Source organism: Paenibacillus sp. A3, from assembly GCF_001399685.1.
Taxonomy (GTDB): domain Bacteria; phylum Bacillota; class Bacilli; order Paenibacillales; family NBRC-103111; genus Paenibacillus_G.
Window position 1 is genome coordinate 1 of sequence record NZ_JTHN01000046.1, and the last position, 57,671, is coordinate 57,671.

The window sequence follows — 57,671 nt, forward strand, 5'->3', positions numbered from 1 at the left end:
AACAGGGTGGGGGGGGTCTGCTCGCCTCTGCCTTTAATCGTTCCATTGTTCTTCGGAGCTCCGTTTTTTATTTTTTTGCTCAGGCAGTTTTTCCTCGGGCTTCCGGATGAATTGCTGGATGCGGCCAGAATCGACGGGGCGCACGAATTCACGATTTATTTGAAAGTGATCCTTCCGTTAGCCAAGCCCGCCGTTTTGTCGGTTGCGCTGTTTCAATTTATGAACAGCTGGACGGATTTCATCGGTCCGTTGCTTTACTTGACGAACGAAGCTTCGTATACGATGTCGCTCGGGCTTCAGCAGTTTCAGAATCAGAAGGGCTCGGAGTGGGGGCTCATGATGGCGGTAGCTACGATGATGACGATTCCTGTCGTTATTTTGTTCTTCTTCACCCAGAAAAAATTCATTCAGGGAATTACGTTTTCCGGGATTAAGGGGTAGCTGATTCAATGACAATTCTGCTGTTTAATAATAAAAAGATCGCTCTCGTTGGGAACGGAGCGATCTTTTCGGCTAAAGCCTATATAGATGAAAGGATTTTACAGTTTCATGTTGCTGCTGTGGCCTGGGGACAGCTTGGCTGTCGGATCGATGTACACCTTCGCGTTGTTGATGGCGGTTGGCGCTTCGCCGAAACCGACGGCAATGAGCTTCAGCTTGCCGGGATACGTCGTAATGTCGCCGGCAGCGAAAATGCCCGGAATGCTGGTTTCCATCCGCGAGTCGACGACGATGGAGCCGTTGTCGATGTTCAATCCCCATTCGGCAATCGGACCGAGGGAGGAGACGAAGCCGAAGTTGATGATCACGGCATCGACATCGATGACGCGCTCTTCGCCCGTTTTGCAGTCGGCAAGTACAACTTGCTCGATTTGGTCGCTGCCTTCGAGCTTCTTGATTTCGGTCGGAGTGATGACTTCCACCTTGGACTTCATCAGATTCTCGACGCTGTGCTCATGCGCGCGGAATTTGTCGCGGCGGTGAATCAGCGTTACTTTCTCCGCGACCGGTTCGAGCATCAGAGCCCAGTCTACCGCGGAATCGCCTCCGCCGCTGATCAGTACCTTTTGGCCTGCGAAGCGGTTAAGGTCGCTGACGAAGTAATGCAGGTTTTTCTTCTCGTACTGCGCCGCTTCCGGGAGTTCGAGCTTTCTCGGTTCGAATGCGCCGACGCCGCCGGTAATGATGACCGCTTTAGATTGATGCACGCCTTTGTCCGTCGTCACTTCGAACAGGCGCTCGTCTTTTTTCTCTACCTTCAATACCTTTTCTTCCAGGCAGATGGAGATCGGGAAATGCTTCATTTGTGCTTCCAAATTATTAACAAGCTCTTGCGCCGTTACCTTCGGAAAGCCGGCTACGTCATAGATGTATTTCTCCGGATAAAGCGCTGCAAGCTGACCGCCCAGTTGTGGCATGCTTTCAATCAATTTAACGGAAGCTTGGCGCATTCCTCCGTAAAACGCCGCAAACATCCCTGCCGGGCCGCCGCCCACGATAATAATGTCGACGATTTCGCTGCTCATGGTGGGTCAAACACCTCCGAAACATAGTAAAGTCCATTCTAATTATAATCGTACGGTCACGGCATTGAAAATATAAATTAGACTTTTCAATGAGAGATATAATTAATTAGCCTGATAAAGTTTTTATATGGCAAAAAGGCAGCAGCCGAAGGAATCGAGGGAATACCATAGTAGTCTGGCGATTTTCCTGGGTTTTTAATCAAAATAAAACTTGCTATTTGCCTCGTATCATTATATTATTGCATTTGAATTGGTTAAAACTGTTGGTATAAATACACATCATTTGCTTATATTTTCAAACGCCGGAGGGAACCCTGTAGGAAGAAGAACCATTTTTCGGCATCGCTTGTGTAATTTTTCACAAACAGTTTTCAAACTCATATACTATATAGAAAAATATGTGATGGAAGGGATAGAACCATGAGTCGAATTCCAAGAATAGTCATTTTAGGCGCAGGCTACGGCGGGATCGTAACGGCTATTCGGTTGCAAAAAGAGCTGAATTATAATGAAGCTGACGTCACGCTCGTAAACAAACACGACTATCATTATATTACGACCCATCTGCATATGCCTGCGGCAGGGACGGATAATCCCGAAAATGCACGCGTGAACATTCTGAAGCTGATCGACGAGTTCAAGATCGATTTCGTGAAATCGACCGTCGTTCAAATTCGGCCGCAAGAGAAAAAAGTCATTCTGGAAGAGGGCACGCTCTCTTACGATTACTTGGTCATCGGCCTGGGCGGCGAACCGGAAACGTTCGGCATTCCGGGGCTGAAAGAGTATGCGATGAATATTCGCTCGATCAACAGCGTTCGGTTCATCCGCGAGCACGTGGAATACCAATTCGCGAAGTTCAAGCGCGAGCCATCCCGCACCGATTATCTGACCTTCGTTGTCGGCGGCGCCGGCTTCACCGGGATCGAGTTTGTCGGTGAATTGGCCGACCGGATTCCAGACTTGTGCAAAGAATTCGACGTGGATCCATCCCTCGTAAAAATATATAACATCGAAGCGGCTCCGACGGCGCTCCCAGGCTTCGACCCCGAGCTTGTCGAGTACGCGATGAACGTATTGAAAAATAAAGGCGTCACGTTCAAAATCGCGACCGCGATCAAAGAGTGCACCCCGGACGGCGTCGTGCTTGCAACCGGTGAAGAGATCAAATCCGCTACCGTCATCTGGACAGGCGGCATTCGCGGCAATCATATGCTGGAGGAAGCCGGCTTCGAGACGATGCGCGGCCGCATCAAGGTCGACGATACGCTGCACGCTCCAGGGCATGACAACGTATACGTGCTCGGCGATTGCTCGATTGTGATGAGCCCGGAAGGACGTCCTTATCCGCCAACGGCGCAAATCTCGATGCAGCAAGCCGATGTGTGCGCGCACAATCTGGTAGCGCAAATCCGCGGCTCCGAACTGAAGAAGTTCGAGTATAAACCGAAAGGTACCGTAGCCTCTCTCGGACGCGGCGAAGCAATCGGAATCGTCGGCTCCAAGAAAATCAAGGGCGGTACCGCAGCCGTGATGAAGAAGCTTATCGATCTGCGCTACTTGTACATCATCGGCGGTATTCCGCTCATGCTGAAGAAAGGCCGCTTCTAGACCGATGCGCAACTGCAGCATTCAGGTTCGGGGGCTGCTCACTCGGGAGGAGCTTGACCGATACAACGCCCTTCTCGATGTAGGTCATTACCTCGAATCGCAGAACCGTTACGACCTGTCGTATATCGTGCAGAAAGAAATCGACATCCTCATTCTTCCGGCCATCGAGCGGCTGAAGGAAAAATCGCGGCAGCGCGATCGGGACACGGAAGAGTACTTGCGGCGCAAAGAGCTGGAGCTCTTGGATGAAGATGACGAATAAACGAGCAAACCCTTGCAGCTTTCGTTTCGGCGAATGGCAGCAAGGGTTTTTTGAGCTGGTTGGCCCGTTACAGCTTCAACATCGAAGCCATTTTCTCTTGATTCAGCAAGTTGCCGACATAGAAATCGCCGAACTCCCCAAACCGGGCGCTCGTTTCGTCAAAGCGCATTTCATGAACGATTCTCTTGAATTGCAGCGCATCGTCCGCGAACAGCGTAACGCCCCATTCCCAATCGTCCAGACCGATGGAGCCGCCGATGATTTGCTTCACTTTGCCGGCATAATTGCGGCCGATCATTCCGTGTCCGCGCATAAAGTTGCGGCGGTCTTCGGCAGGCAGCATATACCAGTTGTCGTTGCCCTCGCGCTTCTTGTTCATCGGATAGAAGCAAATATGTCCCGCTTTCGGCAGGATCGGTTTCAGGCGCGCCACGACATCCGGGTCCTGCATCGGATCGGTTCCCGGCTTGGCCATATAAGCGCCGAGCTCGACTACGGAGACGTAAGAGTACGTCGGAATCGTCACTTGCGCGAACATGGTTTTGTTAAATTCGGTTTCCAGCTCGTTCAATTCTTCCAGCGTCTCACGTAGATGCATGAAGACGAAATCGGCTTTTTGTCCGACAATGGAATAAAAGGCAGTGCTGCCCTGCTTTTGGTCCTCGGTGCTCTGATATTTGCCGAGCAGAGTGTACAGCTCGTCCTCGGCGCGCGCTCTTTCTTGAGCGGTCAAGCTTTTCCAGGCGTTCCAATCGATTGCGCGGAAATCATGCAAGCTATACCAGCCATCCAATGGATGTACGACTTCACTCATTAACGGACACTCCCTTATTCCTTCAAAATGGGCACTGCTGCCAGCTGCTTGGTATTATTGTAGCGAAATCGGCTGCAAAGGGCAAATGCGGCTCCGTGACGAAAGGGCGAACTTTTTGTGAACGCTTGCCATAAAAATGCTATTACAATTCGGAGTCCGTATGCCGATGTACCTGTTAAAGGAGGCGTCCGTCATGACAAACCGGTTAACGCTAGGCATTTTGATGGGGACGCTTATCAGCATCCCGTTTTGGATCGCGGCAATCGGCTGGTACCGTTTTATCTGTTCTCTTCTTTAGGCCGCAGCCTGTGATTTTTTTCATATTTCGTTCACAACGGCTCACTTTACCGCGCCTTTGTTTTTTTATACAATATAGGCATATGGAAAGGAGCTGTCCGCTTTGCTGCAATTGATCATCGTAACCGTGCTGCTGTTCGTGTTGTTTTTCGGGCTCGGTTTTATTCTAAACATGCTTATGAAAACGACTTGGTTCCCCATTTACGGATATATAGCGCTTATGATCGGCTTGGTCATTTATTGGGGCTGGGGCACCGGCTCGCTCGCCTCGAACCTGGCCGAATATTCCATCGCCGATTACATCCCTGCCATCGGCGGCCTGATCGGCGCCATCCTCAGCGGCTCTACGATCAAATCCTTGCGTCAAAAAGGCTTTAAGATGTTTTAGTTTTTTTGGTTTTTGGTGTGTTATGTTTTTCTTACTACTCTTTTTCAAGCAGGCTCTGCCGTTTGGCAGAGCTTATGTTTTTTTGTGGGAGTAGGGGGTGTGGAGCGCGGAGAGTCGTGTGACTTGCCGGAGCATATGCTTCCGAAGCAGTTTTCTTTCAGAAAACTCTGAGTTTACGTGCCGCCTTTAAAATCGGATTCTTACCGCAAGGTAAGTTTAATAGAATCCGATTTTAAGAGCGGCCGGAGGCAGTCAGCACGACTCGCAGCGCAGCTCCCCAAGCCTCTCATCCCCAAAAACATACTCTCTGCCAACCCCAAAAAGCCTGCTTTTTCCTCCTATCCTCTTTGTCGATTTGTGTGATAAAATGGAGGGTAAACACTTGAATCACGGATGGAGTTTTGACCGAATGCGGATAACGAATTTGCTGCATTTTTCCGAATATCACCGTTTCTATGTCGTGCGGGATTTCGCTTTGAGCAGCTTGGACTATAAGATGATGACCGCGGTGTATCAGCCGATGATCGGCGCTTACGCCGTCAGTGTATACATGACGTTGTTTCAGCAGCTGCCTGCGGACAAAGTCGGGCATTCGGCGATGGAGCAGCAGCGCAAGCTGTTTCTGGCGCTGGAGCTGGAAGCGAGCGAGAACGGCCGGAAGCTGTTCATCGAGCAGACTTCGAGGCTGGAAGCGGTGGGACTGCTCAAGACGTCGCGCCGGTTTGCGGCCGCTTCGGATGATTACGTGTACGAGTACACGCTGTTTGCGCCGCTGCCGCCGACGGAATTTTTCCGGAATCAGCATCTGACGCTGCTGCTGCGAGATAAGGTCGGCAAATATGCGGTGTTTGCGCTGCGGGACGAGCTGGTGCTGCCGCAAGCGCAGGAAATGGCGGACGCCAATACCGAAAATTTGTCCGTACCGTTCTATGAGCTGTTCCGTCTGAACACGCAGGTGATCGATCACGAGCTGGAGAAGGCGTTCTTCGAATCGGCGGCGGCCAAGCCTGCCGAAGCGAAGCCGGAGGTCATGTACAAGGGCTACCAATATGCGGAGATCATTATGCACTTCCCGCGGGAGTCGGTAAACCGGGACTTCGTGGAGCGGCTCAAATACGAGCCGGAGCAGCTGGCGACGATCAATTTTGTAGCGAAAAAGTACAACCTGTTCCTGACCGACGTATGCCGGCTCTTGGACGAAGACGGCGTGTTCGACGAAGACGGACGGATCGTGCTCGAGCTGCTTCAGCACAAGGCGAACCAAGTGTTCCGGCAGGATAAAAAGCGGACCGAAGAGCGGACGCGGTATATGGCGAGGATTGCGGATAAAACCGGCGAGACGGACCGTGCAAGCAACAGCCCGGCACCGGCGGGCGACAAAATCGTCGAGATGGAATATTATCTCGAAGTGCCCGATCTGTTTCAAGGAGAATGCAACCAGCATCAATACAACTACATCTTGCGCAATGAGCCGTATACGTTTTTGCTGGAGAAGATTTTCAGTCAAGGCTCGATCCCGGACGGGCTGCTCGATACGCTGGCCAAGGTCGATTTGAACTACGGCCTGCGCGAGGAAGTCATGAACGTGCTGATTCATTACATGTATGTCAATAAGCGTTCCTGGTCCAGAGCGTCCATCGAGTTCAGCGTCACGGACATGTTGGCCAAGCAGGTCAATACGTTCGAAGAAGCGGTACAGTACATCCGCGAGCAAATGAAGTTTCAGGAGCAGCAGCGGACGCGCCGCAGCGCAGGCGCAAGCGGTACGAGTGCTCCGGCCCGGGGAGGCCGGGGGCGGCAGAAGCCGGTCATTCCGATCGTCAAGGATACGCAGGCAGCCAAAACGCTGTCTTCGGCCGAGCGGGAAGCGCTCCGTAAAATGGCGCAGCAGCTCGACGGCAAGCTATAGAAGTCCTGAGAGAGGACTGGAAAGGACGCTATCGTACTAGAGAAGCGTCAGCGATGCCCGGCTGGCAATCAATGGGGAGGTGCAGCGGATGGAGTCGCTTGGGGAACTTTTGCGGGGCGGCCAGGGCCGTCAGTTGTTGCAGCAAGCGGAAAATAAGGTGCGGGAAATTGCATCCGATCCGCTGATCGTCAAGCTGAGAGCCAAACACCCGGAACTCGACAGCCAGACGATCAAGCTGAATTTGAATAAGCTGCACCAATATATTACGGAATATAACAATTGCAATAACTGTCCGGGGTTGGATCGGTGCCCGAACGATATGGAAGGTCATTACACGTTGCTCGACGTCGAGCCCGGAGAAGATTGGACCCGGGTGTACGACCAGAAGGTCGCATGCAAGAAATTTATCGCCAAAGCGACGCAGGATGCGGTCCGCAGCCGGATTCGCAGCTTCTATGTAGACGAGCGGGCGCTGTCCCAAGGGTACTCGTCGCTCGAAATTTTCGATAAAGATCCGGACCGGGAAGAAGCGGTCGGACAGGTTATGCAGTATATTGTAAAGATTCGTCAGGAAGGGCTTCAGTCAACGGGCCTCTATTTAGCCGGTAACTTCGGAACGGGCAAGACGTTTTTGATGTGCTATTTGCTCTATGAGCTGGCAAAAGAAGGCTACAGCGGGGCGATTGTGTACATGCCGGATTTTGCCGAGGATTTGAAAACGATGTTCCAGGACCCGCTTAAGCTGAAGGAAACGATCGATGTGCTGAAGGAGACGGATCTGCTCATCTTCGACGACATCGGGGCGGAGAACTTGAATCCTTGGCTTCGCGACCATGTGATGGGAGCGATCCTGAACTACCGGATGAACCGCAAGCCGACGTTCTTCACGTCGAATCACGATCTGGACGCGCTGGAGAAGCATTTCAGCTTCACCAGCAAGGACGGGGACGAGGAGTTTAAAGGGCGGCGCATCATGGACCGGATTCGGCCGTTCGTCGACGTGGTCATGGTCAACGGGTATAACAAACGGGGAGCGCGATCCTGATCCTAGGGGCCGCGCTCTTTTAGCTCAGCATGGAAAATGCACAAAAAAGCCTCTGCCGCCCTCCGGAAATGGAGATCAAGCAGAGGCTTTTCGCAACAGCCGGGCCATCATTACTTCATCATAAGCGAAGCCGCTGTCGCGATGACGCCGATCACGAGCAGGATGGCGAAGAAAACGCCGAAGCCCGTGGCAACGTCGATAAAGTCATTCCGTTGTTCCTCGTACACGTGCAGTTCGGGATTTCTTGTCGAGTCGTTCATGCAAGGTTCCTCCTTAGGGTTGTGCCGGGCATAGCCGCCGGATGGCACAGCTTAGGCAGCTTAGCGATACTCATATACGGCTAGTATACCCAAAATCGCCTTCCATTGTAAAGGACGGAAAATGACAATTGTGCAAACTTTGGCTCGGTTGAAAAAGGCTCTCGTTGTGGTATACTTTACATGTTGACATTATTTCCGCAAAAGGAGAAATTGAATCATGGCTATCGTTAATGTGTCTGACCAATCTTTCTCAACTGAAGTAGAAGGATCCGGTACGGTTCTCGTAGACTTTTGGGCTCCTTGGTGTGGACCTTGCAAAATGATTGCTCCCGTGTTGGAGGAGCTGGATACAGAAATCGGCGAAAGCGTGAAAATCGCGAAAGTGAACGTGGACGACAACCCGGAGTCCGCTTCCCGTTTCGGCGTAATGAGCATTCCGACGCTGATCGTGTTCAAAGACGGCCAGCCGGTCGATAAAATCGTCGGCTTCCAGTCCAAAGATGCGCTGAAAAACGTATTGAGCCGCCATCAATAATTTGGCAGCCTGCGGATCGCGTGAGAAAAAGCTCTTTTTCTGCTATGCTGGAAAAAGAGCTTTTTGCCGTTGGGAAAGGGGAGATAGGCGTTGACCGAATATGCAGGGGAACCGGATCGCCAGGACCGGAAAAAAATACTGGAAGCGATCAAAAACAAGCTGTCGCTCGTCCCGGAGCAGCCCGGCTGCTACCTGATGAAGAACCGGGAAGGCACGATCATCTATGTCGGCAAAGCGAAGGTGCTGCGCAACCGGCTGCGGTCGTATTTTACCGGGAGCCATACGATCAAGACGCAGCTGCTCGTAAACGACATCGTCGATTTCGAGTACATCGTGACGGCCAATAACATGGAAGCGCTCATTCTGGAGTGCAATCTGATCAAAAAATATTATCCGCGATACAACGTTCTGCTGAAGGACGACAAGTCGTTTCCATACATCAAAATTACGAACGAGAAGCATCCCCGGCTGGAAGTGACGCGCCGGGTGCTGAAGGACAAGGCCAAATATTTCGGCCCTTATCCGAACCCGTACGCCGCGGGGGCGACGAAGAAGCTGCTGGACCGGCTGTATCCGCTCCGCAAATGCAAGACGCTCCCGGACCGCGTATGTCTGTACTATCATCTCGGACAGTGCATCGCGCCCTGTGAGTACGAGGTCGAGCAGGAGACGTACGACAAGATGGTACACGAAATCAGCCGGTTTCTCAGCGGCGGGCATAATGAGATCAAGCAGGAGCTTACCCGCAAAATGCACGAAGCGGCGGAAGAGCTCAACTTCGAACGGGCGAAGGAACTGCGGGACCAGATACAGCATATCGATACCGTCATGGAAAAGCAGAAGATCACGACGACGGACACCGTGGATCGCGACGTCTTCGGCTTCGCTGTGGACAAGGGCTGGATGTGCGTACAGATTCTCTATATGCGCCAAGGCAAGCTGATCGAGCGCCATGCGTCGTCATTTCCGTACTACGGCGAAGCGTATGACGATTTCCTGACGTTCGTGACGCAATATTACAGCGAGAACCCGGCGCTGCCGAAGGAAGTGTTCCTCCCGGCATGGACGGAAGGGCAACAGCCCGCGCCAAGCCTGGAAGCGGCGGCAGCCGTCGAGGCACCGGCGATGGAAGACAGGGCGGGGCAAATGGTGGCTGAAGCCGGAACGGCGTATTCCACGGATGCCGATATGGAGCCGGCCGATGACCCGGCGGAAGCGGACGATCCGGCCGGATCGGGGTCCAAGGCCGATGTGAAGGAAGCGCTGGAAAGCTGGCTCAAGGTCAAAGTGCATATTCCGCGGCGCGGACTCAAGAAAAATATGGTCGACATGGCCTGTGACAACGCCCGCGTATCGCTGGAAGAAAAATTCCGTCTGATTGAGCGCGACGCGGACCGGACGGTCAAAGCGGTTGAAAATCTGGGACAATGGCTTGGCCTCGGAACGGTGCACCGGATCGAGGCGTTCGACAACTCGAACATTCAAGGGTCGGACCCGGTATCCGCGATGGTCGTATTTACGAACGGCAAGCCGGACCGCAAGGAGTACCGGAAATACAAAATCCGTACCGTTCAAGGTCCGGACGATTACGAAACGATGCGGGAAGTGGTGCGCCGCCGGTACGAGCGGGTGCTCAAGGAAGGACTGCAAATGCCCGACCTGATCGTCATCGACGGTGGGCGGGGGCATATGTCCGCTGCGATCGACGTACTGGAGAACGAGCTCGGGCTTTACATTCCCGTCTGCGGCTTGGTCAAAGACGCGAAGCACAAAACCGCCCAGCTGCTGATCGGCGATCCGGCCGAAGTCGTCCCGGTGCCGCGCGACAGCCAGGAGTTTTATTTACTCCAGCGCATTCAAGATGAAGTGCACCGCTTTGCGATCACGTTCCACCGGGAAACCCGCGCCAAGTCGATGACCGTCTCGCAGCTTGACGCGATCCCCGGGATTGGGGAGAAGCGGCGCAAGGCGCTGCTTAAGCATTTCGGCTCGCTTAAAAAAATAAAAGAGGCCGAAGTCGCAGACTTCAAGCCTCTGGGGATCGGGGAAAAGCTGGCGGACCAAATTTTATCGGCGTTAAACGGCCGGAATTCGGATTCGTCTCCGGAAGCGGGGGAGCTCCAGGAAGAGATACAGCAGGCGGACGCCGATTAAATCGGCCGTGGAGCCACGCAATAATCCATCCGACCGCTGCGGGAACAAGGAGATACAGCGCTCCGAGGGCAATCTGCAGCGGCTCTCCCGTATACATAAGCGATAGGCCCATCAGGATGCTGTCCATAGCGGCGTGGGCGAACATAGCGGTCAGGAAGCCGTACCGCAGAAACGCCCATCCGAAAATGAGGCCGAGCACCGTTACCTCAATTAGCCGCGTGTACACCGGATAGATCGGGTACTGCGTATGGCTCATGGCCCAGATGACGCTGGGCAGGAGCACGGCCAGCACCCGGCTGCGGGTCATTCTGAGCACGAGCGCAATGCCAAGCAGCCGGTAGACGGCCTCCTCCGATATCGCGGCAGCCCAAGCCATTAATGGGAATAAGCCCGGTACGCGCATATTGTAGATGGAGTCCGACGGTTCGCTAACCGCCCATACGTCGAACGCCTCGGAGGCGATGAAGAGCATCACTTGCTGCACGCCAAGGATGAACAAGCAGATCAAGTAGCCGCGTACCATGGCCGTTCGCGTCTCGCTTCCGAACTGCGGATCGCGCCATACAGGCCATGCATTCCAGCCGCGGTTCAGCCAAAGCTGCCGGCCGGCCAGGAAGGAAAGGTAAGTCGAGACGGCCATCAGCGTAATGAAAATATTGATAATGATCAAATAGATAGCGGCCTCCGGTTCCGAGGGGCCGCTTCCGTGCATCGTACGGAAGGCCGGCAGCATATTGAAGTTGTTCGTCAGGTAGATCGCTAAAAACAGCATCGTCAGCACCGCGCCGCGTCCGAAGCGGACTTCCTTCCGATAACGGATGATGACGATCAGCGCGGCAAACGTCATCATCAGAGACAGCGCCATGCTGATTCTTGTCATCAGGGCCGACCGCTCGTCCTGGGCTTGCTGCCAGAAGATGAAGCTGTCCGGAGCCGGAAAAGCCGGTTTGAAGGATACGATTTGCCCGCCGGATACGCCGAGCCGCAGCTCAAGCTTCGCCTCGCCAATTTGTTCCATTTTGCTCACATAGACTAGAGCCCCGTTGCGGTCTCTGCCTTTTTCGTTAGATAGCGTAAACTGCTCCGGTGCGTAGCCCATCTCCCGGATGGCTTGCTCCGCCAATCGAGCGGGATCAACTTCGTGCGAGCTTACCGTGTCGCTTTTCGCAATCGGAGATTTGCCACGCTCCCAACTGAAGATTTGCAGCGTTTTGTAATTGACGGCGACATAATAAGTTGTTCCGTTCCGCTTGTCGTTAATCTCGACCTCGTAATATTCAAGCGGATATTGGTCGCCGTAGCGCTTTGCGTATTCGTCGTATAGGTGTTCTTTTTGCAGATAGCCGCTAATCGTCGTGTACGCTTGATACAGCACGTTCGTCTGCGGCTCCGGGGACAGCTTGAACCTGCTGTGCACAAAGTCGGTCGCCGCCGCAGCCGCTTGCTGTTTGGACACTTCCGGTGCGTTCGTCGGGGCTTGATCCGCCCGCTCCGTGTCTCGAAAAAAAGGAGAGACGATGATGACGCCAAAGTACAACAGTAGACCGACAACGGCAAGCAACGGCAGGGGAGTTGCGGAATAAAATCGTTTCGGCATAAGGGCTCCTTATCGGATCTGGAATAATAACAGTGTATTCTCTTAAATTAGCATACATGCTCCCGGAAAATCCATCGATATTGCGAGCATGACAGGGGAAAAACGCGAAAAGCGAAGCGACATGGTCGTAAGAGCGCTTACATCTCTCCTAACGTTCTGATTCTCGTGCCATTTCCGTCAAAAACAGCTTTGTACTTCCGGGCAAACGGGATTATAATTCAATTCATATCAATTGAATAAAAGCCGAATTTCTTTACGAAAACGGGGGAACCATGATTTTAGGGGTGAATTCCGCAAGTCCTTGGGACTTGTGGATAGGGTGCCTGTAAACCCGAATCCGTCAGCTAACCTCGTAGGCTTTTTTTGCAGGAACCTTTAAACACGACACTAGGGTTTCCAGTGTCTTTTTTGTTGCCTGAAACCTGTTAACAGAGGTGTATGATGAAATCCATCGCCAAAAAAATCGAGCTGACGCCGCCGCAAATTTTAGTAATCGGCTTTGCGGCGATCATTCTGCTCGGAGCCACTCTTCTCTCCTTACCGATCTCCTCGGCAAGCGGACAACCTACGCTCTTTATAGACGCGTTATTCACGGCGACGTCCGCTACATGCGTAACCGGATTGGTCGTTGTGGACACGGGCAGCCATTATTCCATGTTCGGACAAATTGTCATTATTTCCTTGATCCAGGTCGGGGGCCTAGGCTTTATGACCATGGCGACGCTGTTTGCTTTCGTGCTCCGAAAGCGTATATCGCTGAAAGAACGGCTCATCTTGCAGGAAGCGATGAACCAAGGGAGTATGGAAGGGATCGTCCGCCTGATCCGGCGCGTCCTCGTCTATTCGCTTACGATAGAATTCGTTGCGGCCGTTATTTTCTCCATTCGCTGGTCATTCGATTTGGGGATAGCCAAAGGCATTTATTTCGGCATATTCCATGCGATCTCATTCTTTAACAACGCCGGCTTCGACTTATTCGGCTCCGTTGTCGCTCCGTTCACGAGTCTGACAACGTACGCGGACGATTGGATCGTGAATATCGTTTCGATGAGCTTGATCATATTGGGCGGTATAGGTTTCGTCGTCATGTCCGACGTCGTCGACTACAAGAAGCATAAGCGATTGTCGCTGCATTCCAAGGTCGTGCTGTCGGCCACCGGCGTTCTGATCGTGGTCGGGGCGATCGTCATCTTTATTTTCGAGTTTACGAATCAGAGAACGCTGGGCTCGCTGAACTGGTCCGGCAAAATTCTGGCTTCGTTCTTTCAATCCGTCACCCCGCGAACAGCCGGAGCGAACTCGCTCGATATCGGGGCCATGCGCCAGGCGTCACAGTTTTTCATCATCATCCTGATGTTTATCGGGGCGTCTCCGGGCTCCACGGGCGGCGGGATTAAGACGACGACGTTCACGACGCTGATCGGCGCGATGATCGCCATGATCCGCGGGAAAGAGGATATTGTGCTGTTCCATTACCGGCTCGGCAAGGATCGTATCCTTAAAGCGATTACGCTGACAATGATCGCCTTGTTTCTCGTCATTTTCGTCACGATGCTGCTCACCACGACGGAAAGCCAGTCGTTCCTGAAGCTGCTGTTCGAGGTAACTTCCGCCTTCGGGACGGTCGGATTAACGATGGGCGTGACGCCGGAACTTTCTTTTTTTGGAAAAATTATGATTTCTCTCACTATGTTTGCCGGACGTCTCGGACCGCTTACGCTCGCTTATGCGCTTGGGCCGAAAGCGGAAAAAGAGTTGTACCGATACCCGGAAGGAAAAATTACGATCGGATAGGGGAAGCTAGCGAATGAAACGTAGTCAGTATGCAGTCATCGGCCTCGGCCGCTTCGGTTCCAGCCTTGCAAAGGAACTGATCAAGCTCGGTTATGAGGTATTGGGCATCGACAAGGATGAAGAAGCGGTGGAGGAGATGAGCGACGAGCTGACGCACGTCGTGGTGGCGGACGCTACCGATGAGGATGTTATCCGCTCGCTCGGCATCCGGAATTTCGATTGCGTCGTCGTTTCTATCGGCGATGACATTCAATCGAGTATTTTAACGGCGATTTTGTTAAAAGATAGCGGTGTAGGCATGGTGGTGGCCAAGGCGCTGTCCGAGCTGCACGGCAAAGTGCTGCAAAAGATCGGGGTGGACCGCGTTATCTATCCCGAGCGGGATATGGGCATTCGGGTGGCGCACCAGCTGGTATCGCCCAATCTGCTCGATTACATCGAGCTGTCCAAAGACTATACGATTGCCGAACTTGCGGTACCGCGCAGCTTGAACGGCCGTTCGTTGAAAGAGCTCGATCCGAGAGCGCGGTACGGCTGCAGTGTCGTTGCTATTAATAAGAAGAGCGGCGTCATCATCGCTCCGACGGCCGAAGACATGGTGGAAGAGCGCGATGTTATGGTCGTCATCGGTACGAACGAGCAGATCGAGACGTTCGAGAATGAGGTTATCCGGTAACAGAGGGCGGTCAACTGCAAGAGGGCCGATTTATCGGGAGGCGAAGAGGCACAAATGGAAAATACCGTTATGATCGAACACGTACTCTTTCTTATTATATTTATCCTCCTCATCGGTATGATTTTCGGAAAAGTGGCGAGCTGGCTTAAACTGCCGGACGTCGCTCTTTTTTTGATCGCGGGCGTTGTCGTTGGCCAAGGGCTGCATCTGGTCAACGAGCCGAGCAGCTCGTTTATGAACCAGTTTATTTTGACGGCTGGATCGGCGCTTATTCTGTTTGACGGCGGCCGGAATATCAAGTTGTCGGGGCTTCGCAAAGTATGGATCACCGTATCGCTGCTCAGTGTGCCCGGAGTTCTGATCACCTGCGCCGTCGTTGCTTTTGCCGCACACTGGCTGCTCGGCATCCCGATGATGTATGCGGTGCTGCTCGGCGCGATTATCTCTTCGACCGACCCGGCGACGCTCATCTCCGTTTTCAAGCAGGTGCGCATTCGTCAGAAGGTACGGGAAACGGTCGAGAGTGAGTCCGCCTTCAACGATGCGACCGGCTCGATCCTGACTTTCTCGGTGCTCGGAGCCATCACGGGCGGACAAGCCTTGTCGGTGGGCGCCGGCGTGATCGGGTTTGTGCAGACTGCCGTGGGCGGCATTGTCGTCGGCTTGCTCGTTGGACTTGTATTGGTTTATGTTACGGCTCACTTCAAGCTCGGCTGGCTGCGGGATTATGCGACCATCGCCTTGATCGTAACGGCGCTCGGCGCCTATTGGCTCGGCGACGTGCTGCACGTCAGCGGCTTTATGGCGACCTTCGTGGCCGGACTCATCTGGGGCAATCACGAGTTGTTCAAGCTGGAGCTGGACGATAAGCTGCACGAAATGGCTCATTTTACCGAAAATATGACGGTACTTATGCGGATGCTCATCTTTATTATGCTGGGCAGCCAAGTGAATTTCCGGGTCATCCTCGACCATTTGTGGCCGAGCCTTGCCGTCATAGTCGTCTTTATGCTGATCGCCCGCCCGTTGACTGTGCTGGCATGCGCGCTTCCCGACCGCAAGGCCGGATGGAAGCGCAACGAGATTGTATTCATGTTCTGGGTGCGTGAAACGGGAGTGATCCCGGCGGCGTTGTCGGGCATGGTTGTCGGGATGGGCGTGAAGTATGGGGACGTTATCGCGTCGGTCACGTTTCTGGCCGTATTGCTGACCATCCTGCTGCAGGCCGGAACGACGGCGTATGTCGCCCGAAGGCTCGGATTGGAGGAGAAGGCGGACGGAGAGACCTGACGCTTCGTCTCCCCGGCTTTTATAACGTGTATTCGTCCGCAGTATGGTAATGCCGGACCGCTTGATCGATGAAGCGGCGGATGGACGGTTCAAGAACGGCTTCCTCCGTAAACAGGAGAGAGGTCGTTCTTTTCGTTTGTTCCAGCTCGGGGATGAAGCGCACGGTCAGCTCGTTGTCTTCGACAAGATTGCGGCGCAAATACGATTCGGGCAAGAGTGTTCCCGTTTTGCAGGTGGATACGAGCCGGGTAATCGCTTCGAACGAGTCGATCTCCATTTTGACATCCGGATGTACCCCGCAGCGGTGAAACATCTCATCCATCAAGACGCGGTACCATGTACCCCGCGAGAACAAGATCATCGGCAGCTCATGCAGATCTTGAATGAACAGCTCCTCCTTGTCGGCGAACGAATGCCCTTCGGGCAGCACAAGACAGAGCGGGTCGTCGAATAAGGGCACGCAGACGATGGACGGATCTTCGATCATGGAGGCGACGAGACCGATGTCCACGCGTTTTTCTTTGATGAGCGGCACGATCTCGTGCGTTTTGCCGGTAACGGCCTTGATGTCCGTATTCGGGTATTCGCGGGTATAGATCGTAATCAGGTCGGGCAGTGTCGACTGGAGCGTCGTCAGGCTTGCTCCGATGACGATACTGGCGGGTTTGACGTTTGTTTTGAACGCCTGCAGCTTCTCGTGCAGCCGGCGCTCCAGCCGTTTTTGCTCCAGGGCGAACTCATAGCACACCTCTCCGGCGCGGGTCAGCTCCAGCCGCTTGCCTTTGCGGACGAAGAGCTGAATGCCGAGATCCTCCTCCAGCCGCATAATTTTACGCGAGAGTGCGGGCTGGGAGACGTTGAGCAGCTGCGACGCTTTATTCAAGCTCTGCTGCTCGACTACGGTGGCAAATACGTCGATAAGCTCCATAGCGGGTATCCTCCTTTTCATATGTTAATAAGTTATAAGCATATATAAAAAATCAGCACTTCCATTATAAGCGATTCAGGAGTAGTATGGAATGTGTCACTTCTTGTTCACATTTTTTGCCGCAAACGGTATAAAAGCTTGTCGAAACATCGAAAATAGGCATAGCGTTTTTTGTTGACGCTCCCGATATGCGGGAGTACAATGGTAAATGGTTTTGACGAAGCGGTGACAAGCCTTAATTTGAGGGGGGAACTAGTTTCAATGTTTAAAAATTCTTACTTTTCGCGGAAGCTGCATTCATTGCTTGGTGTCATTCCGGTCGGCTTCTTCCTGATCGAGCACCTGCTGACGAACTACAAGGCGTTCAGCGGCGGACATGCGGCTTTTTTGGATCAAGTGTTCTGGCTGCATGAACTGCCGCTCGTGCTGCTGCTGGAAATTGTCGGTATTTGGATTCCGCTCGCCTATCACGCCATCTACGGCTTGTATGTGGCTTATACGGCGCGCAATAACGTGTCCAACTACGGCTATTTCCGTAACCAAATGTTTTTCTTGCAGCGCGTAACCGGTGTCATTACGTTCTTGTTCGTGGCTTTCCACTTCTTCCAAACGCGTCTGCAAATCTCGCTCGGAACGGTAGCGCAAGATGCGATAGGCATCCGGATGCACGAGATTGCGAGCAACAACATTTACTTCATTATGTACTGTATTGGCATCGTTGCGGCCGTGTTCCACTTTAGCAACGGCATGTGGTCTTTCCTCGTCAGCTGGGGGATTACCGTGGGGCCGCGCGCGCAGCGAGTTTCGACTTACGTATGGATGGGCGTGTTCGTGGTGATGTCCATCATGTTTATTTTGTCCTTGACGGCATTTTTGAATCCGGATTTCAGTCAACTGCCGAAAATGGCGAAAGGTTAAGGGGGAGGGACGATCATGGCGAATTCAAAAATCATCGTAGTCGGTGGAGGCTTGGCTGGTTTGATGGCCACCATCAAAGCGGCGGAGGCTGGAGTTCACGTCGACCTGTTCTCCTTGGTGCCGGTTAAACGTTCCCACTCCGTGTGCGCGCAGGGCGGCATCAACGGAGCGGTGAATACGAAAGGGGAAGGCGACTCCCCGTGGGAACACTTTGACGATACGGTTTATGGCGGAGACTTCCTGGCCAACCAGCCGCCGGTTAAAGCGATGTGCGACGCGGCGCCGGGCATCATCCACTTGATGGACCGGATGGGCGTTATGTTCAACCGTACGCCGGAAGGGCTGCTCGATTTCCGCCGTTTCGGGGGAACGAAGCATCACCGTACGGCGTTTGCCGGTGCGACGACAGGCCAACAGCTGCTGTATGCGCTGGACGAGCAAGTACGCCGGTGGGAAACGGCCGGTCTGGTCAAGAAATACGAGCATTGGGAGTTCCTTGGCGCGGTGCTCGACGACGACGGCGTATGCCGCGGGATTGCCGGACAAGACCTGCGCAGCATGGAAGTCAACACTTTCAAAGCCGATGCGGTTATTTTGGCGACAGGCGGCCCGGGGATTATCTTCGGTAAAACGACGAACTCGGTTATCAATACGGGTACGGCGGCCAGTGCGGTATATCAACAAGGCGTTTATTACGCGAACGGCGAGTTCATTCAGATTCACCCGACGGCGATTCCGGGCGACGACAAGCTTCGTCTCATGTCCGAATCCGCGCGGGGCGAAGGCGGACGCGTATGGACATACAAAGACGGCAAGCCGTGGTACTTCCTTGAAGAAAAATATCCGGCTTACGGAAACCTGGTACCGCGCGATATCGCGACACGGGAAATTTTCTCTGTCTGCGTTGATCTGAAGCTCGGCGTGAACGGCGAGAACATGGTGTATCTCGACCTGTCGCATAAAGATCCGAAGGAGCTTGACGTCAAGCTCGGCGGGATCATCGAGATCTATGAGAAATTCATGGGCGACGATCCGCGCAAAATTCCGATGAAGATTTTCCCTGCCGTGCACTACTCGATGGGCGGTATGTGGGTTGACTATAACCAAATGACGAATATTCCGGGGCTGTTTGCCTGTGGCGAGTGCGAGTACCAGTACCATGGCGCTAACCGTCTGGGTGCGAACTCGCTGCTTTCCGCGATCTACGGCGGTATGATCACCGGTCCGAAGGCCATCGAATATATCAAAGGCTTGGATAAGCTTGCCGAAGACGTTTCGTCGACAGTGTACGACCGCTACCAAAAGCAGCAAACGGACAAATACGAAAGCATCTTGAAAATGAACGGCACCGAGAATGCTTACGTGCTGCACAAAGAGCTGGGCGAGTGGATGACGAACAACATGACCGTCGTGCGCTACAACAAGCAGCTCCAACAAACGCTCGACAAAATCAACGAGCTGAAGCAGCGCTACAAAAACATCAACATCAACGACTCGGCCCGTTTCAACAACCCGGGTGTGGCATTCACCCGCCAGCTGTGGAACATGCTTGAGCTGTCCCACGCGATGACGCTCGGCGCTCTGCTTCGCGACGAAAGCCGCGGCGCGCACTACAAGCCGGAGTTCCCGGATCGTAACGACGAGCAGTTCCTGAAAACGACGAAGGCGAAATGGACGCCGGACGGTCCGCAAATCGATTGGGAAGACGTTGACGTATCGCTGATCGAACCAAGAAAACGTGACTACACGACCGACAAGAAGAAGGGAGGTCATTAATCATGGCCGAAGCAACTGCAGCAGCGAATAAAAAGGTCAAGTTCATCGTAACGCGTCAGGATTCTGCGGAAAGCAAACCGTACACGGAAGAGTTCGAGGTTCCTTACCGACCGAATATGAACGTGATCAGCGCGTTGATGGAGATTCAGCGGAACCCGATGAACGCGAGCGGCAATAAAACGACACCGGTCTGCTGGGAATCGAACTGTCTGGAAGAAGTGTGCGGAGCTTGCTCGATGGTCATTAACGGCAAGCCGCGGCAAGCTTGCTCCGCGCTCGTCGACAAGCTGGAGCAGCCGATTCGCATCGCGCCGATGTCGACATTCCCGGTCGTTCGCGACCTGGTGATCAATCGTGAGCGCATGTTCGCCGCTCTGAAGAAGGTTAAAGCATGGATTCCGATCGACGGTACGTACGACCTCGGTCCGGGACCGCGGATGGCCGAGTCCAAGCGTCAATGGGCCTATGAGCTGTCCAAATGCATGACCTGCGGCGTGTGTCTCGAGTCCTGCCCGAACGTGAACGACAAAACGACGTTTATCGGTCCGGCAGCCGTCTCGCAAGTGCGTTTGTTCAACGCGCATCCGACAGGCGAGATGAACGCTCACGAGCGTCTGGAAGCTTTGATGGAGGACGGCGGCATCGAAGGCTGCGGCAACTCGCAGAACTGCGTGCGTTCCTGTCCGAAAGGCATTCCGCTCACCACGTCGATCGCGGCGATGAACCTCGATACGACGAAGCATTTGTTCAAGAAATGGCTTAGCGTGTAATCATATTGATAATAAAATTCTCCCTTGCTGCGCGATCGCAGGGGAGAATTTTTCTGTTTGAGAATAGGCAGTTTAGATCATCTTTTCCAATTTATGACCTTGTCGAAATTTGTAAATGGAAGTATATTAATACAAGGTATAATCAGGAAATATGTTAAGATAGCCATTGTGGGAGCGCGGTTGCATTGGTCGATTTTATATTGTTCATGGTCTTTTCGATAATGGAAACAATGGCGATGTATTATTTGATGTTCCGTTTGTTCAAGTTCGATATGTACCCGGCTTCGATTGTATTTGCGAGCGCGGTAGCGTCATTTATTTCGTATACGAATCGAAATGTATATGAGATTCAATCTATAGATGTTCTCGTGCAAATTTTTCTTATGTTTATGTTTGTCTGGTTGTTATTTAAAACGCATGTTTTCTATGCGGCCATCATGACATGTACGGTATATGTAGGATACGTTATATTGCAAATACCATATTATTTTCTTTTAAATGGAATCGGTCTTTTTGACTCGCGTTTACCGATTCCCAGTGCCGTAGGAACATACTTGCTTCAAATTATTACTGCGTCTACCGCTTTCTTATTGGGAATGTGGGTCAAGAGAAACCGCAAGGGATTCGATTTTGTTCCCCATTCCCAGTATGAAGTCGTTAAAATGAATAAAATTAATATTGCGTTTCTTGGCTTAAATTTATTGTCTGTTTCCGTGTTGTCTCTCCTATATCTAACGAATCAAATTATTCAGCTTTTTTATTTGCCTTTTGCCCTAGTTCTTATCATGTACTTCATATTATATTTTGCGTATAAAAAGGATCGCTCCAATGATTAAACGGCCGTCGCGAGCCATAGCAGCATGGCTAAAAAATGCCAACCCGGAGGAAACCGCAAGCATTGAAGTTATGGAGTATGCCTTAAGTATTATAATTAATATTTCATTGATTATTATCATCGCGTTAGGTGTCGGACATAGCATGGGGAAATACGGCGAAACCGCTCTGGCCTTGTTTAGTTTTATTTTGTTAAGATTTTTTTCAGGCGGAGTACACATCAGGTCTAGTTTCGGATGTATGGCGACAACCATTGTATTATGTTTAACGATTCCCCGCCTTCCCATACTGAATAAGGCAGAGATGTTGATATTTACTTTGATTTGTATTTTATTATTGCTATTGTTTGCACCTCAAGTGGATAGCGAGGCCGGTTTCAAACCCGAATTGAAACGTTTATTTAAAATCATCTCACTATGTATCGTGAGCTCGAATTTAATCTTATGGTCATCGATCATTTCTGTCTCTTTTCTGATTCAGTGTTTGACCCTCATTCCTTTAAAAGGAGATAAATAAGTATGAAGAAACAGATTGCCAGGAGGGTTTCAAATATATTATATGCTTGCGCTAAGTTTTTCGCCGTTACTTTGAAACCTGCTTTGTTCAGTCCCAAAGCCCCGAAAGAATTGATGGACAAAAATAAGGTTTAGTTTGGAGTTGGATTTACAATGCGAGTGCTTCGGGAGGACGGTTCGGGTTACGAACTTGACGACGATGAGATCGTTTTTTTCACCACTCATAATAATGTCATCAGCGTACATACCCGCACTGAACGATATATCGTTCCGACGACCCTCGACCAGCTGAGCAAAGCGTATCAAGATTTGTCGTTCGATAAGGTGGATCGATCTTATAGCGTAAGAATTGACCGGATCGAAGGTTACCATGCCGTTCGTAAGGCGGTTTATTTTGAGGAGGAAACAACGGATAATACGAAATACGCTCCCGTTTCCGAGCCCAACATGAAAAAAGTGTTAAAGCATTTGGAACAGAAAAAAGACCAACCTTGAAAGGCTAGTCTTTTTTCGGCAGTGCTCCGGGGATCGATTGACATCGGTTATGGTTGATGCGCTGATGAACGATGTCTTGCAGCAGATGCATGAACATCCAGCTGATGGAAGCGAACTTGCTTCGCTCTGTCGGGAAATCGTCAAAATAGGCCTTCAAATGGCGTCCTACGCCCTTGACCTTCGACATGTTCACGACATTAGAGCCATCGAGCTGCCAGAAATCTTCAATATGATTTTCCAGATCGTCCAAATCCGCGATAGCCCGGTATTCTCCATGCAAAGTATGGAAAATAAGCCTTCCGGACTTATCCTTTTCGGTATAAAGAACATCGCTGTGGAGATCGATAACGGCGAGTCTGCTTTCTCCCGTTGGCAAAGTTTGAATAACCGACATGGGCGATTTCATGGAGGTTCTCCTTTTGTGTACTTTTTAACAAAAAATTAGATACTAAATAATGGTTAACCATGGAATTGTTTACTAAAAAGGATAACATAGATTTAGTTATTTTTTTACATTGGTTTAAAATTTAAATCCTCTATTGACAAAATAAGCCAAGCCTATCTATAAAATTCCGTTGACGAATCGGTAGGTTAGAAGGTAAAATAGAGTTAATTTAAACGTTTAAATTATGTTGAAGAATTGGAGTGCCGGTTATGAGCAAAAAACGCCAAATCACGATCGTAGATCTGGCAGAGGCTGCCGGCGTATCGATTGCCACGGTGTCGAATGTGCTGAACCGACGGAATGTGCCGATGTCGGCTGAGACAATTCGGAAGGTGGAAGCGGCGGCGGAGCTTCTCGGTTACCGCCGCAATGTGATGGCAGCCAGCCTCAGCAGCAAAAAGTCCTACGAGCTAGGGATGCTCGTACCGAGCTTTGGCGGGTATTATGGGCGTTTTGCCGAAGAGATGCAGCGCACCGCTCACCAGTATGGGTACCATCTGTCGGTATTTTCGGCGGCGGGCTTCGATCCGGAGATCGAGAAGCGTCACTTGGACGTGCTGCTGCAGCGCAGGGTAGACGGGTTGTTCTGTCACGGATTGGCGATGTCTCAGGAAGCCACCAGACAGATCGTATCCGACGGTACCCCGCTGGTTCTATTTAACGCGTGGGGGTGGCCGAGCGACATTGCGGCCGGCGCGGTCAATCTCGATTTTCTGGAAGGCTGCAATACGATCGTGCGGCATTTGTACGAGCAGGGCAGCCGGAAGATGGTTTACTTAGGGAAAACCAAATCGCTCGGAACGGATCGGCAGCGCCGTATCGGCTTCCGCAACGGGCTGGACCGGCTTCCGGAATCAATCCCGTCCACGATCGTGGAGCTGGATGACGGGCTTACGATGGATGAAGCGGTGGAACAGGTTATCGCTTTTTCGGACGGGGTACGGCCGATCGGGGTGATGGGATTCGACGACAATGTGGCCTTGGCGTTCATGTTTGCCGTGCTGCGTCATGGCTACAGGGTTCCGCAGGACGTGCAGATTGTCGGGGTTAATAACGATCCGTTCACTTCCGTCTGCTATCCGTCGATGACGACGATGAACATTCCTTACGACAAGCAGGCCCGACTGGCCATCCGCTTGATGCTGGAGCAGCTCGGGGAAAGCGATACGATGGTGCGGATCGACGGAAATGCCGATCAAGTCGAGATTACCGATGCGCGTGAGGTCCGCGTTCCGATGCAGCTTGTTCCGCGCATGTCCACCCAGTCGGTCTGACGGGTGGCATCGGCCTCCGGGCCCTACATAGACGACAACCAGAAAAAAGGAGCTTGATCCTCATGAGTTTATGGCAAAAGGCGATTGAAGACGCGGTTCAAAAAACAAAAGCCAACATCGGCAAATTCGGCGGCCTGTTTCCTCATGTCAGCGAGAACGGAAAATATATCTTAAACGATAATTGCGATTGGACGGAAGGCTTCTGGTCCGGGATGCTGTGGCTTTGCTATGAGCATACGAAGGACGAGGCGTTCCGCGAAGCGGCCGTGCGGACGGTCGAGAGCTTTAAGAAACGGCTCGAAGCCCACCGGGTGCTGGATCATCACGATATCGGGTTCTTGTACTCGCTTTCCGCCAAAGCGCAGTGGATTATCGAGCGGGACCCGGCTGCCAAGCAGCTGGCGCTGGAAGCGGCCGATGTGATGATGCGGCGTTGGCGTCCGAAAGGCCGTTACATTCAAGCGTGGGGGCCGGAAGGCGATCCGGAGAACGGTGGACGCATCATCATCGACTGCATGATGAACCTGCCTTTGCTGTACTGGGCTTACGAGCAGACGGGCAACAAGGAGTATTTGGACGTAGCGGTTACGCATGCCGACAAATCGCGGCGTTTCTTGGTCCGTGGGGACGATTCGTCTTACCATACGTTCTATTTCGACCAAGAAACGGGCGAGTCGCTTCGCGGAGGGACGCATCAAGGCTACCGGGATGGCTCCACATGGACCCGGGGTCAAGCTTGGGGCATCTACGGGTTCGCCTTGTCTTACCGGTATACGAAAAATCCGCTGTATCTGGAAACGTCCCGCCGCATGGCGCGTTATTTCCTGGAGCGGCTGCCGGAAGACGATGTGGTGTACTGGGACTTCGATGCGCCGGTTACTCCGGAAACGAAACGCGACAGCTCCGCGTCCGCGATCGCATCGGCCGGGCTTGTTGAGCTTCTGTCCCATTTGGACGCCGAGGATGCCGATAGGGCCTTCCTGGAGGACGGGCTGCACCGTTCGATGAAATCGCTGGTCGAGAATTATTCCACCATCGGACAGCCGGATGCGGAAGGGCTGCTGGAGCACGGCTCGTACAGCGTACGCGGCGGGTCGGCGCCGGACGATTATATGATTTGGGGCGACTATTACTACCTCGAAGCGCTGCTTCGGATGGAAAAAGGCATCACGGGCTACTGGTACGAAAGAAGCTAGAATGAATGGGAAAACTCCCTTACGATCCGATCCGCATAGGATGGCGTAAGGGAGTTTTTTGAATTTGCATGAAAGCGGGAGGTTCGCCGTGTCAATTTTGCAATGGCCTCATGACCGGGCCCTTCTCCGCTTGTTTATGTTTATGACGCAAAAATTGCTTGCCGTACTCGCCATGCGGATGAATGTTGACATGTTCCGTTTGGATGGTGGAATGCTCGATGCCGTATTTTTCCTTGAGCGTCTCATTGATGGCGAGAATGATGCAGAACGGTTGAATCTTGTCGTCGATAAACACGTGGGCGGTCAGTGAGTAATGGTCGGTCGATACGGCCCACAGATGCATTTCGTGCACATCTTCGACGCCTTCGACGTCCCGGATCGACTGGCGAATCTCGTCCAAGTCGTAGCGGCCGGGCACCGATTCCATAAGAATGAGGTACGATTCTTTGATGATTTTAGCGCCGCCAGTAAAAATAATGCCGCCGATGACCATACTGATGAGCGGGTCGAACCATTTCAAACCGGTAAAATAAATAATGATGGCGGAGACGATAACTCCGATCGAACTGAGCAAATCGCCGATAAAGTGCCATAGGGCGCTTTGGACGTTCAGGTTCTCTTCTTCCTTCATGCTGCGGCTGAGCACAAGGGTGAGCACCAGGTTGACGACGAGACCGATGGACGCGATGATCAGCATCAGCTTCAGGTCGATTTCTTCCGGCGTAATGAACCTGCGGATGCCTTCGATGAAGATGCCTGCGGCGATAATGGCCAGCGCCAGTCCATTCAGGAAGGAGGCGATGATTTCGAAGCGCAGATAGCCGAACGTAAACCGCGCATTCGGCGGCCGGGTAGCCAAGTAGATGGCAATCATGCTGAGGCCCAGAGCGATAACGTCGGAGATCATATGAGCCGAATCGGAGAGAAGGGCCAGCGAGTTTGACATCAAGCCCCCGATAATTTCGACGATCGTAAAGAAGGCGGTCAAAATGAGCGTAACCCAGAGCGTCTTCTTGGACCGGCTTTGTTCTTTGACATGATGAAGATGATGGAAATCGTAATGATCATCTTGCATGGGTAACACCGTCCTTTCGAGCTGCTGTATGTAACGGATTATACGTCAAGTTCTGAATTTTGGCAAATACTTTAATTGAGATCGTTTATCATTAGTTTTATGGGCTTATTCTTCGTTTTTGAGAAGTTTTATCACTTTTTTGATAATTTTTCTCAGTGGAGTGAAAGCGATTATCGTTTTCGTAAAATGGAAACGATTACAATTTTGTTACATAAATGAAATATTCCTGTTACGTATTTAACATGTTGGGGGTGTAATATAATAAGCAAGACCCCCTTTTTAATATATAAACCATTTGAAGACTCGCCCCGTTGGCGGGTCTCTTTTTTTTGTTTGGGAAGGGAATGTAACGAAATAGTTTTTTGGACTCCTGCCGGCTTTTGGTTGGGAGAGTGGAAGTACATGCACACAAAAGCTGAGTGTTTGAGGTTGCGCGCTGTAGTCTCTGAAAATTTCCTTATACCTACTAGAAAATTGTAAATTAGGGTAATTAAACTTGGACACAAATGAAAAAATATGGTAATTTATTGTTGTTTTCGAATTTTTAATTAGAAAATGGGAGGCGCTATTATTGGATTGATGCCATCAAGTGTTTGTGCAATTTGAGTTGGTTAGAATCTAGCTCTAATCAAGGTGTTTTAAGAAGACAATTTAAAATTGCTAGCAGAAACAAAGATAACTAAAAGAGGTGAAAGTGTGAAACGATATTCTGTAGTTGGATTAATTTTTTTCTTGTTATTTAATATTGTTCCCTTCAGTGCTTTCGCTGCAACAGCACCGCAAGATATTTTAATGAACGCTAAGTTCAAAATAGGAAAATCTATTACTGATTCATCTTTGGGGGAAGTTGTTAATAGTTGGGGAAGCCACAAGGTGGTCCCGCCTCTTTCGTATATGTGGTATGAATTACCATCGGTTGCAAATGTGGTTTTTTATGAATCCTTTGGACCTTCGGATCCTGAGGGGTTTTTATTATTTAACGAAAATGATGAAGTGATTTATAAAGGACCCGGTTCAATATCTAAATTGACAATAAACGTTTCGGGGGTAAAAAAAGTAGCAATTTATAACAAGGAGACAAACTTTTCGAGTACGGTGAGTTTTTTCCGCTTATGGGTTACTGACGATGACTTAACTCCGCCCCCGGCTCCAAAAAATCTGCAGGTAACGCCTTTGAATGCTTCAGCTTCATTGATTTGGGAGCCTTCATCGGCTGCCGATTTAGCTGGATACAACGTGTACCAAAACGGGGTTAAGATAAATACTTCTTTAGTTGTCGATACCAGAACGACTGTAGCATCCTTGGCTAACAATACAACCTACACTTTTAAAGTAACTGCTGTTGATAAAAGTGGGAACGAATCCTTACCTTCTAATGAGGTAAGTATCAACTTTGATACGCTTCCCCCAGCAGCACCCATCTCGCTTACAGCGGTTACCGGTTCCCTTCCAGGTACTGTGGACCTGACTTGGAAAGCAAACAGTGAAGCGGATCTTGCAGGCTACAATCTTTACCAAGATGGTGTGAAGGTAAACTCAGCACCTTTAACGACGAATTCATATCAGGTCTCTGGCATCCAAGCAAATACGTCGTATACATTCACCGTTACGGCTGTTGATACGTCAGGAAATGAATCCGTTCATTCGGAATCAGTCGTTTATTTCAATCGGATCGCACCTGCGAAGCCAACCAACTTAGTAGCTGTGGAGGGTAACGCAAAAGTGGATCTTTCGTGGAATGCTGTTGACAATGCGACAGGCTATAACGTGAAGCGCTCCACAAAATCGGGAGGACCATATACTACTGTAGCTGACAACACTTACGGCAACATTTATACTGACAGTGATGTAACCAATGGAATAACTTACTTCTATGTGGTCACCACGCTTAACAAAACTGTGGAAAGCGAACCATCCAATGAAGTATCTGCGACGCCTCAGGTAACATCTACACCGACTTTAGTTGTAAGCATTGCAGAAGAAAAGGTAAAGGTAGGACAAGAATTTACATCGAACATCGCTCTAAAAAATGTGAAGAATATTTATGCGGAAGATTTTGCACTTAATTATAATAACAAAATATTGGAATACGTTGGGTTCGAGGAAGTGCCCGGTTACAAAATCTACAATAAGCCAGTCGATCAAAATGGAAATCTCCGTTTTATTATCGCAAGTCAAGGTAAAGAGCATGGCATTAACGATGAAAAAACTTTTCTCAAGCTCAAATTCAAGGCAAAAGCTGCAGGAACAGGTAAAGTTGATGCTCTCAAATGCAGAATAGCTGATACTGAACGGGAATTTGACTTGGACGAATCATTTTGTTCGGAAGACTCCGTAACTGTTGAAGGGGTTAAGGACGTCAACAGATCGGGGGAGTACACGCTGCTTGATCTTGCAATTGACGGATACTATTACGGTCAGTTGGCTTCGAATGCCGATCCATCAAAATATGATGCGAATCAAGCAGGCGACGAATTCGTAAGAGATGAAGACTTGATTTATATTGTTAATCAAATGCTTTTAAATACGAACTATCCTCCGAATAAATAGGCAAAAAATAAAGCGTCTCCGCCAATGCCTTATTGGCGGGGCTTTTTTGTCTTAATATCGTAATAAGCCTTGCTACGGTTTTCATACCCTGTGTCACTAGATAGACGCAGCACTAGCAAAACAACAAGGCCGATCCGCTAAGGACCGGCCTTGACTTATTCTCAGCAGCAGCGCGAAACTTTGCCGCCTTTGGCGTTGTATCGGGCTTCCTGCGCCTCGCGGAAAAACTCCTCCCGCGTCTGGATCGGCTCGCCCGGATGGCATTCCTTCCGGTGCTCGACATACCGCTCATAGTTCGGCACCCCCACGAGCAAGTCGAGGAACTGTCTGCGGTACTTAAGCACATCCTTGACCGCCTCAAACATACTTCGGCACCTCCCGGACACCGTCTGCGCCGCGCGCGACGTAAGGCGCTTCGCTCAGCCCGACGGGCAGGCCCTTCAGCACGCGGTACCACGTCCGCAGCGATACGAGGAGTATGGCAATCACGATGATCATAAACACGCCGCATAAGATGGCATCCACGTAATCGTTCGTGATGATCTGCTGCATTTGCGCGGCCGTTTTAGCCGGAGCGACCAGCTTCCCGGCGTTCATCGCGTCCTGATACTGCTGCGCGTGGGTCAGAAACCCGATTTTGGCGTCGGAGTGAAACAGCTTCTGCCAGCCGGCCGTCATCGTAATGGTGAGCAGCCAGACCGTTGGCACCAGCGTCACCCAGGCGTACGCTTTCTTGCCCATTTTCAGCAGGATGGTCGAGCCGAGAATGAGCGCCATGCCCGCCAGCATCTGGTTGGCGATCCCGAAAAGCGCCCAGAGCGAGTTGATGCCGCCCAGCGGATCGATGACGCCTTGGTACAAGAAATAGCCCCAGCCGGCCACACAAAGCGCCGTAGCTATGACGTTGCCGAGCGTGGATTCGGTATTGCCGAGCGGCTTGACGACGCTGCCGAGAATTTCTTGAATCATAAACCGGCCTACCCGGGTTCCTGCATCGATCGTCGTCAGAATAAACAATGCCTCGAACAAGATGGCAAAATGATACCAGAACGCCATCAGCGCCTTGCCGCCAATGACCCCGGACAAAATATGCGCCATGCCGATCGCGAACGTCGGCGCACCGCCGGTCCGGGAAAGAATCGTCGATTCGCCGACATCCTTGGCCAAATTCGTCAGGTCGTCCGGCGTGATCGTAAAGCCCCATGACGTCAAAGTGGCCGCCGCTTTCACCGCATCGGTGCCGATGGCGGCAGCCGGGGAGTTAATGGCGAAGTAGGCGCCAGGCGTAATGACGCAGGCGGCGATCAGCGCCATGATGGCGACGAACGATTCCATCAGCATCGCGCCGTAGCCGATCGGCCGGGCGTGCGTTTCCCGCTCCAGCATTTTCGGTGTCGTGCCGGACGAAATCAGCGCATGGAAGCCGGAGACGGCGCCGCACGCAATCGTAATGAACAGGAACGGGAACAGGTTGCCCGCGAAGACCGGGCCTGTGCCGTCGATAAACTTGGTCGTGGCCGGCATCGCGAGATCCGGCATGACGAACAGGATGCCGAGCGCCAGCCCTACGATGGTGCCGATTTTCAGAAACGTGCTCAAGTAATCGCGCGGGGCCAGCAGCAGCCAAACCGGTAGGGCGGAAGCGATGAAGCCGTAAGCGATCAGCATGATCGCAATCGTCTCGCCGCTGAACGTAAACATGCCGGCGAGCACCGGGCTTTCGGCCACGTACTTGCCCCCTACGAGAGAGCCCAGAAGCAGCACCAGCCCGATCAGCGAAGCTTCAGCGACCCGTCCCGGGCGAATAAACCGCATGTAGATTCCCATCACGACGGCGATAGGAATAGTGGCAGCGATGGTGAACATCCCCCAAGGGCTCCCGATCAGCGCTTTGACGACAACAAGCGCCAGCACGGCGAGCAGAATGACCATAATGGCGAGAATGCCGACCATCGCGATCACCCCGGCGGTCGGGCCGATTTCTTCCTTGATCATCTCCCCGAGCGATTTGCCGCCCCGTCTCGTCGAAGCGAATAAAATGACGAAGTCCTGCACGGCTCCGCCGAGAATGACGCCGATCACAATCCAGAGCGTGCCGGGCAAATAGCCCATCTGCGCCGCGAGCACCGGACCGACGAGCGGCCCTGCGCCAGCGATAGCGGCGAAGTGATGCCCGAATAAGACCCATTTGTTCGTCGGCACATAATCTTTGCCGTCATTGTTGATCTCAGCCGGCGTCTTGCGGTTGTCGTCCAAGCCGAGCACTTTGCGAGCCAGAAATTTACTGTAAAAGCGGTAAGCGACGGCATAACACGAAACGGCGGCGACAATCAGCCAGACGGCGTTGACCGATTCTCCGCGGTTCAGCGCAATCGCCGCGAATCCGAAGGCGCCGAGTACCGATACGAGTCCCCACAAACTTATGGATTTCAAGCTTTTAGCCATAGCGGTTCCCTCCACCTGTGAATTTGTTCCATTGGCAGCGTTTGCAAACAAGTATAAACGCTCTTTTGCCCGAGGGAAACCGCCTGGATCGCATGATGTCCGGAACCCGGTTCAAGATGTCAGATTTCCAGCTTCAAACGCAGCTCCTTCACATAATTCCGGCTAACGGGAACGCGGCTCTGCGCCGCATCGTCCATCCGTACGTCGTAAGCTCCGTTGACCCACGACTTCAATTCCGTGATCGCTTCCAGCCGGACCAAATAGCTTTTGTGGCAGCGGAAAAAACCGAACGGCGCCAGCTTCTGCTCCAGCTCCTGCAAGGTGTAGGAGACCTCGTAAGCGTCCCGGATCGTATGGATTTGAACCCGTTTGCCTTCCTTGCTGATATAAACGATATGTTTCGGCGATACGTACTTGATGCCGTCGTCCAATTCCAGCGCCAGCTTCACGCAGGTGTCTCCCGCCACGGGCTTGCGCGAATTCGGCGCAAGGCTCTTCTCCGCGGACAGCCGCAATTCCCGAAAGACCGCACCGAGATCGTCCTCGTCGTACGGCTTCAATATGTAATGAAACGCACGCAGCTTGAAGGCGTCGATCGCATAATGATCGTAAGCGGTGGAAAAGACGATTTTGACCCCCGGGTCGAGCTCGCCGACGATTTGCGCCACCTGCAGTCCGCTGAGGTCCGGCATTTCCATATCGAGAAACAGCACGTCCGGCGTCCGATCCTTCACCTTGCGGATCGCGTCCATTCCGCCGACCGCCTGCGTCACCTGCGACACGTCGGCGATCTGCTCCAGCAAATAGGCCAGCTCCTCCCGGGAAGGCGCTTCATCGTCGGCAATCACCACATTCCAACCCATTCCTTTCACCTCACCCAAAAGCTAACTTTTGTGCCCTTCCCCGGTGTACTTTCGATTTCCAGCGGTTCCTCCGTACCGTAATGGTAGCTCAGCCGCTGGACGATGTTGCGCAGCGCGACGCCTGCATGCTCGTCCGCCGCCCCCGCCACACCCCGGCCCATACCGGTGCCGTTGTCCTCCACTGTGATCCGGGCGCGGTATTGTTCGCCGCACGCTTCCCGCTTCACACCGAGGCGGATCATGCCGGGCCTGCCGATGTTTTGGAGCCCGTGGACAATCGCATTTTCCACCAACGGCTGAATCGTAAACGGAGGAATACGGCAGTCAAGCGCAGCTTCGTCAATATCCGTCACAAACTCAAGCTGGTCACCGAGCCGTGCCTTGGTCAAGTTCAGGTAGGACATGACAAGCTCAAGCTCGTCGCGGACCGAGACCAGCGTTGTGCCGCTGCCATTCATATTTTTGCGGAGGAATTTGGACAGGTGCGTAATGAGCTGCCGCGCTTCCTCCGGTTTCGTGCGGATGAACGATTTGACCGTGTTCAATACGTTGAATAAAAAGTGCGGGTTCATCTGCGCCTGCAGCGAGCGGATTTCAGCATCGGCCAACAGCTGTCCCTGCCTCTCCGCCTCCACGAAAGCGTACTGCTGGGAAATAAGCCTCGCCAGCGTTGTCATCATCCGCCGCCGGGACGGGGTATCCTCCTGCTTCCGCTCGTAAAACAACCGGAAGCGGCCGATCAGCTTCTTATTTTGCATTTCCATCGGCAAATCGACCCAATACGGCGTTTTGCGACCTTCTTTGACCCATTCCATATCGTTTTTGTAAAAGTAAGCGCCGACGGCCTTCGTCTCCTCATGCAGCGTTCTCGCAACTTCCCGGACCGCCCGGTCAAAATCCAACCGCCACAGCGGCATCGTTAAATCGGCGATATGCAGCGCTTTGCGCGCGTGCTCCGTCCCGATCCGATCCTCTTCGCTTTCCATCGTATGATACACGACGAAAAATAACGATACCCCGATCCCGTTGGCAACAATTTGCGGAATCCCGATCAGCGCGACCAATCCGAGCGCTTCGTTCCATGGCTTCGCAAGCAGCAAAATCAAAGTCATCTGAACCGCTTCCGCGAGCAGGCCGACGGCAAACGCAGGCTTGGCCGAAGCCGCGTGCCGGAAACGCCGTTTGATGGCATTACGGCATAATCCCGCCAGGATGCCCTGGGCGACAGGCGCCAGCATGCAGGCGACAGCGACGAAGCCGCCGAGGCTGTACCGGTGCAGACCGGCAATGACGCCGACGATCAGCCCGCTCTTCACCCCGCCGAGCAGTCCGGCGATGACGACGCCGATCGACCGCGAGTTGGCGATAGCGGCTGTGGGGGAGACTTCGCCGATCCATGGCGCCGGCTGGTACGAATACGGGGTCACGGTTACTCCGGAATATGTGCCGAGAATTGCATACAGGCTGAAAAAAACGACGAACCGCCACTGATGAGCCTGCTCCCCTTGGTAGCTCATGTAGCTTCGCATCCACCGGCTCCGCGAGAAGACGAACGCCAGCGCAATCAGGAAGCCGACGCGTTCCAGCATATCGACAAAAAGATGCAGCATCCTTACACATCCGTTTTAGAGGAATCTCGTTATCTTGTAGTCTATTATATCGCATTTGCTGTGCATGGAATGCCGAGTTGATGAAAAAATGGGGTTATTTTGAAAATAATGTATGTTTCTTTTTTTGTTATAATAGAGTAGTTTCAGTTTCCGGAGTGGGGAGTAGAGGAAATATGGGAGAAGCGTATAAATTGGATTGCGCGAATTGCGGTTATCAGACGAACGTTTTTGTAGGAATCGGATTCATGTACGTGTATTTGCACTCTATCGCTTCTTTCGTGCAGGATGCGGCGCTTAAGAAGCGGATTGCCGAGTTTGAGCAGGAACCGAGCACAAGATACGAGGCTTACGACGCCTTGTACCGGTGTACGGCATGCCGTTCGCTCCGGAATGAGCTTTATCTGGAGATGAAGTCGGATCGCGATTATTTTGTCACCGCCTTTTCCTGCAGGAAATGCGGGGAAGCGATGCATCCCGTGACCGATGATCCGAGAGCGGTTCAACTGGATTGTCCCGAGTGCACAGGCGGCAAGCTGACGGCCACCTTTTACATGGACTGGGATTAGGCAATGGGCTTATTCAGCGTAAAGCAAGGCCACCTTCGTTGTGAAGGCTGGCCTGTTTGCGTTCAGGGATAGCGGTTATGCTCAGGGTTCCAAACCCTGAAGAACGGCCTGCAATAAACCCGGAAAGCGAACGTCCATGTATTTCGGAGCTACGCTCGCTTCGTCTGTGGCCGGAGTTCTGTACACTCGTCTTGATGGGTTTGTTTCGGTCAGCCTGTTTACCGTTCTTTGTTTTATCGTCTCCTTGCTCTTGTTTCTTCGAAGCGGGGTATTGCCAGCCCGTTCGCGAAGCGAATCTCGCGGTGCCACCGCCATGAATGCTCTTAATTTTCCTAAAGTATAAGAAAAATCGTGTCTTCTGCCGATAATAATCTGGAAATCACAGGATCAAATCGTCAAATATTATGGCAATCCGAAGAGAAATGGGAGGAAGAGAGAAAATGTATTCGGGATTTTGGAAACGATTGTGCGCTAATATTATTGATGGCATTATCCTTTATGTAGCCAGTGTGATTCTGGGCAGCGTGTTTAGCATGTTTGAATACCTGCTTATGATTCCATTCGCCCTTAAATTGACTCAATTCACCGATTCCATCGTGTGGATTACCTTGGGATTCCGGGGCCTGCTCATTGTTGCTACCGGATGGCTGTACTATGCCTTCATGGAATCGTCAAAATGGAAGGCAACGTTAGGAAAGCTTGCGACAGGCAGCGTCGTGGTGGATGAAAGGAACGAAAGGATCTCTTTCGCGCGGGCGAGTGGCAGATATTGGAGCAAGCTGATTTCCGTTTGCACTCTGTACGTCGGCTTCATCATGGCCGGATTCACCCAGAAAAAACAAGCGCTGCACGATATGATTGCAAAGACTTATGTGGTGAATAAAAATGTGCTCGAACTCCAAGCGAACGGTTATGGGAATGCGGATGTGAATGTGAAGCAAATTTGAATGCATCCTACGCCCTGTTCTCACGGCTGCATCAGTCGATCTCCGGGTCGTTCCGGGGTAGGGTCACAGCCCGTAAGATCGGAACGGAAGGCGGGCACGCAGAAAACCCCGGCCGCTTCGGCGGAGGTCCTGTAACAACGGACTTCCGCAGGCGGCCGGGGTTTTGTTTTTCGCGCAGTGCGAGTGTTATTTTTATAGCTAGGATTTTACCCGCAGGTGCAGTTCAGCACCGGCTTGCGGGCAGCCAGCGTTTCATCGAGCCGTCTGACGACGGTCGTGTACGGAGCGTTTAAGAGCAGGTCCGGCTGCTCCTCGGCTTCCTTGGCGATCCGGATCATCGTATCGATAAACGCGTCGAGCGTCTCCTTGCTTTCCGTCTCCGTCGGCTCGATCATGATGCATTCCTCGACGTTGAGCGGGAAGTAAATGGTCGGCGGATGGTAGCCGAAATCGAGCAGGCGCTTGGCGACGTCGAGCGTCCGCACGCCGTACTTTTTGAGGCCGCGTCCGGACATGACGAACTCGTGCTTGCAGACGCCCGGATATGGCATCTCGTAATACGGAGCAAGCCGGTGCATCATGTAGTTGGCGTTCAGCACCGCGCATTCCGATACTTCGCGGAGTCCCTCCGGACCGTACGTGCGGATATACGTATACGCCCGGACGAGAATGCCGAAGTTGCCGTTATAAGCTTTCACCCGTCCGATCGAGTCCGGACGGTCGGAGTCGAGATAGAACGTGCCGTCCTCGCGGCGGGCTACGATCGGCTTCGGCAGGAACGGAATGAGCTTGCTTTTCACGCCGACCGGTCCTGCGCCCGGACCGCCGCCGCCGTGCGGGGTGCTCATCGTCTTGTGCAGGTTGAGATGCACGACGTCGAAGCCCATGTCGCCGGGGCGCGTAATGCCCATGATGGCGTTGGAGTTGGCTCCGTCATAATAGAGCAATCCGCCCGCCTCGTGCACGATCTCTGCGATTTCCACGATGTGCTCCTCGAACAAGCCGAGCGTGCTCGGGTTCGTCAGCATGAGCGCGGCCGTATCGGGACCGACCGCCGCGCGCAGCGCGTCCAGATCGACGAGGCCCTGCTCGTTCGACTTGATCGTCAGCGTCTCGAAGCCGGCCGTCGTCGCGCTGGCCGGGTTCGTCCCGTGCGAGGAGTCCGGCACGATGACCTTGGTCCGCGTCTCGCCCCGGCTTTCGTGGTAAGCGCGGATCATCATGAGCCCCGTCCATTCGCCGTGCGCTCCCGCGGCCGGCTGCAGCGTCACCTGATCCATGCCGGTAAGCGCGGCAAGGTCGTTCTGAAGCGTGTACAGCAGCTCCAGCGCCCCTTGAACGCTGGATTCCGGCTGATACGGGTGAATCCCGGCGAACCCGGGGAAACGCGCCGTATCTTCGTTAATTTTCGGATTGTATTTCATCGTGCAGGAGCCGAGCGGATAGAAGCCGTTGTCTACGCCGAAGTTGAGGCGCGACAGCTCGGTGTAATGCCGGATGACGTCGACCTCGTACACTTCCGGCAGGGCGGCTGGCTCGCTGCGAAGCAGGTGGGACGGAACCAACTCGGCGGCTTCCGTCTCCGGGACGTCGCAGGCGGGCAGCGAGTATGCGACGCGCCCCGGCTGGCTCAGCTCGAAAATGAGCGCTTTTTCCGGTTTCATACGAGTTCCCCCAATCGTGCTGCAAATTCGTCAATTTCGGCTTTGGTCCGTTTTTCGGTAACGGCGACGAGCATATGGTTCTGAAGCTCCGGATAATAGCGGCCCAGATCGAGCCCTCCGATAAATCCGGCTTCCAGCAGCCGTTCGTTCAAGTCCGCGATATTCGCGTTCGCCGGAAGGCTCACGACGAATTCGTTGAAGAAAGGCGCCGTGAACGGCAGCGACGGGCCTTCGAGTTTCGCCAGCTCGCGCGCGGCATAGTGGGATTTCTGCAGATTCAGGCTTCCCACTTCGCGCATTCCTTCCTTGCCCATTGTGGATAGGTAGATAGAGGCGCACAGGGCCAGCAGTGCCTGGTTCGAACAAATGTTCGAGGTCGCTTTCTCGCGGCGGATGTGCTGCTCCCGGGCTTGCAGCGTCAGCACAAAGCCGCGCTTGCCGTCGCGGTCGACCGTCTGGCCGACGATCCGGCCGGGCATGCGGCGCATCAGCGGCTCGGAGACGGAGAAAAATCCGCAGGTCGGGCCGCCGAACGCCGGATGAATGCCGAGCGGCTGGGCATCGCCCACGACGATGTCCGCGCCGAGCTTGCCGGGCGCTTCCAGCAGTCCGAGCGACATCGGATTCGTGCTGACGACGAACAGCGCTTTGCGGCTGTGAGTGATCGGTTCGATCGCCGCCAGATCCTCGATGCAGCCGAAGAAGTTCGGCGACTGCACGATGACGGCGGCGGTATCGTCGGTTACAGCAGCTTTAAGCTGCTCCAGATCGGTCACGCCGTCCGCATAGTCGACCTCTACCACGTTCAGGTTGAGGCCGCGCGCCGTCGTGCGCATAATTTCGCGCGCCTCGGGATGGACGGTCCGCGAGATGACGATTTGCTTCCGCTGCGTGGCTCCGCTGGCGAGAGCGCCCGCTTCGGCCAGAGCCGTTGCGCCGTCGTACATGCTGGCGTTGGCGACTTTCATGCCGGTCAGCTCGCAAATGTACGATTGGAATTCGAAAATCGCCTGCAGCTCCCCTTGGCTGATTTCCGGCTGATACGGCGTGTAGGCCGTATAAAATTCCGAACGGGAAATCATATGATTGATGACGACGGGCACGTGATGATCGTACAGGCCCGCGCCCAGAAAACTGGCGTATTGGCTCGTATCCGCATTACGCGAAGCGAGCTGCTTCATATGCTTCAGCAGCGAGATTTCGTCCAGCGCGCCGGACATCGGCAGCGTGCCGCGGTAGCGGATCGGTTCGGGAATGTCTCGAAACAGCTCTTCGACCGAGTCGACGCCGATCGTGCGAAGCATGTCGGCCCGATCCCGGTCGGTCATAGGCAAATACCGGTGTTTGACGCTCATTGTATGGGTTTCACTCCTTGTCGGTTCTCGCTTCTGTTAGGATTTTACGTTTCGACGATAGAACGGCGCTTTAATGACAACGGCCTTCAACCGGTTGCCCCGGATTTCCACTTCTACTTCGGTGCCCGGCTCGCCATATTCCGCTTGAACCAGTGCCAGACCTAGATTTCGCTTAAGCGTGGGGGATTGCGTCCCGGTGGTCACTTCGCCGATCTGCCGGTCGCCGGCATAGACGGGATAATGGGAGCGGGGAATGCCCCGGTCGATCATCTCGATGCCGACGAGCTTGCGCGGCACGCCTTCTTCCTTCTGGCGGAGCAGCGCGTCCCGGCCGATAAAGTCGTCTTTCGCCAGCTTGACGAAGAAGCCGAGGCCCGCCTCCAACGGCGTAATCTTGTCGGAGAGCTCCTGCCCGTACAGCGGCAGCTTGGCCTCAAACCGCAGCGTATCCCGCGCGCCGAGTCCGGCGGGCGTCAGACCGAGCGGCTCGCCCGCTTCCATCAGCCCTTTCCACAGCGCGGGGGCGTCATCCGCGGCGACATAAAACTCGAAGCCGTCTTCGCCGGTGTAGCCGGTGCGGGAGACGAGCACGGGCACTCCGCATACCCTAACTTCAGGAATAAAGTGGAACGGTGACAGCGCATTCAAATCGGCGTCCGTGACGCGGGCGGCAATCGCTTGAGCGTTCGGGCCTTGCAGCGCCAGAAGCGCCGTCGTATCCGATTTGTTCTCCAGGGAGACATCGCCGAGCAGATGCGATTCCAGCCAGCGGAAGTCTTTGTCGATATTGGAGGCATTGACGACGAGCATAAATTGATCGGCCGACAGCCGGTAGACGAGCAGATCGTCGACGACGCCCCCGTCTTCGTAGCACATCAGCGTATACTGCGCCTGGCCGTCGGCAAGCCGCGAGACGTCATTCGTCGTGACCCGCTGGAGGAACGTCTCCGCAAAGGTGCCGGTCACGAGAAATTCGCCCATGTGCGATACGTCGAACAGGCCGGCCTGCTGTCTGACCGCTTCGTGTTCACGTCCAATGCCGGTGAATTGGACCGGCAGCTCCCAGCCGCCGAAGTCGATGCAGCGGACACCGGGGTACTCGGCATACAAAGGGAACAACGGCGTTCTTTTCAATGACGGATTCAATCGAATCACCTCGGTCGTAGTTTGGGATTGCGATACGCTTTCATGCCAAAAAAGGACAGGACGAAAAGGCAACTAAAGCATGCCAAAATCGCATGCCTGCGCTGTCTTTTCGCTCTGTCCTTTGTACCTGAGAGTTACCTTGCAGCCGTCTTCCGGGATGGAAGCGGTCGTACAAGTTTCCCCTTGGGTGACCCTGAGCTTGCTTAAAGCAAGGAGGGTGCTCTCCAGAGTTGCGTCCGGTAGAGGTCCTTTTGCCTGAGAGATTCACCCGGCTCGGCGGGCTTACTCCTTCGGCGCTACCGTACGTTCCGGTAATCTCTCCCTTTACGTTCATCCGCGTTATTCGGTTGCATAGCTCTATATTCATTAATACTCTAAAGAGCAGGCTGTGTCAACCGCAAACGTCAGGCAAGATTTTGGTGCGTATTCTTGACATCCCTATCCGGTTGAATTACTCTTGAAGGAGATGTGAAATACAGCGAATGACGATGGTTGGGAGAGACCGGAGCGGCCGCGATAAGCCCGCGCAAGGCACCGAAGGAGCAAGTCGCCAAACCTGCCGAATGGCGATTAATCTCTCAGGTAAACGTACCGCCATCCGACGCGCCTCTGGAGAGAGCGTAAGCCACCAAAGGGGTAACGGCGCGACGAAGCGGCCCTAAACTCTCAGGTACCCGGGACAGAGAACAAGGCGAGATGCCTTTTCCTGTCCTTTTTTGGCGTTTGCGAGCAAGCTGGCGAAGCCGGACAATCTGAGTGGAAGCGCTTCAATTCGATCATGGCGCGGCTGACAATTCGGCTGACGCGGATAAAGCGCCGGTATTGGCGGATACGCTAAGAGGAAGCAAGCTGCTTTGCCGGACGGCAAGCAAGGCGGAGCGGAAACATGATAGGGGCAGAGCTGCCGTCATGCTGCTGCCCGCGTTTTCAAAGCGATAGGGATCTATTCATTCCAGGAGAAAAGGGTGCTGACGATGAGTGAAGTAAAAGCGGGATTGCGTTATACGGAGGAGCATGAATGGGCGGAAAAGATCGGGCCGACGTCCGTGCGGATAGGCATTACGGATTTTGCCCAGCATCAGCTTGGAGACATCGTGTTCGTCGAGCTGCCGAAGCTCGGCGCCAAGCTGGAGGCGCATGCGCCGATGGGAACGATCGAATCCGTCAAAACGGTATCCGATCTGTTCAGTCCGGTAGCAGGGACGGTGACGAAGGTGAACGAAGCGCTGCTCGATTCGCCGGAGCTGGTCAACAGCGAGCCGTACGGAGCCGGTTGGATCGTGGAAGTGGAAATCGACGGAGAGATCGGCCAAGCGCTGGAGAGCTTGCTTACCGCCGAAGCCTACGGCGAATTCGTCGCAAGCCAGGACTAACCGTCCGGCAAAGCGGGGAGAATCGTTTGGAACAAAAACCGGCGGTCAAAGCGGACGAACCGTTGAAAGAGGGCATGTCCAATGCGCTTTAAGCATGTATTTACGATTATCGGGCCGGCGATGGTCGGTCCGTCCAGCTCCCACACGGCCGGTGCGGTTCGCATCGGCCGTGTGGCGCGGCAGCTGCTCGGCTGCAGGCCGGAGAAGGCCCGCGTGCTTCTGTACGAATCGTTCGCGGAGACGTACTGGGGCCACGGCACCGATCTGGCGATCGCCGGAGGGCTGCTCGACTACGATACGGACGATCCCCGCATTCCGCATGTGCTGGAAGAAGCCCGGTCGCTCGGCATGGAGATCACGTTCGAGCCGGGAACCGGGGCTGCGCCTCATCCGAACTCGGCCAAAATCGAGCTGTGGTCGGGCGATCGCTATGCGGAGGTATTGGGCGCTTCCATCGGCGGGGGGAATATTGAGATTCATTCGCTGAACGGCTTTGACGTCAGCTGCACAGGGCAGTACCCGATGCTGGTGATCAAGCATTCGGACCGTACGGGAATTCTCGCCTCGATCACGAAGGTCGTCAGCGAGGCGGGAGTCAATATCGGCTTTATGGATGTCGACCGCAAAGGTCGTCAAGGCGAAGCGATGACGGTTATCGAGATGGATTCGGCTCCGCCGGAGGGCATGCTGGAGTCCATACGCCTGCTGCCGGACGTGGCGGACGCGACGATCATCGATTTGGCACAAAGGAGCGGGAGAGCATGAGATTTCAAACGCTGCGGCAGTTGGCCGAACTATGCCGCTCGGAATCGACGACGGTTGCACGCCTCATGATTGAGGAGCAGGTGAAGGAAACCGGCGAGACGAGGGAGCAGGTCATTCGTCAGATGGCGGAGTATTATCAAACGATGAAAGAAGCGGTGCGGCGGGGAATCGAACAGCCGACGGCTTCGCGGAGCGGACTTACGGGCGGCGACGCCGGCCGGGTCGCTGCCTTCGCGGCGAGCGGCGATCCTTCCTCCGGCCGCGAAGCGAGCACGGCGATGGCCTACGCGCTTGCCGTATCGGAAGTGAACGCTTCGATGGGCCGCGTGGTGGCGACGCCGACGGCGGGCTCCTGCGGCATTATCCCCGGCGTATTCGTCAGCTCGCAGGAACGGTTCGGCTGGCCGGACGAGAAGCTGGTTGAAGGACTGTTTTGCGCGGGAGCGATCGGGTATGTCATCGCCAACAATTCATCCATTTCCGGGGCGGAGGGCGGCTGCCAGGCCGAGGTCGGTTCCGCCATCGGGATGGCGGCGGGCGCGCTGGTCGAAATGCGCGGCGGCAGCCCGGAGCAGGCGATGCATGCGGTCGGCTTGGCGTTGAAAAATACGCTGGGCCTGATCTGCGACCCGGTTGCCGGACTCGTGGAAATTCCGTGCATTGTGCGCAACGGGCTGGGCGCCGTCAACGCGCTCGCCGCTGCCGACATGGCGCTGGCCGGCGTGCGCAGCGTCATTCCGTCGGACGAAGTGATCGGCGTTATGCTGTCGGTCGGCCGGGCGATGCCGCGGGAGCACCGGGAAACGGCGCTGGGCGGACTGGCGCAGACGCCGACGGGACGGAAGCTGACGGAGCAGCTGCGTGCCCGCAAACGAAGCGGGTCGGACGAGCAGAAGGAACCTGTTCAGCCGTGAAGCTGGCTGTAATATTCGATGCCCATCACTAATAGAAGAAACAGCAACAGCGAGAACGCTTTCAATAAGCGGATTTGATAGTCTGACATGGACGGGCTCCTCCTTGGAATGCGAGAATCAGCTTGCGATTTATTCCTTGGCGCTACATCTATTATACCCTTAAAAAGGGTATAAATGTAAATGTATAGGTTTTCATATGAGAGGATAGGCGCATTCGCGAGGAGCGAACTGCGTCTATTTTGTCGTGCGAGCCTTGTTCCTCTGATTCATTCGTATGATTTCGGATGGTGTTGTCATCCATTTCCTCCAATCCCAAAAGATAATTTGTGTTGCATTGTAGTTTTTAGTTTTATTTTGTAGTCCGAAAAGTAGAATAAATCACAGTTTCGGAAAAACGTTGAAAGCGTTTTCGATTAAAGCCGCAGGCTGGAACGGAGAAATGCATTTGGTTGGAGATATCGCAAGACCGAATGGAAGCTCTATATTCTTTTGATATGAGGTGAAGATATGGAAGAACTGCTGCAGAGTATTGTTGGCGAAATTAACGAATTTTTCTGGGGGAAATTGTTGATTGTTTTACTTGTCGCTACGGGACTTTATTTCACATTCAAGTTGAAATTTCTTCAGGTCCGCATGTTGAAGGAAATGGTCCGCGTTTTAAAAGAAGGGAAGTCCGGTTCGAAAGACGAAATTTCCCCATTTCAAGCGTTCGCGATTGGTATGGCCGCCCGCGTGGGGACGGGTAATATTACAGGGATTGCCATTGCCATTGCGTTAGGCGGCCCGGGCTCGGTCTTCTGGATGTGGGTTATTTCTATTATTAGCTCGGCATCCAGCTTTGTTGAAAGTACGCTGGCGCAGGTCTATAAAACGAAAGATAAAAACGGCTTCCGCGGCGGTCCGTCCTATTATATGGAGAAAGGCTTAAAGCAACGTTGGATGGGCGTTTTCTTCGCGATTTTAATTACCGTGACTTTCGGTCTTATCTTCAATTCCGTACAATCCAATACGGTTACCATTGCCTTTGAGAACGCGTTCGGCACCGACCGTTTAACAATGGGAATTCTCATGACCATCGCTTTCGCCGTGATTATCTTTGGCGGTGTAACGCGTATTGCCAAAATGGCTGAATATAAGGTTATGTTTCTGGCTGTCTTATACATTGGCGTTGCCTTATTTGTCGTGCTTACCAACATTACAAAAATGCCGGAAGTGCTTTCGCTTATTGTTAAAAACGCGTTTGGTCTTGAGCAAGTAGCAGGCGGCTCCATCGGTGCCGCTCTCATGCATGGAACGAAACGGGGCTTATTCTCGAACGAAGCCGGAATGGGGAGCGCTCCGAACGTTGCCGCGACGGCAACCACAAGTCATCCGGTGAAACAAGGACTTATTCAAGCCTTTGGTGTATTGACGGATACGCTCATCGTCTGTACGAGCACGGCATTTATTATTTTGCTCTCCGATGCGTACAAACAACCGGGGCTAAGCGGCATTGCGCTTTCACAAGCGGCATTAAGCGAGCACATTGGCTCTTGGGCATCAGGCTGTCTTGCTATTTTTGTCTTCCTGTTTGCCTTTGGTTCGCTGATTGGCAACTATTATTACGGGGAAACGAATATTCGATTTCTTCACACAAGTAAAACATGGCTGATGGTCTACCGAATCGGCGCGATCGCCATGGTCGTATTCGGCTCGATCGCAAAGGTTCAATTGGTATGGGATTTGGCCGATTTATTTATGGGCCTGATGGTTATCGTAAACTTGATAGCGATCCTCTGGCTGTCCAAAATCGCCTTCGCAGCTTTGCAGGACTACGTCAAGCAGAAGAAGGCCGGGCTTGATCCGGTATTTTATCGAGACAGCATTGAAGGTCTCACCAACGCCGAATGCTGGGAGAAGCGTCCAACGGTTTCCCGGACACCTGAAGTTCAAACATCGGGCATGCCTATTAATCATCAAACGCAGCGGATGGAAAACGTATAACAACGCTATTGGCTCGATAAATCGAATATACCGGAGAAGAGACACGTACCGTTTGAGCACGGGACGTGTCTTTTTTTGATTCCCGGGCAGCGGATCGTTGACAATCTTCAATCGGTGATATACTGTATATATTAATATATACAGTTATACACCTTCAGAGGAGTGGATATTGCATGATGGCTGAATTTCTGAAAGAATGGTCTTATCTTGCCGTCTTCGTTCTTGCGGCGCTGCCTTGGGTGGAATCGGCTTTTGTCGTCGTGCTAGGTATCGCCATGCTTGACTTAAACCCGGTTGCCACAACGATTTTGGCTTTTCTGGGGAATTGGGTTACCGTGCTGTTCGTCGTTTTCTTGTTCGACCGCTGGAACGCATGGCGCAGCAAACGCAGCGGAGCAAGCGAAAGCAAACGAAGCCAGCGGGCCTACCGCCTATTTGTCCGGTACGGGCTGCCCGGCCTTGCCTTTCTCGGTCCCATCCTGATCGGGACGGAGATTGCGGCGGGCTTCGCCATGCTGTTCAAAGCGCCGCGCGGCCCCGTCCTGTTCTGGATGACGTGCTCGCTGGCGTTCTGGACGATCCTGTTCGCCGTGGCCGCCGCTTACGGCGTCGATCTTTTCGGGCTGACCCGCATGAATCAATAATCTGGAGCGTGAGTGGACATGCGTGATGCTTGCCGGATTGCATGGAATGAGTTAAAACATAAATATATTGCGCTGCTGGCCAACGTTCTGTTCTCGGCCTTGATCGGGTTCTTTCTGGCGCACGATATGGTGCGCGCGCTGGTGGGAGACGAGCGCGGCAGTATGCAACCGGGCGTTTCTTTTCCCGTGGATTTATGGTTAATTGCCGTTGTTCCTACGCTCGGCGCGCTTGCCTTTTCCAGAGAATATTTATCTTTCAGTTACTTGGTGTCGGAGGAACCGTTTTTAAAGCGGCTGCGCTTTTTCCGGATGTGGGCCATTCCGCCCAAGGTCATAGCCTGGAGCCGGATGCTGTATATGATGATGTGCCTTGGAACGTCCTTGCTCGTCTTTGTCAGCGTCTTTGTCGCGTCCAGTTGGTCCGCTTTGCTTGGTAAGCTGTCCGTGGCGGAGTATGCCGCCTTTGTGTTTGTCTGGATCGGCTATGCCTTTGCGGTCAGCGGCATCAATCCGTATCTGGAATTCGGAACGAACGGCAAAGCGATACTTATCGGCGCTTTTACGGGGCTGCCGCTGATCGTTGCGGCAATCTTAACGTTCTACTCGCATTTTGGACAACCGGTTTATTTATGGGTGTTTGAATGGGCACGGGGAAATCCGCCGGTCGCCATGATCTTGTCCGTACTTGTGGCCGTGCTTGGGGTGGCGGGGTTCTACCGGGCCTTAATTTACCGGCTTGCGCGCAAGGATCTTCCGTAGGGTTGTTCTGCCCGCACAGCGGCCGGAGGTTCACCTGACTTGTCAGAAAGGAGGCGGCAGCGATACAGCTACCGATACACATCTCGGAACATAGCCGGGAGCCGATCTATCATCAAATTGAACAGCAGCTGATATCGTTCATCGTGAGCGGCCAGCTTAAACCGGGCACGCCGCTTCCTTCGATCCGGTCGCTTGCCAGCGACTTGGCCTGCAGCGTCATTACGGTGAACCGGGCTTATCAAAATCTGGAGCAGCGCAAATTCATCCAGACCGTGCAAGGAAAAGGAACGTTCGTAGCGGATGTGCAGGAGGGCGAAAAGAAGCAGGTCGCGGACGCGAGTCTGCACCAAGCGTTCCGCGCGGCGATTGAAATGAGCTTCCGGCTGCAGAACGATCCGGAGCAAACGCGGCAGACGTTCGAGCAGATCTTGGCGGAAATGCTGCAAGAAAGGAGGCGAGACGGATGACTTCCCCAATTCCTCTCCGGCTGGAGCGCTTCGTTAAACAGCGAGACGACTTCCGGCTGGGACCGATCGATGTCGTTCTGGAGCCCGGACTGACGTATGCGTTAGTAGGCCCGAACGGCTCGGGCAAAACGACGCTGCTCAAGTGCCTTATGAATCTGATGAAGCCGACCTCAGGCAAGCTGGAAATTTTCGGGCGTACGTATGAGCGGGAGGAGCAGGCCATCAAGACGCGGACCGCTTTCGTCCCCGATCCGCTGGACGGCTGCGAGCCCTTTACGCTGAGGCAGATGAGGGATTTTATTGGCGGCTGGTACGCATCGTGGGACGATGACGATTTCGCACGGCGCGCGGCGTCTTTTCGTATTCCGCTGGATAAAAGGTACGGCAAGATGTCGCAGGGGGAACGGAAGAAGGCGGCGTTAACGCTTGCGCTGAGTACGCATGCGCCTCTGCTGCTGCTCGATGAGCCGACGAACGGTCTGGATATCGCCAGCCGCAATCGTCTGAAGCAGATGCTTGTCGAGGATGCGGAGAGCGTGGAACGGACCGTCGTGCTGTCCACCCATTCGGTCGAAGATATCCGGCAGTTTGCGGATTGTGTTCTTTTGCTGAGAAACGGCGCTTTGGAAGGCCCTTACGAAAAAGATGCCTTCGTCGCCTCGTGGCGCCGGCTCTGGTTAACCGGAGAAGCGCTGCCCAGTCTGGCGGATATTCCGGGCGCGGTCGATTGGAGTGAGGGCCCGTTTCCTCAATTGGTCACCTGCGACCGCATGGCAACTTTGGCTTTCTTGTCCGAAAACGGAATCCGAGTCACGAAGGAGCAGCCGCTGCCGCTGGACGAATTGTTGGACCGGCTTTTGGAGCAAAACGAACGCTAGGTGAATCATACGCGAATCCCGATTTTTCTATTGACATTCCCGGGGTTCGGGGGTATGATTTCGATTAAAGCATAGTAATTTTATGGGAATAGTTAAAATCTACCGGACTACCGGAGACACGTACCGCCTGCTGGGCGGATGGTGTCTTTTTTATTTTTACGGACGTCCGGCGAAGGGGGCGCACCGCTTGGTTAAGAAGGACGAATGGCTGCGGGCGGAAGGGGATTGTTTTCCGGGCAGAACGTACGCCGAGGTCGTGCTGGAGCCTGATTACGAGCAAGCCAAGGCCGAACTGCTGGCGCCGATGCTTGAGGTCAATAAGGCGCATCTGCTTATAGCTTGCTAACCTAAAGACAGAAGGTGGAATCTCGATGCTGTTCAAGGAAGGCTTTCAAGTGTTCGACATTCATGCCCATTTGCCTTATCCGCTGCCGTTTATGTCGGCTAATCCGGTGATCCGAAGCCAGAATGCGCTGCGTTCCGAGCGGATGCGGCTGACGTGGGATTTCCCGGAGCCCCCGGCGGAGGAGGATCAGGATGCGGCCCGGCCGCTCATCGACCGTTGGTCGGACGAATTGGATCGCTACGGCATTGGCGGCATCAATTTCCTGACCGCCTGGAGCAACGATGATCTGGCCGAGCAGATCGGCAAATACCCCGGCCGGTTTACCGGCTTCGCCCACCATTCCATCGAGGAGCCGAATGCGGCGGAGGAGCTGCAAAGAGCCGTGGACACGCTTGGCCTGAAAGGCTACAAGCTGTTCGGCCCGCTCGTGGAAAGCCCGTTTCACGATCCGAAGCTGACGCCGGTGTGGCGGTTTCTCGCCGAACGGAAGCTGCCGGTGCTCATTCATTTCGGGCTGCTCGGACATACCGGCGGGATCGCCTCGCACCTCAACATCAATCCGCTGGCGATCTTTAACGTGGCCCGGGAATACCCGGATATTCCGTTCATCATTCCGCATTTCGGCGCGGGCTATTTTCAAGAGCTGCTGCACTTGTGCTGGAGCTGTCCGAATATCTTCATCGATACGTCCGGGTCGAACCAGTGGATGCGCTGGGCGCCGTACGAGCTGAACCTGGATATCCTGTTCCGCAAATGCTACGAGCTGATCGGTCCCGAGCGGATTATTTTCGGCACGGATTCCAGCAGCTTCCCGCGGGGGTTCGTCTACCGCTACTTACAGGATCAGGTGCGCTCCTGCCGCGAGCTGCGGATGAACGAGACGGAGATCGAGAACATTTTCGGGAACAACGCGAGAAGACTGTTGAACTTAATATAGAAAAAAGGGGACTGGAAAACCATGAAGAGCACTCATCGGCAGCGTTATCGCTATATGTCTTGGAGTGCCGCGGCGCTTGCGCTTAGCTTAGCCGTGGGGGTGTCCGCCTGCGGCGGCTCCAAGGTGCCGGCAGGAGACGGCAAATCGGGAGAAGCCGCTCAGAAGACGGCGGATTCCGGCCAAGAGGAGAAGGTCACCATCGAGTACTGGCAGTACCAGTACCCTGCGAAGGTCGAGCTGATCGCGGCGCTGATCGACGAGTTCCAGAAGAAGCATCCGAACATTACCGTCAAGCAGACGAACTTCCCGTACGACCAGTACAACGAGAAGGTGGCGACGCTCGTGCCCGCCGGGAAGGGGCCGGATATTATTAACCTGTATTACGGCTGGCTGCCGAAATACGTCTCGTCCGGCTATTTGCAGCCGCTGCCGGAGAGCGCCTTCTCCGAGGAGCAGATCAAGAAGGAGTTTTTCCCGTTCGTCGATACGGCCAAGCTGAACGGCAAATATTACGCGATTCCGACCGCCGTGCGCACGCTCGCCTTGTTTTACAACAAGGACTTTTTCACCAAAGCGGGGCTCGATCCGGGCAAACCGCCGGCCACTTGGACCGAGCTGGTCGACACAGCGAAGAAGCTGACGCAGCAGGACAAGAACGGGCAATACGTTGTCGAAGGGCTGGCTTGGCAGCCGAACGCGCAGCTTCATCATTGGTACCGAGACGCTCTCGTGTATCAGGCGGGCGGCAAAGATATCAGCGACGACCGGCGAAAAATTTTGTGGGCGGATTCCCCGGCCGGGCTGGAAGCGTTCAAGTATTTGATCGACCTGTCGCTGGTACATAAGGTCGGCACCAAGGATTTCTACAACGACGACATTACCGCCTTCAAGAAGGGCGTAGCTGCGATGAATATCGACGGATCGTTCCAGCTCGGCGGGATCAAGAAGGACGCGCCCGCCCTCCAGTATGCGATTGCGCCGCTTCCTTCGTACAAGGACAAGGCGACGCAGGTGTCCTTTTGGGCCAACTCGATTACGAAGGGCGTGAAAGGCAAGAAGCTGGAGGCGGCGACCGAGTTCCTGAAGTTTCTGACGAGCAAGGAAGTGCAGGAGCAGTGGGTCGAGAAGGTCGGGGAGCTCCCGGCGAAGAGGGAGGTCGCGCTGCAGGACAAATACGCGAAGGACGAGAAGCTTGGTCCGTTCATCCAGCAGCTGCCTTATGCGCATGCGCACTTTTTCGTGGACGAGAAGCTGGAGCGCGATTACTTCGTCGAGGCGGTCGATCAAGTGGTGCTGAAGCAGGTGCCGGTCGAGAAGGCGTACGACGAGTTGGTGAAGAAGACGCAGAAGCTGTTCGACGATTACTGGGCGAAGCAGGATAAAAAATAAAGCGGCGTGCGCGCTGCAAGAAGGACGAGGAGGGAAGAACCTATGGAGCGTGCCGAAGCGCTGCCGGCCGTCAGGAGCCGGGTTCCCCAGAGGCGGGGGCCCGGCGTAAAAAAGCAGCGGTATGTGTTCGTGTACACCTGCCTGTTGGGGCCGCTGCTTTTTTTCGTCTCCATCCGCATATTGCCGATCCTGTATTCGTTTAACGTCGGCTTCCGGGAATGGGATATGCTGTCCGAAGAGAAGCCGTTTGTCGGGCTCGACAATTACATCGCCTTGTTCCAGGACGAAGTGTTCCTGCAAGCGCTGAAAAATACGCTTGTTTACGTGCTGGTCGGCGTGCCGGGGCAGGTCGCCGCCGGATTGGCTGTAGCGCTGCTGCTGCTGCGCATCGGCCGGCTGCGCGGCTTGTTCCGCACGATCTATTTTATCCCGTACGTCACCAGCGTGGTGGCGGTCAGCTGGGTGTTCCGCTGGATGCTGATGAAGAACGGCGTCGTCAACGGCATCTTGCTCTCGCTCGGGCTCGATCCGCAGCTTTTCCTCGGCTCGCCGTCTCAAGCGATCTATCTGGTCATTGCCGCGATGATCTGGCAGGGCGTCGGGTTTCAAATGCTGATCTTCCTGACGGGACTGGAAGGCATCCCGCGGCTGTATTACGATGCGGCTGCCATCGACGGCGCGGGAGCGTGGCAGCGGTTCGTGCACATCACGCTGCCGCTGCTCAACCCGGTGATCGTGTTTTCCGTCGTCATCGGCAGCATCGATTATTTGCAGTCGTTCACGCAGGTGCTCAACATGACGTCCGGCGGTCCGCTCAACTCGACCGTCTCGCTCGTGCTGTACATTTACAATCTCGCGTTCAAGCACTTCAACATGGGCCAGGCGGCGGCCGCCACTGTCGTGCTTTTCGCGTTGATCCTGGTCCTGTCGCTGCTGCAGCTCAAGGTGCTAAGTAAAAAGATCGAATCCTAAGGAGGGGACGACCGATGAGGCTTGGAAGCTCGATCCGTCCGCTGTCCGGACCGGCATTCCGTCCTTCCCGGCTTCCGAGGCTTGGAAGCTATGCGCTGCTTGCCGCGGGCACGCTCGCGATGGTATTTCCATTTTTATGGATGGTCGCCACTTCGCTCAAGACGCCGCAGGACGTCTTCTCGCTCAGCCTCGTGCCCGATCGCGTGACGCTGGCCAATTATACGGAATTGTTCGCCACGACGCCATTTACGGACTGGGTGTATAACAGCTTCATAATTGCATTGATTATGACGGCGAGCGTATGCTTGTTCGATACGGTCGCGGGGTACGTGCTGGCGAAATTTACGTTTTCCGGGAAACGGCTCATTTTTATCGCCATTCTCAGCACGCTGATGGTGCCTACCGAGATGCTGATCATTCCGTGGTATCTGCTGTCCGCCAAGCTCGGGTGGGTCGATACGTACGTCGGGGTCCTGTTTCCGGGGCTCGTCAGCGCCTTCGGCATTTTCCTGATGAAGCAGTTCATGGAGTCGGTGCCCTCGGACCTGCTGGACGCCGCCCGGATCGACGGCATGAACGAATGGGGCATCATGCTGCGCATCGCTGTGCCGCTGGTGAGCCCCGCGCTTGCGACGCTGGCGATCCTGTCGTTTCTCGGCAGTTGGAACGCGTTCATCTGGCCGTTGATCGTGACGCAGACGGAGACGCATTTTACGATTCCGGTCGGCGTGGCGTTCTTCTCCAGCGAGTTGAAGGATACGAGCGGCTGGGTGCTGATCATGACGGGAGCGACCGTCTCCGTGCTGCCGCTGATCCTGCTGTTTGTCATCTTCCAGAAGCAGATCGTCCGCGGCATTGCGCTCACCGGGCTCAAATAGGCGGCCGCTTACAGAAACTTCCGCATCGAAGCTGACAGCTCGCTGACGACCTTGCCGATCTCCTCGGGAGACAGATGAAATTCCTGCAGCGTCCACTCGATCAGCATCATGTGAAGGAGGGCCGAGAACGATTTTTGCCCGTACAGGCGGTAAATATCGGACTGCGTGCCGCTCCCGCTGCGGATTCCGCCGATAAACAGCTCATCGTGGCAATCGCAGATGCTGCGGAAGATCAGCTGCCGGATTTTCCGGTCCTGGCCCTTGATGTTCAGGATCAGCGACGGGGGAATGTTGTCCTTCCAGGTGCGGAACAGCAGCACGAACATCGCTTCCGTGTACGGCTGCCCGCCGTCGATATGCTGCCACACGCCGCTCATCAGCCGGGTCAAGTAATTCAACAAAATTTCGTCTTTGTCCTGAAAATTCCGGTAAACCGTTTGGCGTGCAAGTCCTGCTTTATCTGCAATCTCCGTAATGGAGATGAGAGAGTAGGGCTTTTTTTCCATTAATTGAAACAGCGCGGTCTGAATCCATTCCTGTGACCGCAAGGAGAGTTTGCCCGTAGCCTCGCCCAAGTGTGACACTTCCTTTCATCTGTCCATTTTCGCCCCTTGGGAGCGCCGAGGTTATTGCATAACCGGACGATATCGTTTAATGTTACAAGTGTAACATAAGTGACAGTTGTAACGTTTGTTTGGTTTATCGGCTTGATCCCGTCAGAATGGGAGCTTTTTTTGAATCTTTTATTGATAATAATAATCATTATCAAAAAAAGGCAGCTTGTTGATCGCTGAAAGGGGAAGTTATCGTTGTTGTTCAAGGAATTTGGAGGATTCAGGTTGAAAAAAATTTCCGCGCTCGCCGTTGTTCTGGTTCTCGCTTTGGTTGCTGCGGCTTGCGGCGGCGGAGGGAGCGGGAAGCCGGAGGCGGGTCAGCAGCCTTCGCAGGAACCGGCGTCCCGGACGATTAAGCATGCCATGGGGGAGACGAAAATCACAGGCACTCCGCAGCGGGTCGTCGTTCTGACGAATCAAGGCACCGAATCGCTGCTGGCGCTGGGCATCAAGCCGGTAGCCGCTGTGAAATCCTGGATTGGCGATCCTTGGTTTGAGCATATTAAGGAGCAGATGGCCGACGTGAAGATGATAGGCGACGAGACGCAGCCGAATGTCGAGGTCATCGCGACGCTGAAGCCGGATCTGATTCTCGGGACGAAGGTGCGCCAAGAGAAAATTTACCAGCAGCTGTCGGCCATCGCGCCTACGGTCTTTACGGAAAATCTGGGCGACAGCATGATCGACAACTTCAAGCTGTATGCCGCGGCGCTGAACAAAGAAGCCGAAGGCAAGGCCGTGCTGGACGATTACAACAGAGCCGTCGAGCAGACCAAAGCGCATTTGGGCGACAAAACGAAAATGCGCGTTTCGCTGGCCCGCTTCCAGCCCGGCAAGGTTCGCGTCTATTACAAAAACAACTTCGCCGGAATTATTTTGAGCCAGCTCGGCTTTGCCCGTCCGGACGCCCAGAACAAGGACGATTTCTCCGCGGACATTACGCAGGAGCAAATGACCGTGCTCGACGGAGACGTCATGTTCTATTTCGTCTCAGACCGTCAAGGGGACACCGGGGCCAAGAAAACGGCCGAGGAATGGCTGGGCAGCCCGCTCGCGCAAAACATGAACGTCGTCAAAACGAAACGGGCCTTTGTCGTCAACGAGCCGATCTGGAATACGTCCGGAGGCATTATAGCGGCCAAGCTGCTGCTGGAAGACATTCGCAAGCGGTTCGACAGTCTGTAGAAGATTAAAAACTACATGCTTTATCGTACCTTAACATTAAAGCTAAACTTGCCAAATGATCAGGCAAGTTTTTTGTTTTGGAAAGCACCTGGGCATCAAAATGACCTCTTTGTATAATGTGGGTTTTACTGCACTATCGTTAAATCCTAACATGCTTCATTTGGCCCCTAGGAGCTTTAAAGAAAACTTGGATAGACAGTGCTTACACTGCAACAATCTTTGGAGGAACTATGTCCTTCAACATTTTAACGAAAATATAGCCACTCCATTTTTTTTGGTGGCTTATTTGGTTTGATTAATGTAATCAACAAAAGCCTTCAAAGGTTTTTTATTTGGCGGGAATATATCATCCGGCAGTTCATCAATAGTAAACCACTTCAATTCTGTTGTTTCATTGGTTTGTGATAAAAAATCTCCTGAAAAATCTCTGCATACATAAACGATGCCGATAGAATAAACCTCATCTCCGTTTGGATATGTATACAGCCTGTCTTCTCCCGAAAAAACACCTAAAAGCTCAAGATTATTAGCTATTAAACCTGTTTCTTCCCATAACTCTCGTTTTGCGGCTTCTTCTACAGTTTCTCCTATTTCAACACCACCACCGTGCATTGCCCAACAATGATTGTCCCTGCGCTTTTGCAAAAGTACTTTTCCATCTTTATATATAAAGACACCAGCCGCAATAACGATTAATCTTTCATGTCCGATTTTTTTTCTAATGCTGCTAATGTATCCAGCCAAACGATTCACCCTCCCGAAATATAAATTAGCCACTTGCCTGATAACAGCATAGCTATATCGTAGAAAACAGAACTACTCTTCCAATATCTTATCATTACCAAGCCACAAAACCCACTTCTATTTAACAGATGCATTACAGTGAACCGTACCATAAACAATGGTCTTGATCATTGCGCGAACGGGCAGGTTAATTGAAATAGTTGTAAATTGAAGTTATTTTTGTTATCATGCCTAAAGGTTAAGGAAAGGAGCATTATCATGAGTTGCTCATGTTTTCCAGTAATTGATAAGTGCCCTGAATCTAAGTGATAAATTTTAGATAAGGGGTTTTATAAATGTTTTTACAGAAACGAATCATCCAATCAGTTAAAGAAAATTGTGAACAAAACTCCAATGTAGCTTCATGTATGATGTATGGTTCCTTCACTAAAGGTGAGGGGGATCAATACTCTGATGTTGAGTTTTATATATTTATTAAGGACGATAAATTTGAAAATTTTCAATCAAGACAATGGATTGCCGAAATTGCTTCTTATGATTTGATGTTTCAAAATGAGTATGGAACAGAAGTTGTTATTTTTTCTAACTTGATTCGAGGTGAATTTCATTTTTTGCCAGAATCCAAAATAGAAGTAATAAAAACTTTCAAGCCCACTGGAGTTTTTCCTGATACAGATTCCATGTTTATTTACGACACTACAGGAATGTTGAAGCAATGTCTGGATCACTTAGGTGGGGATGGCCCAGAGCGAATGACAAATGAGAATGTGAATTTTGCTTTTAATAATTTTGTGAATGCTTGGTTAATGGGAATAAACGTATTGAAAAGAGGAGAATTAGCACGTTCTTTAGAAGTTCTGACATATGTGCAAAAGTATATTTTGCATTTATTAAGAGTTAAGGAACAGAATGTAGAACGGTGGCTAAACAGCACGAAAAATTTAGAGAATGATCTGACTTCAGAAGGATATAAAGATTACTCTTTAATAACTTCTAAGTTACAAAAAGACGATTTAGAGAACGCATATACTCATGCATTGACGGTCGCAGAAAAATTAATAGAGAGTTTAAAGCCTAAATACGATTTTGAGGTAGATATTCATATAATTATTAAACTTCGCCACTGTCTATAAATTAATAATATTCAAGAAAGCACTGCGCAGTTTGATCAGTGCTTTCTTTTTTAAGCTAAAGAGGCATACCAAAGAGCAGAATACCGACCAATCGCTTACCATCAGTAATGCCAAGTTGATCTTCCACAACTACGACCAAGAGCCCGGGAACATCGGAAAGAACTTAACCATCTTGTTTCATCATCCGCTATAGAGGACAACCGCTCCGCCTACGCCCCATTAAAACCATTAGACCTTCATCGATTTTCAAGCAATCGAATCAAATATTCGTCATAAATTTGAAACGAAAACGTTTCCGCACCAGCGAGTGATTCCTTCCTTTATCGTTTGCATTGGATTGGGATTCGGCAGGAATATCGCGCAGGCAATATAACGTTGTTTCTCCGTATGATTGGAGGAATAATCCAATTCCGAGAAATCCAAAGGAATGTCTAATTCAGCAAAGTGGCCGATTGTTGACTTCACGGTCAAGAATTGATATCATGGCTTCTATGAGCAGACCAAGAGAATTTGATGTCGATCGTGCGCTGCACCAGTCCATGGAAGTATTCTGGACGAAAGGCTTTAAGTCGACTTCCTTTGAGGATTTGACCCGTACGACACAGGTTAAGAAGCAAAGTTTGTATTGCGTTTTTGAAGATAAACGGGCCTTGTTTTTAAAGGCGCTGGCGCTGTATCGCGAACAGAGTATATCGATGCTGGAAGAGCTGGCCTCCCGGGAAATGTCCCCCTTGAAAAAGCTGGAGGCCATACGGGATGCTAAGCTATGTCAAGGCAACGAAACCATTCGTAGAGGATGTCTCGTGGTTAATTCCGCGCTGGAATTTGGAACCGATGACGAGGAGGTAACCCGCGAAGTAGAGATGATGTTCGCCAAGGTCGAACAAATACTTGGGAAGATCATCCGCAGCGGTCAGGAACAGCAGCTCATTACGACCCGCCATACCAGCCAAGAGCTTGCTGCTTATCTGAACAATGCGCTTCTCGGCGCGAAAATCATGGAGAGATCAGGCGCTTCCCGAGAGCGGATCGATGCGGTCTTGCGTACGTCTTTTGCGATGCTCGAACCTTGATCTTTTTTTTGCGAAGTTTTTGACTGCGTAGTCAATAAAGGATTTTGTTGTTAAATAATGGATGTTATAAGAAATATTAGGGGAGATTAAAGGAGGTGGTTCTCCGGGATATCCAAGTACATGAGTGAACATCCGAATTCAAGCTGCTGACTGTAACTCTTTAAACGCTGATGACAACATGTGGGGTTATTTACATAATTCAATCATATCTAATTAAATTTGGAGGTCGTTATGAGTTATTCTCAATCTGTTCAAGCCTTGTTCCAACCGTTCACAAACGGAACTATGACTCTGTCTAATCGTATCGTGATGGCACCGATGACCCGGCAGTTTTCCCCGGACGGCGTGCCGGGTTTGGATGTGGCCGCTTATTACCGCCGCAGGGCCGAAAACGGCGTTGGACTTATCGTGACGGAAGGTACGGTGATCAACCATCCGGATGCGTCCAATTCCGCCAACGTACCGCATTTCTATGGCGAAGCCGCATTAAACGGTTGGGCAAACGTAGTGACTGAGGTACACGAGGCGGGCGGACGGATTATACCGCAGATTTGGCATATGGGAGCGCGGGGCCAAGTAGGCGATTATTCGGAATCGGAAATCGCCGCAATCGTCCAAGGCTTCGCACAGGCGGCATCCGAAGCCAAGCGGCTTGGCTTCGACGGCATCGAGCTCCACGGTGCGCATGGATATTTAATCGACCAATTCTTCTGGGAGAAAACCAATACGCGAACCGACAGCTATGGTGGCGACATGGTTGCACGCACCCGATTTGCAGTGGAGGTTATCGAAGCTTGCCGTCGTGCCGTCGGACCGGAATTCCCAATCGTGTTTCGTTTCTCGCAATGGAAGGCGAGTGACTACACAGCGAAATTGGCTGAAACGCCGGAGCTGCTGAAACAGTTCCTGGCGCCCTTGGTCGACGCGGGCGTCGATATTTTCCACTGCTCAACGCGCCGTTTCTGGGAGCCGGAGTTCGAAGGCTCTGATCTGAATCTTGCCGGATGGACAAAAAAGTTGACAGGGAAACCGACGATTACGGTCGGATCGGTAGGTCTGGATGGCGATTTTATGAGCCTCTTTACCG

The 57,671-nt window shown here is 52.9% G+C and carries 54 protein-coding genes, 1 pseudogene and 3 riboswitches (1 of these 58 running past the window's edge); of the genes and pseudogenes, 39 read left to right on the forward strand and 16 right to left on the reverse strand.

What is annotated here, in order from left to right; all coding sequences use genetic code 11:
* The coding region (locus QJ48_RS06620) for a carbohydrate ABC transporter permease (protein WP_157261546.1) at positions 1–441 on the forward strand (441 nt) is incomplete at its 5' end.
* 98 nt (positions 442–539) lie between these two features.
* Here the strand turns inward: QJ48_RS06620 and QJ48_RS06625 are convergent.
* Complete coding sequence (locus tag QJ48_RS06625; RefSeq protein ID WP_054972853.1) at positions 540–1,526, reverse strand: NAD(P)/FAD-dependent oxidoreductase; 987 nt, start codon at positions 1,524–1,526, stop codon at positions 540–542.
* A gap of 420 nt (positions 1,527–1,946) precedes the next feature.
* Here QJ48_RS06625 and QJ48_RS06630 point away from each other — a divergent pair, with 420 nt between their 5' ends.
* Positions 1,947–3,137: an NAD(P)/FAD-dependent oxidoreductase gene (locus tag QJ48_RS06630; RefSeq protein ID WP_054972854.1), complete on the forward strand. Its 1,191-nt coding sequence runs from the start codon at positions 1,947–1,949 to the stop codon at positions 3,135–3,137.
* A 4-nt stretch (positions 3,138–3,141) separates the two neighbouring features.
* A complete protein-coding gene (locus tag QJ48_RS06635; RefSeq protein WP_054972855.1) occupies positions 3,142–3,399 on the forward strand; it encodes a hypothetical protein in 258 nt (85 codons plus the stop codon).
* Between the two features lie 67 nt (positions 3,400–3,466).
* Here QJ48_RS06635 and hemQ read toward each other — a convergent pair whose 3' ends face one another.
* Positions 3,467–4,213, reverse strand: coding sequence for a hydrogen peroxide-dependent heme synthase (gene hemQ, locus QJ48_RS06640; protein ID WP_054972856.1), 747 nt, complete (start codon positions 4,211–4,213; stop codon positions 3,467–3,469).
* Positions 4,214–4,613: 400 nt separating this feature from the next.
* Here hemQ and QJ48_RS06645 point away from each other — a divergent pair, with 400 nt between their 5' ends.
* The 3 genes from QJ48_RS06645 to dnaI all read left to right on the forward strand — a co-directional run bounded on the left by QJ48_RS06645 (position 4,614) and on the right by dnaI (position 7,852).
* Positions 4,614–4,898, forward strand: coding sequence for a YuiB family protein (locus tag QJ48_RS06645; protein WP_063858032.1), 285 nt, complete (start codon positions 4,614–4,616; stop codon positions 4,896–4,898).
* A 409-nt stretch (positions 4,899–5,307) separates the two neighbouring features.
* Positions 5,308–6,807 (forward strand): hypothetical protein, encoded by a 1,500-nt coding sequence (locus QJ48_RS06650; protein WP_054972858.1) that lies wholly within the window; start codon positions 5,308–5,310, stop codon positions 6,805–6,807.
* A gap of 88 nt (positions 6,808–6,895) precedes the next feature.
* The gene (dnaI, locus tag QJ48_RS06655; RefSeq protein ID WP_054972859.1) at positions 6,896–7,852 is read left to right on the forward strand and encodes a primosomal protein DnaI; all 957 of its coding nucleotides are present in this window, start codon (positions 6,896–6,898) and stop codon (positions 7,850–7,852) included.
* Between the two features lie 110 nt (positions 7,853–7,962).
* Here dnaI and QJ48_RS36715 read toward each other — a convergent pair whose 3' ends face one another.
* A complete protein-coding gene (locus QJ48_RS36715) occupies positions 7,963–8,112 on the reverse strand; it encodes a YqzM family protein (RefSeq protein ID WP_127484224.1) in 150 nt (49 codons plus the stop codon).
* A gap of 217 nt (positions 8,113–8,329) precedes the next feature.
* Here QJ48_RS36715 and trxA point away from each other — a divergent pair, with 217 nt between their 5' ends.
* A complete protein-coding gene (gene trxA, locus QJ48_RS06660; protein ID WP_010493653.1) occupies positions 8,330–8,647 on the forward strand; it encodes a thioredoxin in 318 nt (105 codons plus the stop codon).
* Between the two features lie 90 nt (positions 8,648–8,737).
* Complete coding sequence (gene uvrC, locus QJ48_RS06665; protein WP_054972860.1) at positions 8,738–10,801, forward strand: excinuclease ABC subunit UvrC; 2,064 nt, start codon at positions 8,738–8,740, stop codon at positions 10,799–10,801.
* 130 nt (positions 10,802–10,931) lie between these two features.
* Here uvrC and QJ48_RS39350 read toward each other — a convergent pair.
* A pseudogene (locus QJ48_RS39350) lies at positions 10,932–12,398 on the reverse strand (CPBP family intramembrane glutamic endopeptidase); the annotation flags it as partial.
* Between the two features lie 231 nt (positions 12,399–12,629).
* Positions 12,630–12,772, forward strand: a riboswitch (cyclic di-AMP (ydaO/yuaA leader).
* 67 nt (positions 12,773–12,839) lie between these two features.
* Between QJ48_RS39350 and QJ48_RS06675 the strand changes: the two are divergent.
* The 3 genes from QJ48_RS06675 to QJ48_RS06685 are packed head-to-tail and all read left to right on the forward strand — an operon-like array spanning position 12,840 to position 16,158.
* Positions 12,840–14,192 carry a TrkH family potassium uptake protein gene (locus QJ48_RS06675; protein ID WP_054972861.1) on the forward strand — a complete coding sequence of 451 codons (1,353 nt, stop codon included), beginning with the start codon at positions 12,840–12,842 and terminating at the stop codon, positions 14,190–14,192.
* Between the two features lie 13 nt (positions 14,193–14,205).
* A complete protein-coding gene (locus QJ48_RS06680) occupies positions 14,206–14,868 on the forward strand; it encodes a TrkA family potassium uptake protein (protein ID WP_054972862.1) in 663 nt (220 codons plus the stop codon).
* 54 nt (positions 14,869–14,922) lie between these two features.
* Positions 14,923–16,158 (forward strand): sodium:proton antiporter, encoded by a 1,236-nt coding sequence (locus tag QJ48_RS06685; protein WP_054972863.1) that lies wholly within the window; start codon positions 14,923–14,925, stop codon positions 16,156–16,158.
* Positions 16,159–16,177: 19 nt separating this feature from the next.
* On the opposite strand, the gene QJ48_RS06690 is transcribed toward QJ48_RS06685, so the two are convergent.
* Positions 16,178–17,086, reverse strand: a complete 909-nt coding sequence (locus tag QJ48_RS06690) for a LysR family transcriptional regulator (RefSeq protein WP_054972864.1) — start codon at positions 17,084–17,086, stop codon at positions 16,178–16,180.
* Positions 17,087–17,347: 261 nt separating this feature from the next.
* On the opposite strand from QJ48_RS06690, the gene QJ48_RS06695 reads away from it, so the two are divergent.
* The 5 genes from QJ48_RS06695 (at position 17,348) to QJ48_RS06720 (ending at position 22,394) form a co-directional block, all read left to right on the forward strand.
* Entirely contained in the window at positions 17,348–18,004 is a 657-nt protein-coding gene (locus QJ48_RS06695) for a succinate dehydrogenase cytochrome b558 subunit (RefSeq protein ID WP_054972865.1), read from the forward strand.
* A 15-nt stretch (positions 18,005–18,019) separates the two neighbouring features.
* Positions 18,020–19,780 carry a succinate dehydrogenase flavoprotein subunit gene (gene sdhA / locus QJ48_RS06700; protein ID WP_054972866.1) on the forward strand — a complete coding sequence of 587 codons (1,761 nt, stop codon included), beginning with the start codon at positions 18,020–18,022 and terminating at the stop codon, positions 19,778–19,780.
* A 2-nt stretch (positions 19,781–19,782) separates the two neighbouring features.
* Positions 19,783–20,550, forward strand: coding sequence for a succinate dehydrogenase iron-sulfur subunit (gene sdhB, locus QJ48_RS06705; protein ID WP_054972867.1), 768 nt, complete (start codon positions 19,783–19,785; stop codon positions 20,548–20,550).
* An 828-nt stretch (positions 20,551–21,378) separates the two neighbouring features.
* Entirely contained in the window at positions 21,379–21,900 is a 522-nt protein-coding gene (locus QJ48_RS06715) for an accessory gene regulator B family protein (protein ID WP_054972869.1), read from the forward strand.
* A 152-nt stretch (positions 21,901–22,052) separates the two neighbouring features.
* A complete protein-coding gene (locus QJ48_RS06720) occupies positions 22,053–22,394 on the forward strand; it encodes a LytTR family DNA-binding domain-containing protein (RefSeq protein WP_054972870.1) in 342 nt (113 codons plus the stop codon).
* Between the two features lie 4 nt (positions 22,395–22,398).
* On the opposite strand, the gene QJ48_RS06725 is transcribed toward QJ48_RS06720, so the two are convergent.
* Complete coding sequence (locus tag QJ48_RS06725) at positions 22,399–22,800, reverse strand: LytTR family transcriptional regulator DNA-binding domain-containing protein (RefSeq protein ID WP_054972871.1); 402 nt, start codon at positions 22,798–22,800, stop codon at positions 22,399–22,401.
* 248 nt (positions 22,801–23,048) lie between these two features.
* On the opposite strand from QJ48_RS06725, the gene QJ48_RS06730 reads away from it, so the two are divergent.
* Together QJ48_RS06730 and QJ48_RS06735 are read left to right on the forward strand one after the other, a co-directional pair.
* Positions 23,049–24,113, forward strand: coding sequence for a LacI family DNA-binding transcriptional regulator (locus QJ48_RS06730; protein WP_054972872.1), 1,065 nt, complete (start codon positions 23,049–23,051; stop codon positions 24,111–24,113).
* A gap of 62 nt (positions 24,114–24,175) precedes the next feature.
* Positions 24,176–25,309: a glycoside hydrolase family 88 protein gene (locus tag QJ48_RS06735; protein WP_054972873.1), complete on the forward strand. Its 1,134-nt coding sequence runs from the start codon at positions 24,176–24,178 to the stop codon at positions 25,307–25,309.
* A gap of 91 nt (positions 25,310–25,400) precedes the next feature.
* Here the strand turns inward: QJ48_RS06735 and QJ48_RS06740 are convergent, their stop codons facing one another.
* Complete coding sequence (locus QJ48_RS06740) at positions 25,401–26,384, reverse strand: cation diffusion facilitator family transporter (protein WP_054972874.1); 984 nt, start codon at positions 26,382–26,384, stop codon at positions 25,401–25,403.
* A gap of 696 nt (positions 26,385–27,080) precedes the next feature.
* Here QJ48_RS06740 and QJ48_RS06745 point away from each other — a divergent pair.
* Positions 27,081–28,934 carry a fibronectin type III domain-containing protein gene (locus QJ48_RS06745; RefSeq protein ID WP_054972875.1) on the forward strand — a complete coding sequence of 618 codons (1,854 nt, stop codon included), beginning with the start codon at positions 27,081–27,083 and terminating at the stop codon, positions 28,932–28,934.
* Between the two features lie 161 nt (positions 28,935–29,095).
* Here the strand turns inward: QJ48_RS06745 and QJ48_RS06750 are convergent, their stop codons facing one another.
* The 4 genes from QJ48_RS06750 to QJ48_RS06765 all read right to left on the reverse strand — a co-directional run bounded on the left by QJ48_RS06750 (position 29,096) and on the right by QJ48_RS06765 (position 33,852).
* A complete protein-coding gene (locus QJ48_RS06750; protein WP_010493609.1) occupies positions 29,096–29,299 on the reverse strand; it encodes a YbdD/YjiX family protein in 204 nt (67 codons plus the stop codon).
* Complete coding sequence (locus QJ48_RS06755; protein WP_054972876.1) at positions 29,292–31,379, reverse strand: carbon starvation CstA family protein; 2,088 nt, start codon at positions 31,377–31,379, stop codon at positions 29,292–29,294. The genes QJ48_RS06750 and QJ48_RS06755 overlap by 8 nt, the downstream gene beginning before the upstream one ends.
* A 119-nt stretch (positions 31,380–31,498) precedes the next feature.
* Positions 31,499–32,242 carry a LytTR family DNA-binding domain-containing protein gene (locus tag QJ48_RS06760; RefSeq protein WP_054972877.1) on the reverse strand — a complete coding sequence of 248 codons (744 nt, stop codon included), beginning with the start codon at positions 32,240–32,242 and terminating at the stop codon, positions 31,499–31,501.
* A gap of 5 nt (positions 32,243–32,247) precedes the next feature.
* Positions 32,248–33,852: a LytS/YhcK type 5TM receptor domain-containing protein gene (locus QJ48_RS06765; protein ID WP_054972878.1), complete on the reverse strand. Its 1,605-nt coding sequence runs from the start codon at positions 33,850–33,852 to the stop codon at positions 32,248–32,250.
* 173 nt (positions 33,853–34,025) lie between these two features.
* Here QJ48_RS06765 and QJ48_RS06770 point away from each other — a divergent pair, with 173 nt between their 5' ends.
* Positions 34,026–34,418 (forward strand): hypothetical protein, encoded by a 393-nt coding sequence (locus QJ48_RS06770; RefSeq protein ID WP_054972879.1) that lies wholly within the window; start codon positions 34,026–34,028, stop codon positions 34,416–34,418.
* Between the two features lie 440 nt (positions 34,419–34,858).
* Positions 34,859–35,365, forward strand: a complete 507-nt coding sequence (locus tag QJ48_RS06775; RefSeq protein WP_054972880.1) for an RDD family protein — start codon at positions 34,859–34,861, stop codon at positions 35,363–35,365.
* 206 nt (positions 35,366–35,571) lie between these two features.
* Here the strand turns inward: QJ48_RS06775 and gcvPB are convergent, their stop codons facing one another.
* The 3 genes from gcvPB to gcvT are packed head-to-tail and all read right to left on the reverse strand — an operon-like array spanning position 35,572 to position 39,530.
* Positions 35,572–37,029: an aminomethyl-transferring glycine dehydrogenase subunit GcvPB gene (gcvPB, locus tag QJ48_RS06780; protein ID WP_054972881.1), complete on the reverse strand. Its 1,458-nt coding sequence runs from the start codon at positions 37,027–37,029 to the stop codon at positions 35,572–35,574.
* Positions 37,026–38,384: an aminomethyl-transferring glycine dehydrogenase subunit GcvPA gene (gene gcvPA, locus QJ48_RS06785; protein ID WP_054972882.1), complete on the reverse strand. Its 1,359-nt coding sequence runs from the start codon at positions 38,382–38,384 to the stop codon at positions 37,026–37,028. Before gcvPA ends, gcvPB begins: the two co-directional genes overlap by 4 nt.
* A 36-nt stretch (positions 38,385–38,420) precedes the next feature.
* Positions 38,421–39,530, reverse strand: a complete 1,110-nt coding sequence (gene gcvT, locus QJ48_RS06790; RefSeq protein ID WP_054972883.1) for a glycine cleavage system aminomethyltransferase GcvT — start codon at positions 39,528–39,530, stop codon at positions 38,421–38,423.
* A gap of 233 nt (positions 39,531–39,763) precedes the next feature.
* A riboswitch (glycine riboswitch) is annotated at positions 39,764–39,864 on the reverse strand.
* A gap of 149 nt (positions 39,865–40,013) precedes the next feature.
* Positions 40,014–40,133, forward strand: a riboswitch (glycine riboswitch).
* Positions 40,134–40,286: 153 nt separating this feature from the next.
* Here gcvT and QJ48_RS06795 point away from each other — a divergent pair.
* The 14 genes from QJ48_RS06795 to QJ48_RS06860 all read left to right on the forward strand — a co-directional run bounded on the left by QJ48_RS06795 (position 40,287) and on the right by QJ48_RS06860 (position 51,835).
* Positions 40,287–40,469: a hypothetical protein gene (locus tag QJ48_RS06795; RefSeq protein ID WP_054972884.1), complete on the forward strand. Its 183-nt coding sequence runs from the start codon at positions 40,287–40,289 to the stop codon at positions 40,467–40,469.
* 35 nt (positions 40,470–40,504) lie between these two features.
* Positions 40,505–40,903, forward strand: coding sequence for a glycine cleavage system protein GcvH (gcvH, locus tag QJ48_RS06800; RefSeq protein ID WP_054972917.1), 399 nt, complete (start codon positions 40,505–40,507; stop codon positions 40,901–40,903).
* 81 nt (positions 40,904–40,984) lie between these two features.
* A complete protein-coding gene (gene sdaAB / locus QJ48_RS06805; protein WP_054972885.1) occupies positions 40,985–41,668 on the forward strand; it encodes an L-serine ammonia-lyase, iron-sulfur-dependent subunit beta in 684 nt (227 codons plus the stop codon).
* On the forward strand, positions 41,665–42,582 hold the full coding sequence (sdaAA, locus tag QJ48_RS06810) for an L-serine ammonia-lyase, iron-sulfur-dependent, subunit alpha (RefSeq protein WP_054972886.1): 918 nt from the start codon (positions 41,665–41,667) through the stop codon (positions 42,580–42,582). Before sdaAB ends, sdaAA begins: the two co-directional genes overlap by 4 nt.
* Positions 42,583–43,089: 507 nt before the next feature.
* Positions 43,090–44,565, forward strand: a complete 1,476-nt coding sequence (locus QJ48_RS06815; RefSeq protein WP_054972887.1) for a sodium:alanine symporter family protein — start codon at positions 43,090–43,092, stop codon at positions 44,563–44,565.
* Between the two features lie 173 nt (positions 44,566–44,738).
* Positions 44,739–45,209, forward strand: a complete 471-nt coding sequence (locus tag QJ48_RS06820; RefSeq protein ID WP_054972888.1) for a small multi-drug export protein — start codon at positions 44,739–44,741, stop codon at positions 45,207–45,209.
* Positions 45,210–45,227: 18 nt separating this feature from the next.
* Positions 45,228–45,968 (forward strand): hypothetical protein, encoded by a 741-nt coding sequence (locus QJ48_RS06825; protein ID WP_054972889.1) that lies wholly within the window; start codon positions 45,228–45,230, stop codon positions 45,966–45,968.
* A 116-nt stretch (positions 45,969–46,084) separates the two neighbouring features.
* A complete protein-coding gene (locus QJ48_RS06830; protein ID WP_272948113.1) occupies positions 46,085–46,435 on the forward strand; it encodes a GntR family transcriptional regulator in 351 nt (116 codons plus the stop codon).
* The gene (locus QJ48_RS06835) at positions 46,432–47,313 is read left to right on the forward strand and encodes an ATP-binding cassette domain-containing protein (RefSeq protein ID WP_054972891.1); all 882 of its coding nucleotides are present in this window, start codon (positions 46,432–46,434) and stop codon (positions 47,311–47,313) included. Before QJ48_RS06830 ends, QJ48_RS06835 begins: the two co-directional genes overlap by 4 nt.
* A gap of 82 nt (positions 47,314–47,395) precedes the next feature.
* Positions 47,396–47,659 (forward strand): hypothetical protein, encoded by a 264-nt coding sequence (locus QJ48_RS06840; RefSeq protein ID WP_054972892.1) that lies wholly within the window; start codon positions 47,396–47,398, stop codon positions 47,657–47,659.
* Positions 47,660–47,684: 25 nt separating this feature from the next.
* A complete protein-coding gene (locus QJ48_RS06845) occupies positions 47,685–48,596 on the forward strand; it encodes an amidohydrolase family protein (RefSeq protein WP_054972893.1) in 912 nt (303 codons plus the stop codon).
* 21 nt (positions 48,597–48,617) lie between these two features.
* Complete coding sequence (locus QJ48_RS06850) at positions 48,618–49,985, forward strand: extracellular solute-binding protein (protein ID WP_054972894.1); 1,368 nt, start codon at positions 48,618–48,620, stop codon at positions 49,983–49,985.
* A gap of 42 nt (positions 49,986–50,027) precedes the next feature.
* Entirely contained in the window at positions 50,028–50,957 is a 930-nt protein-coding gene (locus QJ48_RS06855; RefSeq protein ID WP_054972895.1) for a carbohydrate ABC transporter permease, read from the forward strand.
* 14 nt (positions 50,958–50,971) lie between these two features.
* A complete protein-coding gene (locus QJ48_RS06860) occupies positions 50,972–51,835 on the forward strand; it encodes a carbohydrate ABC transporter permease (RefSeq protein WP_054972896.1) in 864 nt (287 codons plus the stop codon).
* Positions 51,836–51,843: 8 nt separating this feature from the next.
* Here QJ48_RS06860 and QJ48_RS06865 read toward each other — a convergent pair whose 3' ends face one another.
* Positions 51,844–52,410, reverse strand: coding sequence for a TetR/AcrR family transcriptional regulator (locus QJ48_RS06865; RefSeq protein ID WP_054972897.1), 567 nt, complete (start codon positions 52,408–52,410; stop codon positions 51,844–51,846).
* Between the two features lie 264 nt (positions 52,411–52,674).
* On the opposite strand from QJ48_RS06865, the gene QJ48_RS06870 reads away from it, so the two are divergent.
* A complete protein-coding gene (locus QJ48_RS06870; RefSeq protein ID WP_237762831.1) occupies positions 52,675–53,634 on the forward strand; it encodes an ABC transporter substrate-binding protein in 960 nt (319 codons plus the stop codon).
* A 282-nt stretch (positions 53,635–53,916) separates the two neighbouring features.
* Here the strand turns inward: QJ48_RS06870 and QJ48_RS06875 are convergent, their stop codons facing one another.
* Positions 53,917–54,378: an NUDIX hydrolase gene (locus tag QJ48_RS06875; protein WP_054972899.1), complete on the reverse strand. Its 462-nt coding sequence runs from the start codon at positions 54,376–54,378 to the stop codon at positions 53,917–53,919.
* Positions 54,379–54,713: 335 nt separating this feature from the next.
* Between QJ48_RS06875 and QJ48_RS06880 the strand changes: the two genes are divergently transcribed.
* The 3 genes from QJ48_RS06880 to QJ48_RS06890 form a co-directional block, all read left to right on the forward strand.
* Complete coding sequence (locus tag QJ48_RS06880) at positions 54,714–55,511, forward strand: nucleotidyltransferase (RefSeq protein ID WP_054972900.1); 798 nt, start codon at positions 54,714–54,716, stop codon at positions 55,509–55,511.
* Between the two features lie 491 nt (positions 55,512–56,002).
* Entirely contained in the window at positions 56,003–56,584 is a 582-nt protein-coding gene (locus QJ48_RS06885) for a TetR/AcrR family transcriptional regulator (protein ID WP_054972918.1), read from the forward strand.
* 231 nt (positions 56,585–56,815) lie between these two features.
* A protein-coding gene (locus QJ48_RS06890) for an NADH:flavin oxidoreductase (protein WP_054972901.1) crosses the window boundary here: on the forward strand, positions 56,816–57,671 show its 5' portion. 185 nt of this gene lie beyond the right edge of the window; only the first 856 of its 1,041 coding nucleotides appear in the window; its start codon is at positions 56,816–56,818; the stop codon falls past the right edge of the window.

Bases quoted from the DNA above. Each gene is read 5' to 3' on its own strand.
- hemQ (WP_054972856.1), bottom strand. From the start codon at position 4,213: ATGAGTGAAGTCGTACATCCATTGGATGGCTGGTATAGCTTGCATGAT.
- QJ48_RS36715 (WP_127484224.1), bottom strand. From the start codon at position 8,112: ATGAACGACTCGACAAGAAATCCCGAACTGCACGTGTACGAGGAACAA.
- QJ48_RS06885 (WP_054972918.1), top strand. From the start codon at position 56,003: ATGAGCAGACCAAGAGAATTTGATGTCGATCGTGCGCTGCACCAGTCC.
- QJ48_RS06840 (WP_054972892.1), top strand. From the start codon at position 47,396: ATGGGAATAGTTAAAATCTACCGGACTACCGGAGACACGTACCGCCTG.
- QJ48_RS06740 (WP_054972874.1), bottom strand. From the start codon at position 26,384: ATGCAAGATGATCATTACGATTTCCATCATCTTCATCATGTCAAAGAA.
- QJ48_RS06860 (WP_054972896.1), top strand. From the start codon at position 50,972: ATGAGGCTTGGAAGCTCGATCCGTCCGCTGTCCGGACCGGCATTCCGT.
- QJ48_RS06680 (WP_054972862.1), top strand. From the start codon at position 14,206: ATGAAACGTAGTCAGTATGCAGTCATCGGCCTCGGCCGCTTCGGTTCC.
- QJ48_RS06750 (WP_010493609.1), bottom strand. From the start codon at position 29,299: ATGTTTGAGGCGGTCAAGGATGTGCTTAAGTACCGCAGACAGTTCCTC.
- gcvPB (WP_054972881.1), bottom strand. From the start codon at position 37,029: ATGAAACCGGAAAAAGCGCTCATTTTCGAGCTGAGCCAGCCGGGGCGC.
- QJ48_RS06735 (WP_054972873.1), top strand. From the start codon at position 24,176: ATGAGTTTATGGCAAAAGGCGATTGAAGACGCGGTTCAAAAAACAAAA.
- QJ48_RS06850 (WP_054972894.1), top strand. From the start codon at position 48,618: ATGAAGAGCACTCATCGGCAGCGTTATCGCTATATGTCTTGGAGTGCC.
- QJ48_RS06650 (WP_054972858.1), top strand. From the start codon at position 5,308: ATGCGGATAACGAATTTGCTGCATTTTTCCGAATATCACCGTTTCTAT.
- QJ48_RS06775 (WP_054972880.1), top strand. From the start codon at position 34,859: ATGTATTCGGGATTTTGGAAACGATTGTGCGCTAATATTATTGATGGC.
- QJ48_RS06835 (WP_054972891.1), top strand. From the start codon at position 46,432: ATGACTTCCCCAATTCCTCTCCGGCTGGAGCGCTTCGTTAAACAGCGA.
- QJ48_RS06690 (WP_054972864.1), bottom strand. From the start codon at position 17,086: ATGGAGCTTATCGACGTATTTGCCACCGTAGTCGAGCAGCAGAGCTTG.
- QJ48_RS06770 (WP_054972879.1), top strand. From the start codon at position 34,026: ATGGGAGAAGCGTATAAATTGGATTGCGCGAATTGCGGTTATCAGACG.
- sdhA (WP_054972866.1), top strand. From the start codon at position 18,020: ATGGCGAATTCAAAAATCATCGTAGTCGGTGGAGGCTTGGCTGGTTTG.
- QJ48_RS06755 (WP_054972876.1), bottom strand. From the start codon at position 31,379: ATGGCTAAAAGCTTGAAATCCATAAGTTTGTGGGGACTCGTATCGGTA.
- QJ48_RS06765 (WP_054972878.1), bottom strand. From the start codon at position 33,852: ATGCTGCATCTTTTTGTCGATATGCTGGAACGCGTCGGCTTCCTGATT.
- QJ48_RS06880 (WP_054972900.1), top strand. From the start codon at position 54,714: ATGTTTTTACAGAAACGAATCATCCAATCAGTTAAAGAAAATTGTGAA.
- QJ48_RS06825 (WP_054972889.1), top strand. From the start codon at position 45,228: ATGCGTGATGCTTGCCGGATTGCATGGAATGAGTTAAAACATAAATAT.
- QJ48_RS06760 (WP_054972877.1), bottom strand. From the start codon at position 32,242: ATGGGTTGGAATGTGGTGATTGCCGACGATGAAGCGCCTTCCCGGGAG.
- QJ48_RS06625 (WP_054972853.1), bottom strand. From the start codon at position 1,526: ATGAGCAGCGAAATCGTCGACATTATTATCGTGGGCGGCGGCCCGGCA.
- QJ48_RS06730 (WP_054972872.1), top strand. From the start codon at position 23,049: ATGAGCAAAAAACGCCAAATCACGATCGTAGATCTGGCAGAGGCTGCC.
- sdaAB (WP_054972885.1), top strand. From the start codon at position 40,985: ATGCGCTTTAAGCATGTATTTACGATTATCGGGCCGGCGATGGTCGGT.
- dnaI (WP_054972859.1), top strand. From the start codon at position 6,896: ATGGAGTCGCTTGGGGAACTTTTGCGGGGCGGCCAGGGCCGTCAGTTG.
- sdhB (WP_054972867.1), top strand. From the start codon at position 19,783: ATGGCCGAAGCAACTGCAGCAGCGAATAAAAAGGTCAAGTTCATCGTA.
- trxA (WP_010493653.1), top strand. From the start codon at position 8,330: ATGGCTATCGTTAATGTGTCTGACCAATCTTTCTCAACTGAAGTAGAA.
- QJ48_RS06675 (WP_054972861.1), top strand. From the start codon at position 12,840: ATGAAATCCATCGCCAAAAAAATCGAGCTGACGCCGCCGCAAATTTTA.
- QJ48_RS06855 (WP_054972895.1), top strand. From the start codon at position 50,028: ATGGAGCGTGCCGAAGCGCTGCCGGCCGTCAGGAGCCGGGTTCCCCAG.
- QJ48_RS06635 (WP_054972855.1), top strand. From the start codon at position 3,142: ATGCGCAACTGCAGCATTCAGGTTCGGGGGCTGCTCACTCGGGAGGAG.
- QJ48_RS06725 (WP_054972871.1), bottom strand. From the start codon at position 22,800: ATGAAATCGCCCATGTCGGTTATTCAAACTTTGCCAACGGGAGAAAGC.
- QJ48_RS06820 (WP_054972888.1), top strand. From the start codon at position 44,739: ATGATGGCTGAATTTCTGAAAGAATGGTCTTATCTTGCCGTCTTCGTT.
- gcvPA (WP_054972882.1), bottom strand. From the start codon at position 38,384: ATGAGCGTCAAACACCGGTATTTGCCTATGACCGACCGGGATCGGGCC.
- QJ48_RS06630 (WP_054972854.1), top strand. From the start codon at position 1,947: ATGAGTCGAATTCCAAGAATAGTCATTTTAGGCGCAGGCTACGGCGGG.
- QJ48_RS06695 (WP_054972865.1), top strand. From the start codon at position 17,348: ATGTTTAAAAATTCTTACTTTTCGCGGAAGCTGCATTCATTGCTTGGT.
- QJ48_RS06720 (WP_054972870.1), top strand. From the start codon at position 22,053: ATGCGAGTGCTTCGGGAGGACGGTTCGGGTTACGAACTTGACGACGAT.
- sdaAA (WP_054972886.1), top strand. From the start codon at position 41,665: ATGAGATTTCAAACGCTGCGGCAGTTGGCCGAACTATGCCGCTCGGAA.
- QJ48_RS06715 (WP_054972869.1), top strand. From the start codon at position 21,379: ATGATTAAACGGCCGTCGCGAGCCATAGCAGCATGGCTAAAAAATGCC.
- QJ48_RS06685 (WP_054972863.1), top strand. From the start codon at position 14,923: ATGGAAAATACCGTTATGATCGAACACGTACTCTTTCTTATTATATTT.
- gcvH (WP_054972917.1), top strand. From the start codon at position 40,505: ATGAGTGAAGTAAAAGCGGGATTGCGTTATACGGAGGAGCATGAATGG.
- QJ48_RS06815 (WP_054972887.1), top strand. From the start codon at position 43,090: ATGGAAGAACTGCTGCAGAGTATTGTTGGCGAAATTAACGAATTTTTC.
- QJ48_RS06845 (WP_054972893.1), top strand. From the start codon at position 47,685: ATGCTGTTCAAGGAAGGCTTTCAAGTGTTCGACATTCATGCCCATTTG.